Origin of the sequence: Pseudomonas sp. C 49-2, from assembly GCF_003970195.1 — a bacterium.
Lineage (GTDB): Bacteria > Pseudomonadota > Gammaproteobacteria > Pseudomonadales > Pseudomonadaceae > Aquipseudomonas > Aquipseudomonas canadensis.
Map to the genome: position 1 here is coordinate 341,379 of NZ_RXYG01000005.1, position 56,454 is coordinate 397,832.

Here is a 56,454-nt window from a genome sequence, read left to right on the forward strand (position 1 = left end):
CGGCCTGGCACGCCTGGCACGCCCCTTCACCCAGGGCCTGCACTGGCTCAACCGCAATACGCGCAAGGGCTCGCAGAAGAACATCGCCGCCCACTACGACCTGGGCAATGACCTGTTCGAAGAATTCCTCGACCCGACCATGATGTACTCGGCGGCTCAATTCCTGACCGCCGACGACACCCTGGAACAGGCGCAATTGAACAAGCTGGAGCGCATCTGTCAGAAACTCGCCCTCAAGCCCGGCGACCACCTGCTGGAGATCGGCACCGGCTGGGGCAGCATGGCGCTGTACGCGGCGCAGCATTATGGCTGCAAGGTCACCACCACGACCTTGTCCAAGGAACAGTTCGCCTACACCGAAAAACGCATCGCAGCCCTGGGCTTGCAAGAGCAGGTCACGCTGCTGCTGCAGGACTACCGCGACCTTACTGGCCAGTACGACAAGTTGGTGTCGATTGAGATGATCGAGGCGGTGGGCCATCGCTTTCTGCCGACCTACTTCAAACAGTGCGCGCACTTGCTCAAGAGCGACGGCCTGATGTTGCTGCAAGCCATCACCATTCGTGAGCAACGCTTTGAACAGGCCAAGCGCGGCGTGGATTTTATCCAGCGCTACATCTTCCCCGGCGGCGCCCTGCCCTGCGTGCAGAACATGCTGCACATCGTCAGCCGCGATACCGATATGAACCTGCTGCACATGGAGGATTTTGGCCTGCATTACGCGCGAACCCTGCGCCTGTGGCATGAGAATTTTCGCCGCGCCCACGGTCGCCTCACCGAACTGGGCTACGACGAGTATTTCCTGCGCCTGTGGGAGTTTTACCTGTGTTACTGCGAGGGTGGCTTCATGGAGCGCACCATCGGCACGGCGCAATTGCTGCTGGCCAAACCTTCGGCGATCAACCCGCCGCTGCTCGGTCGCTTCAGTGCTTAAGACCCTGGCCAACGCCGCGCTCTTTCAGTGCGGCTGGTTTGCCTGCGTACTCGGCGGTGACAGTGCATGGTTATTCGTTGGGCTGGCGGTGCTGGCCATTCATCTGTTGTGGATAAGTTCGTGGGCCGCAGACGCCAGGCTGATCCTCATTGTTACCGTCGTGGGTACGCTATTGGACACTGCGTTGCGCACGCTGGGTGTGTTTCAGTTCACCGAGCCGGGCCCGCTGATTCCCTTCTGGTTGATCCTGTTATGGGCGTTGCTGGCGACGACGTTGCGCCATTGCCTGGCCTGGAGCGCCCGCCCCTGGTGGCGTGCGGCGGTACTGGGCGCATTCGGCGGCCCGCTTTCCTACTACGCCGGCAGCCAATTGGCGGGGGTGCAATTTGGTTATGGCCTCGCCCCCACGATGGCGACGCTGGCGCTGCTGTGGGCCTTGGTATTTGTGGGGTTGCATCGGTTGGCGCGCTGACGTCTGTCAGTCGTTTCACACCTGCGTCACCCGCTTGCCTTACACTGCGCGCCTATGACCAACATCCCTCACACCCAAATCACCGAATCCGCGGTCACCTGCTCGACCTGCGCGGCTTGCTGCTGCCAGCTGGAAGTCATGCTGATCACCGACACCGGCGTGCCGGAGCGCTATATCGACACTGATGACTGGGGCGGCGAAGTGATGCTGCGCCTGGACGACGGCTGGTGCGCGGCACTGGACCGGGACACGATGATGTGCACGATCTATGAGCGACGGCCGCTGATCTGCCGGGAGTTCGAGATGGGGGCGCCGGAGTGCCTGACCGAGCGCGAAGGGATCGCAACGGCCTACCGCTGATCGTCTGGTGAGTGGAGCTCTAAATGTGGGAGCGGGCTTGCTCGCGAAAGCGGTGTGTCAGTCAAACATGTAGCGACTGTTACACCGCTTTCGCGAGCAAGCCCGCTCCCACAAGGGTTCTCCGCTGTTACAGCGGCAAGGTGTAGTGCACCGAGTAACTCTCGACCCCATCGTTATTGCTGCTGATGCCCGCGTTGGAATAATGCGTGGCACGAATGCCCACTTCATGCCCGCCCGCGAAGCGCAGGCCGAAGCCCAATCGGTCTTCGAACTGGAAAGCCTGGCCGATGTTGTTGTCTTCCAATTTGGTGCGCGAGAACACCGCTACGCCAATCCCCGCTTCGATGTACGGCTTGACCTTCTCCCCGGCAAACTCATACACAAACACCGGCGAGAACGACAGGCTGCTGGCGCTGGCACGTTTGTCACCATCCCAATAGGTGTAGGCGCCGCTCCAGTAACCGGTCAGTCGACCGGTGTCGCTCTGCCACCAGCTTTTGTCCCAGTCCGATGTCAGCCCCAGCCGATAAGTCATGGTCGAATCGCTGGTGCTCCCCACACCGAATTCCAGGCCAGCAGCCTGTGCCGAAACAGAGTGCCCCACTACAGCGGCCGCAATCGCGGCCAAACAGAACAAGCGCTTCATAAGAAACATCCTTTCCAAACGAAGTTATAGAATTTTTTACAGGCAATCTCGCTATAGAAGCTGGCGTGTAGTCAGAAGTTCCAGCTTATAACGCCGATATTTCACGAATTTTTCACGAAGCGAAGCTTCGCACATCGCCCGGATATTTCCATAGTGTCGGTAGGATATTTCTTAAGTGATACATATCGCCGCTGGTCCAGAACTGCGCAGGTTCTGGATTACCGTCGGCCAGCAACTCGCGCTCGCCCAGCAAACGCTTGAGCTGGCGGGCCACGGCGGCACCGGTGTCGATGAGAATGATGCTGGGGGGCAGCATCTGCGCCAGGAGTGGCTTGAGGAAGGGATAGTGGGTGCAACCGAGGATGATGGTGTCGCAGCCGGCGCTGAGCAGTGGTTCGATGTAACCCTGCAACATCTGGCGCAGGCCTGGGCTGCTCAGGTCACCGCTTTCAATCAACTCGACCAGGCCTGGGCAAGGCTGGGTGATGACCTTCACATCGGTGGCGAAACGGTCGAGCAAGGCGGCAAACTTGGCGCTTTGCAGCGTGCCGGTGGTGGCAAGCACCCCGACGACGCCACTGCGAGTAGCAGCGGCTGCGGGCTTGACGGCGGGCTCCATGCCCACCAGCGGCCAGTCGGGAAAATCCAGGCGCAGGTCGGCGACAGCGGCGACGGTGGCGGTATTACAGGCAATCACGAACGCCTTGGCGCCCTGCTCCCGGAAAAACGCTGCCACCCGCCGCGAACGCTCGAGGATAAACGCCGGGCTTTTCTCGCCGTAAGGGATGTGCCCGCAATCGGCCACGTACAGCAGTGATTCGTGGGGCAGCAGTTGCTGGATTTCCTCCAGCACGGTCAATCCGCCGATACCGGAGTCGAACACACCGATCGGCGCGCCCTTATCCATGTTGCGTCCCGCACACGCTGCAACCGGGGTCACGTTTGACGCGCAACTCGCGAAAGCGCGTGGTCAAGGCATCGATCAGCAACAAACGGCCCACCAGAGGCTCACCGAAACCAGCCAGCAGTTTCAAGGCTTCCAACGCTTGCAGGCTACCGACCAGCCCCACCAGCGGGCCGACCACGCCGGCTTCACTGCAGGTCAGTTCGGTATCGCTGCCGTGCCCGTATAAACAGTGGTAGCACGGGCTCTCTTCGCGGCGCGGGTCGAACACCGACAGTTGCCCTTCAAGGCGAATGGCGGCACCGCTGATCAAAGGTTTGCCCGCCGCGACGCAAGCCGCGTTGACCGCTTCGCGGGTGGAGAAGTTGTCGCTGCAATCGAGCACCACGTCCACCGCTTCGACCGCTGCTGCCAGTGAATCGGCATCCAGCGCGGTGCGATGGGCAATCAACGTGATTTCGGGGTTGATGGCCGTCAGGCGGCGCAGGGCCGAATCGACTTTGGTCTGCCCGACGCTGTCGGTGTCATGGATGATCTGGCGTTGCAGGTTGGTCAGGTCGACGGTGTCGAAGTCCGCCAGATGCAGTTCGCCCACGCCCGCCGCCGCCAGGTACAGCGCAACGGGCGCGCCCAGGCCACCGAGACCGACGATCAAGGCACGGCCGTTTTTCAGGCGCAATTGGCCGTCAATGTCGACATGTTGCAACAGAATCTGTCGGCTATAGCGCAACAGCTCCTGATCGGTCAGCACGGCCGGCGTCCCAGGGTGATGCGCTCGTGGCCGCCGAGGTCGATGCGGCTGTGAACCTCTTCAAAGCCTTCCCTCAACAGCAGGTCGCGCACGGCCGGCGCCTGGTCGTAACCGTGCTCCAGCAGCAGTCGCCCGCCGGCATTCAGGTGGGCGGGGGCTTCTTTGATGATCAACCGCAGGTCGTCCAACCCGTCATGGCCAGCCACCAATGCGCTAGCCGGCTCAAAACGCACATCGCCCGCCACCAGGTGCGGATCATTGGCGGCAATGTAAGGCGGGTTGCTGATGATCAGATCATAGGTATGACCTTGCAGTGCACTGAACCAATGGCTGTTCAGCACCATTGCGTTGTCAAGGTGCAGGCGCTGGCGATTGCGCTCGGCCAGTGCCACCGCTTCCAACACTCGGTCGACGGCGGTGACTTGCCAGGCAGGGCGCTCGCTGGCCAGGGCCAAGGCGATGGCACCGCTGCCGGTGCCCAGGTCGAGGACCTTGGCGGGCGTGGCCGGTAACAATTCCAGGGCCGCTTCCACCAGCAATTCAGAGTCCGGACGCGGGATCAGCGTGTGGGGCGCGACCTCCAGGTCCAGCTTCCAGAAACCTTGCTGGCCGAGGATATACGCCACCGGCTCACCGCCACGACGACGTTGCAGGTAGCCGGCAAAAGTCAGCGCGTCTTCACTGGTGACGATTTTCTCGGGCCAGGTGTGCAAGTAGCTGCGCGACTTGCCCAGAGCCGCCGCCAACAACAATTCGGCATCCAGACGCGCAGTGGGCGAATCCGGAAGGTCAGCGGCGCGCAGCAGGCTGGCGATGATGGTCATTTATTCACCTATCGCCGCGAGTTGATCCGCCTGGTATTCGGCGAGCAATGGCTCGATCACGGCGTCTACGCCACCGGCGAGAATCTCGTCCAGGGAGTAAAGCGTGAGGTTGACCCGGTGGTCGGTGACCCGGCCCTGGGCAAAGTTGTAGGTGCGGATGCGCTCGGAGCGGTCGCCCGAGCCCACCAACAGCTTGCGCTCGCTGGCAATCGCGTTGGCGGCGGCGCTGGTCTGCTGGTCGTTGAGCTTGGCCGACAGCCAGGACATGGCCCGCGCACGGTTCTTGTGCTGGGAGCGCTCTTCCTGGCATTCCACCACGATGCCCGACGGCAAGTGAGTGATGCGGATGGCGGAGTCGGTCTTGTTGACGTGCTGACCGCCAGCGCCCGACGAGCGGTAGGTGTCGACGCGCAAGTCGGCTGGGTTGATCTCGATGGCTTCCTGCTCGTCCGGCTCGGGCAGCACGGCCACGGTGCAAGCGGACGTGTGGATTCGGCCCTGGGACTCGGTCGCCGGCACGCGTTGTACGCGGTGTGCGCCGGACTCGAACTTGAGCTTGCCGTAGACGTTATCGCCTTCAACCCGCGCGATGACTTCTTTATAGCCGCCGTGCTCGCCTTCGTTCTCGGACAGGATTTCTACCCGCCAGCCGCGGCGCTCGGCATACCGCGAATACATGCGGAACAGGTCGCCGGAGAAGATCGCTGCTTCGTCGCCGCCAGTGCCGGCACGGATTTCGAGGAATACGTTGCGCCCGTCGTTCGGGTCCTTCGGCAGCAGCATGCGTTGCAGGTCGCCTTCCAGCGCAGCCAGCTTTTCCTTGGCTTCACGGACTTCTTCCACGGCCATTTCACGCATGTCCGGGTCGCTATCCTTGAGCAGTGCCTGGGCGCCTTCGAGGTCGGCCTGGGTTTTAAGCCACTGCCCATAGGTGGTCACAATCGGCTCAACTTCCGCGTATTCCTTGGAATACGTACGGAATTTGGCCTGATCAGAGATGACTTCGCCATCGCCGAGCAGGGCGGTCAGTTCTTCGAAACGGTCCTGGAGCACGTCCAGTTTATTGAGCAGTGACGCTTTCATTGCGGTTTTTTATCCGAAGAGCTATCTGACGCGCCCTCACCGAGGGCAAAGAGTTCCTGGGCCATGGCCAGCGCATCGAGGCGGCCTTCGGCGGTAAGCTTTTTTAATTGTACGCTGGGCGCGTGGAGCAGCTTGTTGGTAAGACCGCGCGCCAGTTGCATCAGCACTTCTTCGGCGCTGCTGCCGTTGGCCAGCAAGCGCTGGGCCTTGATCAACTCCTCGTCGCGCAGGCGTTCGCCCTGCTGACGATACGCCTTGAGCACATCCACCGCCGCCAATTCACGCAGGCGCACCATGAATTCTTCGGCGCCCGTGCTGACCATCTCTTCAGCAGCCTGGGCGGCGCCCTGACGGCTCTTGAGGTTTTCGGCGACCACTTCGTGCAGATCGTCGACGCTATAGAGGTAAACGTCGTCCAACTCGCCGACTTCGGGTTCGATATCCCGAGGAACGGCGATATCCACCATAAAGATCGGTTTGTGCTTGCGCAGCTTCAACGCGCTCTCGACCGCGCCCTTGCCAAGAATCGGCAACTGGCTGGCGGTGGAGCTGATGACGATATCGCTGCGCACCAGCTCGGCCGGGATATCCGCCAGCAACACGGCATGCGCGCCGAACTGCTCGGCAAGAATGCTCGCACGCTCCAGGGTGCGGTTGGCGACAACAATGCGCTTCACGCCCAGATCGTGCAGGTGACGGGCGACCAGGGTGATGGTCTCACCAGCGCCGATCAGCAGGGCCTGGCTGCGCTGCAAGTCACTGAAAATCTGTTTGGCCAGGCTGACGGCAGCAAACGCCACGGACACCGGGTTTTCACCGATGGCCGTATCGGTGCGCACTTGCTTGGCGGAATTGAACGTCGCCTGGAACAGCCGGCCCAGCAGCGGGCCGACGGTGCCAGCCTCACGCGCCACGGCGTAGGCGGATTTCATCTGGCCGAGGATCTGCGGTTCGCCCAACACCAGCGAATCGAGACCGGATGCCACACGCATCATGTGACGAACTGCCGCATCCTCTTCGTGCACATAAGCGCTCGCGCGCAGGTCGTCGAGGCTTAAATGGTGGTAATCGGCCAGCCAGCGCAGTACCACATCCGCTGAAAGATGTTCCTGCTCTATATAAAGCTCGCTGCGATTGCAGGTCGAAAGGATCGCAGCTTCGCGACTGTCGGTGAGCCGGCAGAGCTGCTGCAGGGCCTCAACCAACTGCTCTGGCGTAAACGCCACGCGCTCGCGCACGTCTACGGAGGCAGTCTTGTGGTTAATACCGAGTGCGAGGAAGGCCATTCAATATCGCTGATGATGTCGGGAAGCCGACAATTGTCCTACTTCGAAAGATTCAGAACAACCACCGTAAGCTATTGTCCTAATGCCTTGTGTCTATAAAGGCACCCACTGAGACTCGGTTATGTTTGGCCGAAGGCTTGTGTCATGATGATCCGACCGCAGGTTAGTCGTCCTCTTCCTATATGAATAGATCTTCCGCGTTGCTCCTTGCTTTTGTCTTCCTCAGCGGCTGCCAGGCCATGGCACCCGTGTCGCCGGACGGTACGCCGCCGGTGGAAGACAGCACCCCTGCCCCTGAAAAGCCCAAGGTTTATTCCTCGTTCAGTGAAGAAACGGTGTACAGCCTGCTGACCGCGGAACTCGCCGGCCAGCGCAATCGTTTCGACATTGCACTGGACAACTACGTGACCCAGGCCATCAACACCCAGGATCCGGGGATTTCCGAGCGCGCGTTCCGCATCGCCGAGTACCTGGGCGCCGACCAGGCTGCGCTGGATACCTCGCTGATCTGGGCGAAGAACGCACCGGACGACCTGGAAGCACAACGCGCGGCGGCCGTTCAACTGGCACGCGCCGGGCGCTATGACGACTCCATGGTCTATATGGAGAAGGTCCTGCAGGGCAAGGGCGACACCCATTTCGACTTTCTCGCGTTGTCGGCGGCCGACACTGACCAGGACACGCGCAACGGTTTGATGAAGAGCTTCGACCGCCTGCTGCAAAAACACCCGAAGAACAGCCAGCTGATTTTTGGCAAGGCCTTGCTGCTGCAACAGGATGACGAAGCTGACGCAGCGCTGAAGCTGCTCGAGCAGAATCCGCCGGAAGAAGGCGAAATCGCGCCTATCCTGCTGCGTGCGCGCCTGCTGCAGAATCTCAATCGCGGCAAGGAAGCGATTCCGCTGCTGGAAAAAAGCATCAAGAAGTATCCGGAAGACAAGCGCCTGCGCCTGACCTACGCGCGCATGTTGGTCGAGCAGGACCGCATGGAGGACGCCAAAGTGCAGTTCGCCAGCCTGGTCCAGCAATACCCGGACGATGACGAATTGCGCTACTCCCTGGCACTGGTGTGCCTGGAAGCCAAGGCCTGGGACGAGGCCAAGGGTTACCTGGAAGAGCTGATCCAGCGCGAAAGCCATGTGGATTCGGCGCACCTGAACCTTGGCCGTATCGCCGAGGAGCGCAACGACCCGCAGGCCGCCCTGCTCGAATACGCCCAGGTCGGCCCAGGCAATGATTACCTGCCCGCCCAGTTGCGCCAGGCCGATATCCTGATGAGCAACGGTCGCACCGACGAGGCGGAAAAACGCCTGGCTGCGGCGCGCGATGCCGAGCCGGACTATGCGATCCAGCTGTACCTGATCCAGGCTGAGACTTTGTCGGCCAACAATCAGGGTGAACGTGCCTGGAAACTGCTGCAACAAGCCTTGTTGCAATTCCCCGACGATTTGAACCTGCTGTATACCCGCGCCATGCAGGCGGAAAAACGCAATGACCTGGCCCAGATGGAAAAAGACCTGCGCCTGATCATCAAGCGCGACCCAGACAACGCCATGGCCCTCAACGCCTTGGGTTACACGCTGTCCGACCGCACCACGCGTTACGCCGAAGCCAAGGTGTTGATCGAACAAGCCCACAAGCTCAACCCGGAAGACCCGGCCGTACTCGACAGCCTGGGCTGGGTGAATTACCGCCTGGGCAACCTGGACGAAGCCGAACGCTTGCTGCGCCAGGCTCTGGAACGCTTCCCCGACCAGGAAGTCGCTGCTCACCTGGGCGAAGTGCTATGGGCCAACGGCAAACAGCGTGAAGCACGACAAGTCTGGGAAAAATTCCTCAAGGAACAACCCGAAAGCCCCATCCTGCGCGGCACCATCAAGCGCCTGACCGGATCCGAGACCCTTTAAGCTTATGTTCTTGCGCCACATTGTTGTTTTCAGTTTCATCGCCCTGCTCGCCGGTTGCGCGGGCATAGGTAGCCGCGAATCCGTTGAAGGCCAGGGCAACCCGGCGCAATGGAAGCAGCACAAGGATCAGCTCAGCAGCATCGACGGCTGGCAAATCGAAGGCAAAGTGGGGGTTCGCGCGCCGAAGGATTCCGGCAGCGGCACCTTGTTCTGGCTGCAACGCCAGGACTACTACGATATTCGCCTGTCCGGTCCGCTGGGCCGTGGCGCGGCACGTCTGACCGGTCGACCGGGGCAAGTCAGTCTTGAAGTGGCCAATCAGGGCCGTTATGAAGCGACTTCGCCGGAAACGTTGCTGGAACAACAGATTGGCTGGAAGCTGCCGGTGTCTCATCTGGTCTGGTGGGTACGCGGCCTGCCCGCGCCTGACAGCAAGAGTCGCCTGAGCCTCAACGGTGACAGCCGCCTGGCCACGTTGGAACAGGACGGCTGGCAGGTGGAGTATTTGAGCTACGTAGAGCAAAGCGGTTATTCGCTGCCTGAACGCATCAAGCTGCACGGTCCCGACCTTGACGTCACGCTGGTGATCAAGGACTGGCAACCGCGCAAACTGGGGCAATAACGTGACTGTACAAACACTGACCCTGCCCTCCCCGGCAAAACTCAATCTGATGCTGCACATCCTCGGTCGCCGTGAAGACGGTTACCACGAGCTGCAGACGCTGTTTCAATTCCTCGACTACGGCGATGAACTGACTTTCGCCGTGCGCGACGATGGCGTGATCAAGCTGCATACCGAATTCGAAGGTGTGCCTCACGACAGCAACCTCATCGTGAAGGCGGCGAAAAAACTTCAGGAACAATCCGGATGCGGACTAGGCATCGATATCTGGATCGATAAAATTTTGCCCATGGGCGGTGGAATCGGTGGCGGCAGCTCGAATGCCGCGACCACTTTGCTGGGTCTCAATCACTTGTGGCAACTGGGTTGGGACGATGATCGCCTGGCCGCGCTGGGCCTGACACTGGGCGCCGACGTCCCGGTTTTCGTGCGTGGCCACGCGGCTTTCGCCGAGGGCGTGGGGGAGAAACTCAGCCCGGAATACCCCGAAGAGCCTTGGTATGTCGTGCTTGTGCCGCAAGTATCTGTAAGTACAGCAGAAATTTTTTCAGATCCGTTGTTGACACGTAACTCTTCTCCCATTAAAGTGCGCCCCGTTCCCAAGGGAAACAGTCGAAATGACTGCTTACCGGTTGTAGCAAGGCGTTATCCAGAGGTACGTAACGCTTTGAATTTGCTAGGTAAATTTACCGAAGCAAAATTAACCGGAACTGGAAGTTGTGTGTTTGGGGGCTTCCCAAGCAAAGCTGAAGCTGATAAAGTCTCGGCCCTTCTTACAGAGACCCTTACAGGGTTTGTAGCAAAGGGAAGCAACGTTTCGATGTTGCATCGCAAGCTGCAAAGTCTGCTCTAAAGGAACCGAGTGTTAGGCACTCGTTGCAACAGATACAGGGGCGTCGCCAAGCGGTAAGGCAGCAGGTTTTGATCCTGCCATGCGTTGGTTCGAATCCAGCCGCCCCTGCCATTTTCTATACTCATCCAGGTTACCCTCAGCCTCTAGGTACTGCGCGTGTCCAAGATGATGGTCTTTACGGGGAATGCTAACCCCGATCTGGCTCGGCGTGTTGTACGTCAGCTGCATATCCCTCTCGGTGACATCTCTGTCGGTAAGTTCTCCGACGGCGAAATTACAGCCGAGATCAATGAAAACGTTCGCGGTAAAGACGTCTTCATTATTCAGCCGACTTGCGCTCCGACCAACGATAACCTGATGGAACTCGTCGTGATGGCTGATGCCTTCCGCCGCTCCTCAGCGACTCGAATCACAGCTGTAATCCCTTACTTTGGTTATGCCCGTCAGGATCGCCGTCCGCGTTCCGCACGTGTGGCTATCAGCGCGAAAGTCGTCGCTGACATGCTGACCGTGGTAGGTATCGACCGTGTTCTCACGGTTGACCTGCACGCTGACCAAATCCAGGGGTTCTTCGATATTCCGGTAGATAACATCTACGGCTCCCCCGTATTGGTGGATGACATCGAAGACCAGCGCTTTGAAAACCTGATGATCGTGTCCCCGGACATTGGTGGCGTCGTGCGTGCACGGGCTGTTGCCAAATCCCTGGGCGTGGACCTCGGGATCATCGACAAACGCCGTGAGAAAGCCAATCACTCTGAAGTGATGCATATCATCGGTGATGTCGAAGGGCGTACCTGTATTCTGGTTGATGACATGGTCGACACCGCCGGCACCCTGTGCCACGCGGCGAAAGCCTTGAAAGAGCACGGTGCGGCTAAAGTCTTCGCCTACTGCACACACCCTGTGCTGTCGGGCCGAGCGATCGAGAACATCGAGAATTCCGTGTTGGACGAACTGGTGGTGACGAACACCATCCCGTTGTCCGCCGCCGCTCAAGCCTGTGCACGTATCCGTCAACTGGATATCGCACCGGTCGTTGCCGAGGCGGTCCGCCGCATCAGCAATGAAGAATCGATCAGCGCGATGTTCCGCTAAGGGTCAAACCTTCGGCACATCTCACTGACGAAAAGCGCCCCGCCCCGACATTCTGTTGGGGCGGGGCTTTTTTGCCCATGTCGAGTACGGCGCTGGTCGCAAACGCCCCTCGATGATGGCTATTTTGGAGATACAAAATGACTGACTTTACTCTGAACGCTCAAGCGCGTACTGACCTGGGGAAAGGTGCGAGCCGCCGCCTGCGTCACGCCGCCAACATCCCAGCCGTTGTATACGGTGGTAACAAGCCTGCTGAATCCGTGACCATCCTGGCCAAGGAAATCGCCAAGCTGTTCGAAAACGAAGCTGCCTACAGCCACGTTATCGAGCTGAACGTCGACGGCGCCAAGCAGAACGTCATCGTTAAAGCGATGCAGCGTCACCCGTCCAAGCAGTTCATCATGCACGCTGACTTCGTTCGCGTTGTAGCTGGCCAGAAACTGACCGCCATCGTGCCTGTGCACTTTGTTGGTGAAGACGCTCCGGTCAAGAAAGGCGGCGAGATCTCGCACGTCCTGAACGAAATCGAAGTGACCTGCCTGCCGAAAGACCTGCCTGAGTTCATCGAAGTCGACCTGTCGGCTCTGGAAATCGGCGCTATCGTTCACCTGTCCGACCTCAAAGCCCCTAAAGGCGTTGAGTTTGTCGCACTGGCTCACGGTGATGACAAAGCTGTTGCCAACGTTCACGCTCCACGCGTTGCTCCAGAAGCTGAAGAAGGCGCTGCAGAGTAATTCACTCTGTATTGCCGGAGCTTGAGGAAACATCGCGGACCGGAACGTAGCGAGAAAGCGGGCGATAACGCGGCGTTTACTCTTGAGTAAATAGCTTCTGTCGTCCACTTTCGCCGCACACCGGTTGCGGCGATGTTATCCACAACTCCAAAGGAAGGGCCCCTGTCGTGACTGCCATTAAACTGATCGTTGGCCTGGGAAATCCAGGCGCCGAATACGAACAGACCCGGCATAACGCGGGGGCCCTTTTTGTTGAGCGCATCGCCCACGCCCAAGGTGTGAACCTGGTGGCCGATCGCAAATATTTTGGCCTGACCGGGCGCTTTTCGCACCTGGGTCAGGATGTTCGTCTGCTGATTCCCACCACCTACATGAACCGCAGCGGCCAGGCTGTCGCGGCACTTGCGGGCTTCTTCCGGATCAAACCCGAGGAAATCCTGGTGGCCCATGACGAACTGGACCTGCCACCCGGTGTTGCCAAGCTCAAGCTGGGCGGCGGGCATGGCGGGCACAACGGCCTGCGCGACATCATTGCGCAGTTGGGCAATCAGAATAATTTCTACCGTCTGCGGCTCGGCATTGGCCACCCAGGCGTTGCCAGTATGGTTTCAAATTTCGTCCTGGGTCGTGCGCCACGCGCCGAACAGGAAAAACTCGATGCCAGCATCGACTTTGCCCTCGGCGTGCTGCCGGATATCTTCGCCGGTGAATGGAACCGCGCGATGAAAAACCTGCACAGCCAGAAGGCCTGACTCTTACCGAGGGGAAACACCATGGGATTCAATTGCGGCATCGTCGGCCTGCCCAACGTCGGCAAATCCACCCTGTTCAACGCCCTGACCAAGTCCGGTATTGCGGCGGAGAACTTCCCCTTCTGCACCATCGAGCCCAACAGCGGTATCGTGCCGATGCCGGATCCACGCCTGGACGCCCTGGCGGCCATCGTCAATCCAAAACGCATCCTGCCGACCACCATGGAATTCGTCGACATCGCTGGCCTGGTTGCCGGCGCGTCGAAAGGTGAAGGCCTGGGCAACAAGTTCCTGGCCAACATCCGTGAAACCGATGCCATCGCCCACGTGGTCCGCTGCTTTGAAGACGAGAACGTGATTCACGTCTCCAACAGTGTCGACCCGAAACGCGACATCGAAATCATCGACCTGGAACTGATCTTCGCCGACCTCGACAGCTGCGAGAAGCAACTGCAGAAAGTCGCGCGCAACGCCAAGGGTGGCGACAAGGACGCCGTGGTCCAGAAAGGCCTGCTGGAGCAGTTGATCGCTCACTTCACCGAAGGCAAGCCGGCACGCAGCCTGATGAAGAACATGGGCGTCGATGAGAAGGCCGTGATCAAGGGCTTCCACCTGCTGACCACCAAGCCTGTGATGTACATCGCCAACGTCGCTGAAGACGGCTTCGAGAACAACCCACTGCTGGACGTGGTCAAGGCCATCGCTGACGAAGAAGGCGCCATCGTTGTTCCGGTGTGCAACAAGATCGAAGCGGAAATCGCCGAACTGGATGACGGCGAAGAAAAGGATATGTTCCTCGAGGCCCTCGGCCTGACAGAACCTGGCCTGAACCGCGTAATCCGCGCCGGCTACGAGATGCTCAACCTGCAGACCTACTTCACCGCCGGTGTTGAAGAAGTCCGCGCCTGGACCGTCAAGGTCGGTGCCACCGCACCACAGGCCGCCGGTGTGATCCACACTGACTTCGAAAAAGGCTTTATCCGCGCCGAAGTGATCGCCTACAACGACTTCATCCAGTTCAAGGGTGAAGCCGGTGCCAAGGAAGCGGGCAAATGGCGCCTGGAAGGCAAGGAATACATCGTTAAAGATGGCGACGTGATGCACTTCCGTTTCAACGTGTAATCGCTACTCGCGGTTTACGTCGATTATAAAAAGCCGATGCACTGCATCGGCTTTTTTGTGGGCGACGACTTTACGAATACTCTGACACAACAGATCAGTCTAAATATCAACGGTTTTCAGACTCGGCCTACTCTCCCCTGCACCGCTCTACTTAATACGTTTAGCGACCGAAAACTATCAAACTTATCCCACATGACTTCGGCAACTAATCACCCTAAGGACCGATGATAACTGTTATAAAATTCGCTCTATTGTGCAGAGCCTGCACGTTGTCTTTTCGACAGTGAAGCAAGAGCGAGTATGGAGTAATCATCCGATGTCGGCGCTTGACCACATGGAAAACGAAACAAGCACCTCACTCATTGAAGACGCTGACATTGAACATGTCTTGAGCAGCACTGCCCCCCTCAACGTTGACATCCTGTTGCTGGGAGAAACCGGCACCGGCAAAGATACCTTGGCACAACGCATTCATCGGCTATCAGGGCGACGGGGTAACCTGGTCGCGGTCAATTGCGCAGCCATTCCGGAGACCCTGGCGGAGAGTCAACTGTTTGGAGTCAACAGCGGCGCGTACACCGGCGCCGTGCAATCACGAGCAGGCTTCATCGAAGCCGCGCACCTGGGCACCTTGTACCTGGATGAAATCGACAGCTTGCCGCTCTCGCTCCAGGCCAAGCTGCTGCGAGTTCTGGAGGCTCGTGGCGTTGAGCGCTTGGGTTCGACCCGCTTCATTCCGGTGGATATGCGCGTTATAGCGTCTGCCCAGCAGTTGCTGCATAAAATGGTCGAGCGAGGGGCGTTCAGGCGCGATCTTTATTTCCGCCTGAATGTGGTCACCATCCAGCTCGCGCCCCTGCGTGAGCGCCGTGAACGCATTATCCCTTTATTCTTGAGCATGCTCAGGCAGGAGGCCGAGCGATTCAAACGCCCACCACCTTCACCGCCCTGCACGCTGCTGCTGCAACTGCTTGACTATTCCTGGCTGGGTAACGTGCGTGAATTGCGCTCGGCCGCCAAGCGCTGCGTACTGGGACTGCCACCGCTGTGTGGGCCGGCCATGCCGGATGAAGGGGTCGAGATAGGCCTCAAGGGCCGCCTTCAACAGATTGAAAAGACGCTGATTGAAGAGTCTCTGCTGCGGCACGAACACAATGTGGACCGTGTGGCAGTCGAGTTAGGCGTGGCCAAACGCACGCTTTACTACCGAATGAAACAACTTCATATTTCGTTGGATTAAACCCCAGGCAATCAACTAACAATTCGAAACATTTGCACGGAAAACTTCAGGAACGCCATCCACACCAACGGCCACATAGTTAGTGCCAGCAGCGATTCAAACATTATGAATCAAACTGGCAAACCCACTATCTTTATTGCAGGCATCCATGGAGAACACCCAATGACGATACCCTCTAACACCGGCTATACCCCTTATCCGGTAAACAATGGTTATGGCGCAGGCGCAGGCGCACCGAGTTTGGAAGAAACCGCCGAAGGATCTAAAGAAGACAACAAAAAGATCGCAGAGTTGTCTCGAGACGCCAGGTGGCAAGTCGGCTTGAAGGCTGTTGCTGACAGCTACCGTTAAGAATGGCCAGCTTCCCCGAGGCAATCAGTCGGGGAAGTTTTCTACACCGGCGACACTTACCCAGCGTCGCCCTCCTGAGCCCTTGATGCAAAAGGTCTGGCATGCAAATCAAAACCGTTTTTTCCGCAGAGCATGACGACACTGGCAGCGCACACAGATCAGTTGAATATTCACCCGCACCGTCTGCCGATATCCATCTCTTCACCTCAGCCCTGGCACAGCCAACCCCCCTGGCTGCCACCACGCATCGGGCTGAACGGAACAGCCTGCTGGCAGATGCGTCAGACGCGCTCGCCCACTCAACAGAACGCATGGGCAAAAGTTTGCGCGCCCTCAGTAAAAAAAATAACGAGCGTGCAATGCGGGACTACCCCAGCCACCTTTCCAACACCTTGCTGCTGACTCACATCCTGGTCAAGAGTGTCGGGAAAACCGCCCAAGGCCTCGATAAAATCAGCAATTTGCAGTAGATGGGCATGAAGTCCTTCCTCCCCGCTCTGCTGCTTTTATGGCTCGCCTTCTTGCTGAACGGTTGCAGTGAGCGCGTCGAACTTCACCGCCAATTATCCGAACAGGAAGCCAACGAGGTCATTGCCGAATTGGCTGACAAGCATATCCGCGCACAAAAAGTGCCGGCTAAAGACGGTGTTGTCGTGGTCGTCAATGCCATCGACATCGGTCGTGCCGTGCGTACGTTGGAGGCGGTCGGATTGCCCAAGATCGCACGTACCACATTGGGCGATACGTTTCGCAAGGACGGCGTCATTTCAACACCACTGGAGGAGCGGGCTCGGTACATCTATGCCCTGTCCCAGGAGCTTGAGGCGACCTTGTCGAACATTGACGGAGTCATCGTCGCCCGGGTGCATGTGGTGCTTCCAGAGCGCATCGCGCCGGGAGAACCGGTGCAACCGGCCTCTGCTTCGGTGTTCATCAAGCATGATCCGCGGCTAGACCCCGATAATATCCGTTCTCGGGTTCGCCGAATGGTTGCCAGCAGCATCCCGGGAATGTCCACGGCGGTGGATAACCCGCAAAAGCTCACGGTGGTCTTCGTGCCTTCAATCGCCTATCAAGAGCAACGGCAGCTGGCGTATTTTGGGCCGTTCTTGATACCCGCAAATGACCTCGGCTTTTGGCGCGCCAGCATGACCCTTACATTGGTTGCCATCGTGATGACGACGGCCGCGTTACTCTTCCTGCGCAACCGGCGACAGCGGGCAATCCAAGCGGCGGCCGGCTACTCAGATAATCCGCAAGCGACCAACCCGTGAGTGAACACCTGGGCTGGGCGCAATGGTGGGCGCGTCCTTGGAGGTCGGCACACGATGACTGGCGTACCCTCGGCGACCCAGTAATCAACGCGCTGTGCCTTATCGACGCCCCAGTGAACTGTACCGTCGAAGGGATTGCCCCCGGCCTGCCCCCTGCTCCTCACCCCACGCTGCTCAAGCTGGCCTTGGCGTCGGCCTCGGAACTCGATTTCGTGCTCGATCTGCTTGACAGCATTTGTAGGCCGCAAACCACCACCGCCTTGCAGGAGGATCATTACCTATGGTGCAAGCGAATTGCCAAGGCCCTGCCCCCGCAAACACTGTTACCTGCAGACGATCCGTTGCAGCTGCTGCGTGCATGGGTTGAGCCTCCCGTCTGGCAACGCCTCCGATTGCGCTTTTGCTTTGCGCGTGTGCTCGAACTGGAAAGAAGCCACCGCCCATACGCCGGCGATGCGAGTCGCCTGGATACCCTGTGGCAAGCCGTGGTGTGGCGCATGACAACACGCGCCAGCACTCGCTTGGTGCCTGCGCCCCACGCAATGGACAACTGAAGATGCTCTGCCGACGCAAAATCACGCTGCCGCCCGACGCCCATAGCCTGTCGCACGGGCTGATTCCCAGAGAGGTGCTCGCTGACTGCACCCAAGCCGAACACCTGTTAACCCGCGCCAAGGCTCAGGCTGGCGCGTTGCTCAACCGCGCACAACTCAGCCGCGAGGCGCTTTTGGAGCAGGCGGGCCAGGCGTTCTGGCAACGCGCCAACGCACAGCTGCATCGATGGGAAAACGAGCAAAAAGCATTGAGCGACAACCTGGAGCGGTACATCACAGGGGTCGTCAACCAGGCGATCAGGCACCTGCTTGACGAGACGCCGCAGCCACAACGCCTGGCAGCGCTGCTCAAGCAATTGCTGGCAAGCCAGGTACCGGAGGTGAATGCGCTCCTGTTGTGTCATCCACGGGAAATCGAGGCACTCAAACATTGCCTCAGCCGCCATGACGCCGCGCGTTGGAGACTTCAGCCAGACGACACCATCAGCACTCAAACCCTCGTTCTGAAAACCGACGAAGGCGACTTTCACATCAATTGGGCCTCCATGCTTGCCCCGTTTTCCAAAGAAGGTGATCAGGCTCCACTGGCTGGCCTGGCGCAATCAACTTGGAACTGAATAGCCAGCACTGACCACAGAGGTGAGGTCTATCAGGAGAGAATCATGGACTTCTATAACGGCTTCAAACGTGAGCTTCTGGGCCAAGTTAAGGCTGACACCCTGCGTTATAAAACCTTCGAACAGTCCCCTGCGGAGACCTCAGAGGACATGCTGATGTTTTACGAGAGCATGTTTAAAAGGCATCACTCCGATTGGGCGTTCAACGAGCACAGCCGGGTCAACCACATGCTGTTCAAAACCGCACTAGACGGTGTGCCATAAGTTGGAAGATCAACTTATTGACTGGTTGGGCGGCGACTCAGAACAGATGCTCGCCCTCGAGAACAACGATGAAATCATCCTGAAACGTCACGGCGACGCCGTGTTGATCTGCGTTCAACTGACGTCCTGTCGGCCGGATCACGCACCGTTGCACTGTTGGCTGCGACTGGGTGCGGTCAGCCTGAATCACTTTCAAGGCTCGCTTGCCCAAGCGCCTGACAGTGGCGCGCTCTGGTTGGTCCAATGCCTGCGCACAGACCCGCACGAGACGTCGTTGCTCAACAGCCTCGAAGCCCTGCTCAACCAACGCGACACGTGGCGCTCGACGTTCGCGCGCCTTGCCCTGCCGGCTCATCAATCCAAACCTACTTCGTTACGTTCGCTGTCGTATTAACCAGAGAACTCTATGTACAACAAGACCCACAGCTATAACCGCATGCCTACTGCCTTGCCCGGAACATCGTCAAGGCTTGCCCCCTGGCGTTGCCTGCTCACACTCCCCTGGTTGCTGATACCTGCGCAAAGCGTCCTGGCCGCCATTCCCCCGGAATGGAAAAACACCGCCTACGCCTATGAGGCCGAACACAAACCACTACGCGAAGTCCTCGAAGACTTCGCCCAGACCTTTGGCACGCAATTGCAAATCGAGGGCCTGCTGGAGGGGGACGTCAACGGCAAGATCCGCGCGAACACCCCACAGTCACTGCTGGACAGACTAGGTGTCGAACACCGTTTCCAGTGGTACCTCTACAACAACACGCTCTACATCAGCACGCTGGATCAGCAGGAGTCAGCACGCCTGGAGGTCTCATCAGAGACGATTTCCGACCTCAAGCAGGCGCTGACCGATATCGGACTGCTCGATAGCCGTTTCGGTTGGGGCGAGTTGCCCGAAGACGGGGTCGTACTCGTCTCCGGCCCCAAGCGCTATATCGAACAGATCAAGCAGTTCAGCAGCCAGCGCCGCTCACCGGATGAAAAACAGAGCGTGTTGAGTTACCCGTTGAAGTTTGCCAATGCGACGGACCGCCAGGTGGATTACCGCGGAGAAAAACTCAACATTCCCGGTGTCGCCAGCATTTTACGCGGGCTGCTGGAACCACGCTCTGCCTCTACGCTCACGGGGCTGAATCCACGCCCATCATCCCAACCCGCGCCTCTCACGCCCAATGTGCCGCGACTGGGCAACCCGCTGCTGGGCCAAATGCTCGGTACACAGGGCAACACCGGGCCAGTGGACGCAGCACCCGCGTTGACGCCGCGAGCACCGGTACCCGCCAGCCGGATCCGCGTCGAAGCCGATGTGCGCAATAACGCCGTGCTCATCTATGACCTGCCGGAACGCCAGGCGATGTACCGCGAACTGATCACCCAACTCGACGTTGCGCGAAAGTTGATCGAAATCGACGCGATCATTCTCGACATCGAGCGTACGCAATTGCGCGAATTCGGGGTGAACTGGGGTTTCCAGAACAGCCGCTTCCGAGGCGGCGTCAACATGGCACCCGGCACATCGTCGCAGTTGTCGATTGAAAACCGCGATCGTTTCTACGCCGATATCCGCGCGCTGGAAGAGAAGGGACTGGCAACCATGGTGTCGAACCCATCGGTGCTGACCCTGGAAAACCAACCGGCGGTGATCGATTTCAACCGCACCCAATACCTCACTCCCGGCAGCGAAAACGCAACCATTTTACCCGTCACCGTGGGCACCAGCTTTCAGGTCGTGCCCAGGGTCACCACCAGCCGCGGCGTTCACCAGATCCATTTGGCAGTGGACATTGAAGATGGCAATTTCGACGCGACCAACCCTGACCCCAACCACCTTGATGTACGCCGGGGCAAGGTCAGTACACAAGCCGTGATGGCGGAAAAGCGCTCGCTGGTGGTCGGCGGTTTCCATGTCACCGAAAGCACAGACAAACAAAGAAAGATTCCCCTGCTGGGAGATATTCCCCTGCTGGGCAAGGCGCTGTTTTCCTCGACGGAGCGCCAGAACAATCGACGTGAACGCCTGTTTATCCTCACACCCCGCGTTATCGGGGACCAGGACGACCCGTCTCGCTATTTGCCGCAGGCCGACCAGGCCGAGTTGCAAGCCGCCCTCACACCGCTGGCCAGGCGGATTTCACCGCACGAACCGGTGATCAAGCGCAGTGACATCATCAGCACCCTGGCACGTATGGTCAGCGGGGAAGTGCCCAAAGCGTTCAACTCGGCGCCGATGCCTCTGGGACTGAACAGCTTGTGCAGCACCCGTGACTTACTGGCGCTTAATACCGACCGCAGCCAGTGGTACGCAGGCCCGCATTACAACGTGGCGGTCGTGGTGTTGCGCAACCAGTTCAAGCGCAACGTACGTATCGACGAAAAAGAGTGCAGCAACTCGCAGACCCTGGCGGTCACCGTGTGGCCGCGCGCCTGGCTCAAGCCAGGCGAAGAAGCCGAGGTGTTTATCGCCATGCGTCCGGTGGTGAAGGACGAACACCTCAGTGTGCCCCGCCCCTCATTGATCACTCCAGCCCGGAAGGCCACGCCATGAAACACAGCTTGTTGTACGTCACCCTGATCTTCGCAGTCCTGCACCTCGCCGGTTGTACACCCACCTGCAAAGGTGATTCATGCTCACGCCCACAATCGACCCAGGGCAAGATGGTGATCTGGTGGCCGCCGCAGATGCGCGTCGAACCTGGGCCCGCCGGCGAGCGGCCGGATTACCAGACAGTGTCGCTGGAACGGTGAAGCTTCCAGGTATGCCCGATGATCAACGCCAGGCATTCCTGGACGACCTGGTGAGCGGCACCGCCGCTCACCTGTCCCTCGCGCCCGGTATCAAGGTAGGCGCACTGAACGCTGGAAATTGCCCGGGACTTGCCCTGCACGTCGCTCGCGAAGCGTTGCAGGCCGGGCAATTGCAGCGCGTGCTGGAGCGACGCTTTGAGCAAGCGTTGGCATTCGATGGCTGCTTTATTTACCTCGACGCCCAGAACACCCTGGTGATCTGGCACGCACTGCCGGCAACTGCCAGCACGCTCGACAGGATCCTCAGCCGGATGCTGTCGCTGGCCACGCTGCAAGCCTTGGACAGGTGATCAACGCCGCTCAAGCTCGGGCAGTTCCAGGGTTTCGCGCTTGGCCTCATCGTCGAGCTCGCGCAAGGTCCGGTAAATCAGCGCCACGGCCTGCAAGGTTTCACGAGGGATGCTGGCGCCCAGTTTTTTCGTGTAAAGCGTGCGCGCCAGCCATACACACTGGATCACCGGTACGTCGGCCGCCTTGGCACGGCGGATCAATGTGCGGGCTTCATCGTCCGTGCCTTTGCTCACCAACATCGGCAGCGGTGTCTTACCCGGTCGGTAATACAGCGCGACAGCAAAGTGCGTTGGGTTGACCACCAACATGTCGGACTCCTCCAACTTGGGCAGCTTGACCTTAGGTTCTTCCTGGGCCAACTGGTACGCCAACGAACGGCGCTGCCCCTTCACATGAGGGTCACCCTCCATGTCCTTGTACTCTTTGACGACCTCCACTTGAGTCATGCGCATGCGCTTGGCAAAAAAGTGCTTGGTCAGGGTCAAGTCGACAAGCGCCAGCACTAGCAGCATGCCAAGGCACACATGCAACAGATGACGGAACAGCGCGATCAACGCCACGATGTAGCTTTGCAGGTCACTGTTGGCCAGGTTGATCAGCGTGCCGATCGAGGGCCGGATCACCACATACAGGATCAAACCGATAAGGAATGCTTTCGCCACGCTCATCAACAGGTTCATCAACTGCTGCGCAGAAAACATCTGCTTGACCTGGCTCACGGGGTTGAGACGATTGAAATCCATCTTCAGGGCTTCCGGCGCAAACAGCAGCCCGAACTGCATCCAACTGCTGATCAGCTTGGTAGTAATCGCAACCCCGACCATCAACAGGGCGAAGGAGAAGAACACCCCCAGCCCGTCGAACAGCACCTCTTCCAGTGCGCGCGTGAAGGGCTGATTCAGACGTGACATCGGCAACAGCATCAATTGCTGGAAGCGTTGCAGACTGGTTTCGGCGGTGAACAAGGCGATTTCACTGATCGCCGTCAACGCCAGCAGTTTTGCGACATCCTGGCTCTGGGCGACCTGGCCTTTCTTGCGTTGGTCCCGCAGTTTCTTGGCGGACGCCGGGTGCTTTTTTTCGCCGGAATCACTCATGGCACCGCGACCTTGAACAAAACGCCCAATGAATGTTTAAGATCGCCCAGCAGGCTCATGCGCCCAACGATCAGATCCTCCAACAGCGCAAAGTACAACAGCAGAATGCCAATGCCCGCCAGGCTCTTGACCGGTGGCGCCAGGGTACTCACTTGTAACTGCTGGCTGTAGACCCCCAACAGTGCAATGCCGAACTCCAGCAACAACAACACCGCAATAAAGGGCGCGGCATAGAGCAGCATGTGGGTGAAGGTATCGCCAAGCAGGTCGACGAACACACCGATGCCATTCGCCGCAGGGAGCGGAAACCACAGGGTGGGCGGCCAGATCAGGTAACTGTCCCAGATCACTTGGGTCAACGTGCCCAACCCGAGACTGGTTATCAGCAGGAAAATCGCCAATTGCTTGAACAAGTGCCCGATTGGTGTCGCATCCGGCCCCAGTGAAGGGTTGAGTTGCCCACCTGCCAAGGCGCCGCGCTGGTTGTCCAACAGTGCCCCCACTGACTCGAACATCCAGAACGGCATTGCCAGAAGCACCCCCAGTAAGATACCCAGTGCCACCTCCTTGAGTACCAACGCAGCCAGCATTAGCGCGGAGTAATCCACGCCCGCCAATGCGGCATGAATACCCGGCGCGGGCATCAACGCCATGACCATCACCAGAGTGTGCCGCGGCATACCGCGTATGTGTTGAAAGCAGAACGCCGCCACCAGGATGCCGCAGGGGTAGATGCGTGCCATGCCGATCACCAGGCTGGGTAGGTATTCGAGATAGACCAACATGAGCAGGACCTCAGTTCAGCGCCGAGCGGCCGATCATTTCAAAGGTCAGGTTGATCAATTGGATCAACTCCACACCAATCCAACGGCCCGTCATGATCAGCGTGACGCCCACCGCCACCAACTTGATACCAAAGGGCAGTGTCTGGTCCTGTATCTGCATCAACGCCTGCACCAGGGACGTCAGCACCCCCACCACTACTGCCACGATCAACGGCGGCGCCGTCAGCAGCACCACCAGCAACATGCCCTGCTTGAACAGCACGATAGGTTCCATAGGGCACTCAGAGATAGGAAAGGAAAAGACTGTCGAGCAACCGCGACCAACCGGACACCATCACGAACAACAACAGCTTGAGCGGCAGGGAAATGGTCATCGGCGAAACCATTTGCATGCCCAGCGCCAACAACAAGTTGGAGACAATCAAGTCGATGACGATGAAGGGAATGTAGATCAGAAAGCCGATCTCAAACCCCGCCTGCAACTGCGATAAAACGAACGCCGGAATCAGCAGGATGAGGTCTTCGCGCTGTACCTCCTGAGCCATCTGCGCAGGCCATAAGCGCTTGGCATTCTCCAAAAGGTGTGTCAGTACATCCGGGTCAATGTTGCGCAGCATGAAGGCACGTAGGGGTTTGATGGCCTCATTTCCCGTCTGCAGAAGCGTTTGCACGCTGCTCAAGTCAAGGGGTGAAACCTTGATACTCTCCGCGATTTCATACCCTACCGGCGCCATGATAAACAGCGTGGCCGCCAACGCGATGCCATTGATGGCCATGCTGGGCGGCACCTGCTGCACGCCTATGGCGTTACGGGTGATCATCAACACAATCACAATTTTCAAGAACGCTGTGCAGACGATCAACAACATGGGCATCAATGACAATGCCGCCAGAAACACCGCGAGAACTAAGGGGTCCAGCCCTTGAAACATCATCCGCCGAACATCACGCGGGACAGCTGCAAGCCCAGGCGCCCGTCGATCTCAACCAACTGCCCCAGGCCGATCGGCCGGTCACCGTAATAGAGGCCAGCCATACCGGGAGCGTAACCAGCGATGCCCAATACGGCCCCGGGCGCGAGGCTGCGCAAATCGCCCAGGGTGAGGTTCAGCGTTCCGCAGCGTATGTTCAGTGCCATGCTCAACTCATCAAAGGGCTCATGGCCGAATACGTCCAATACCGGCTCATCTTCGTCATACCCCGAGTAGTGGGGAGGGGTAAATTCTTCATCCACGGATGTGCCCTCAATTGAAGTCAGTGTCAGACGTAACACGCCTGTGTCATCGTCAATGCGCCCATGCAGTCGCTGCCTGCCAACCTGTACATGGCCAGCGCCCTGGGCCTGGAAAAAACTCTGTTCCAATATCAGCACATCACCAACGCGCAGGCTGCGCGCTTGTGCAATCGGCAGTTGCAGGCGCCCAAGGGTCACGGCAATTGCCAGTTGAAACGACGCTGGCAACGGCGCGGCATTGCGGCGCCACGCTCCGGCATCACACAACGCGAGGAAGTTCACTGCCGTCAGCCACAGGTAGCCCATCGCCCGGGATGCCCCCAGCGTCACGCTGAGTCGGCAACCAAAACCCTTGGGGCGATCGACCTCCAGCAGTCGCACATGACCCAGCAGCGCTTGTACCTGCGGGCTTAGGTGGTGCTGGAACAACGCCCAGAACCAGGAGTCCGGATCGTTGCCCGCCTTGGCCAAGGTCACCGGACATTCACCCAGCAGACTGAGCAGGGGGCCCGCCTCGGCCAATGCCAGCACCCCGCGTGCCGTTTCAAAGCACAATGATTGCTCCCCATTGGGCGCACGACCCGGTTCGAGCGACAGCTCTCCACGCTGCCCCGCAACGTCGAACGACAGGCGCAAGCCGCGTCCGAGACGACGACGTGCAGCAACCACATCGCCACTGACCCGCGGCAACGGCACCGCCGGAATCATCATGCCGACCCGACAGAGGGAAGCAGCAGGCTGACCGTCTGCCCCAACGTTTGTGTAAACCGGTTTTCAAGCTCTTGCCGCACGCCATTGAGCCAGCGCGCCGTCTCATCCTCTTGCGCTTCAAGCTCGATGCTCCAGGCGCTCTGTTCACGGCGCACACTGGCGTTGATGCGCCCCAGGCGAGGCAGGTACAGCACCGCTTGAAGCGGCCACTGCGAAGCGGCCTGCATACGAGGTGCCAATTGCTCGGACAGCGCCTCGATCATCGCAGCACCGCCCGACGCCTTGGTTCCCGACAACTGAGTCCCGGCACCAGAACCTTCACCGTCATCAGCCCACAACTGGGAAAACAATCGCGTCAGCTCCGTGGGTACAACGCCTGCCATTCCCGGCTCTCGCTCTTCTCGCGCGTCACGCGGTCGGGGACGCTCGGCGGGTTTATCTGAAACCTGCGTCATGTCGGCTCCTGCGCCAGTAAAAGAGATAACTCCTTGAGTTTTTCCACCTGTCGCAGGCAGGCGGTGACCTGTTTCTGAGCCCTGCCGACGCAGGTCTGTTTTTCTTCCTGCTGGCCCTGCAAGGCTTCCAATTGCCCCATGCCCCGGCGAGTCGTGGCAGACAACGAGCGCTCCTGCGCGCCCCAGGACTTCAGCGCCTGCATGTTCAATACCTGCCCCTGGTGCTGGCTGAGCAACTGGGCGCTTCGCTCGGCTTCCTCGCGTCGGGTCTGCTCAAGCGCATCCTCGGCCTGACGGATATTGGCAAGCAGGGCCTGCTGGGCCCGCTTAGCCTCACGCAAGACGCGCTCGGCCCGGTCTGCCCGGTGCCGTCGCAGGCGTCGCAGCGTCTCGACTTCGCCAAGCAGCCCTTCAGAATGGGACATAGGCGGTCAGCTCCTTGAGTTGTTCCAGCGTCACAGCCATCGGCGCAGGCTCACGCAAGTCCTGGCGCAAGAAATTGTCCACAGCCTGGCGACTGTCCACGGCCAGATCGGTCAAGGCATCGCTACCGGGCTGGTACTCCCCCAGCTTGAGCATCAGTTCGATCTGCTGATACGCCGACAACAAGCGTCGCAACGCCGTACCCGCCTGGATGTCCGCAGGCTCGGCGACGTTGCTCAAAATCCGCGACAGACTTGCCAACACATCCACTGCGGGATAGTGACCACGCTCAGCCAACTTACGAGACAGCACGATGTGACCGTCGAGTAGCGAGCGGACTTCATCAGCCACCGGATCGTTCATGGAGTCCTGCTCGATCAGCACGGTGTAGATCGCCGTGATCACACCTTCACGGGTCAACCCGGCACGCTCCACAAGACGCGGTAGCAGGCTGTATACCGAAGGCGGCAGACCGCCGCGGCCAAGGGGTTCGCCGGCGGCAAGGCCGATTTCGCGCTGGGCCCTGGCGAACCGGGTCAGGGAGTCAATCAGCAGCAACACACGCAGCCCCTTGCGCCGATAACCTTCAGCCAGCGCCGTCGCCGTGAAGGCCGCTCGGGCTCGCTCCATACTGGATCGGTCGGATGTGGCGCACACCAGTACGGCCTTGGAACGCAGTTGCTCATCGAGCTCATGATCGAGGAACTCGCGCAGTTCCCTGCCCCGCTCGCCGATCAGACCGAACACGATGACATCGCACTCCACGTTACGGGCGATCTCGGCCAATAGGGTGGTCTTGCCGCAACCTGCTCCGGCGAACAGGCCCACGCGCTGACCTTCACCCAGCGTCAGCAGGCCGTCGATCGACCGCACGCCGGTGGCCAGCGCGCGGTTGATGCGCGGGCGCTCAGTGGGCAGCGGTGCCTCGCACAACACCGCACTGGTGTCCGGCAAATCAGCCTCGACAAACGCACCGGGGCCTTCTCCCGTGATCGGCCGCCCGAAACCATCCAGCACTTGGCCCAGCAATGCCTCGCTGACCTGCACCCGATGCGAGACGCCAAGGCGCTCGACGCCCGCGCCCACCTGCACACCCTCCAGGTTGCCCAAGGCGCTTAGCACCGCGTCCTGCTGATCAAAACCGATGATCTCGGCCAGCATGTAGTCGCCCGGCTTTTTCTCGACCCGGCACAAGTCACCGATACGCGCTTGGGGCAGCCGACACTGCAGCAACATGCCATTGACGCGCTGGATGCGCCCCCGCATCGTCACCGGCGCGAAGGTGGCCAGCGACTGGACTTGACGCTGCTGCCAGGCCTCCAGGCGTGCTTGCAATTGCGCACTCACCAGCGCACCTCATAGCGCTGTACGCCATCGAATACCACCTTGCTGTTATCAATCAGCACCAGGCGCAGGCCATCCACTTCATCCCCGACAAACAGTCGGCTGCCCTCCTCCAGGACCACGTGGCCATTGGGCCCGCCCACGATCTGCACGATCTTGAATGGCAACGCTCCATCGCGCGCGCGCACGCGGCTGATTACCGGTACCGCGCTGTCGAACTGCTCGCCAAAACGGCTGAGCATGCGTGCGACCAATTCAACCTCATCCTGCGAGACATCCCCACTGAGCGCGACCTGTCCATTGATCACCTGCAAACTGACGCGCTGGCTCAATTCACGTTCGCCGAGCATCTTCAACAGCTGCTGGCGGACCTCGAACGGCGAGGCCAGCTCGTGCTTTTTCACCACAGGCGGCATCAGGGATGCCTGGGCTTCAGGCTTCCCGGTGGACGCCATGCCCACCACAATGAAGATCACCGTCACCACCAGCACCAGCGTGATCAGACGCTTCTGCTGAGCGTGCGAGATCGCCGATAACTTGAGCACCGGCACCGGTACCGGCTCACTGCCCCGTGCCGACACGGCCGGTGCAGGGCCTGGAGACTGGGGCCAAGGTTCATCGGCAAAGGTGACGCACAGCCGCACGTTCGCCACCGAAAACGTGACGTTCAGCGCCAGGTGCGCAATCTGTGCCAGCACCTGACCATCAACATTCTGCAGCAACCCGGCCTCAGCCTGCACCGACCAGTTCGAGTCCATGAGCCGCAGCCGGGCATGCTGCTCAGCGATGCCAGGGTCGTTCAGCACCAAGTCAGCATCGGCGTGGGCACCGATGCTCCACTGCTCCCCGAACAAGGGCAGCGCAGCCCCCTGATGTCGCCCATCAAGCACTCGCAATTCGAACATCAGTGAGCCCTCCGGGATGGACATAGCCAAGTCTTCATGCCACCGCACCGCGCATCAATTCGTCCTGGCCCAGGTCGAAGCGCCCCAGCACCTTGACCTTGGAGGCGCTGCCCAGCTCAGCAAAAGACAGCACCGGCACGTGGTTGAATTCTTCCAGCAACAGCGCGCGCAGCGGGCTGCGCAAGTCCTGTGCGACCAGCATCACGCTCTTGAGCTTGGGCCGTACGGGAAAGGCTTGATTGAGCAGGCTGACCAACGCTGCGCTGTGTTCGTCATCAAGGGCGAAGAACACCCCGGTCTGGGTCTGGCGCAGCGCCTCACGCAGGATGTTTTCAGTCTGCGGCGACAGCAGCCAGGCATGCAGGCCGTCGGCTTCGCTGCACTGATGGTAAATCTGCGCCTTGAGCGCAATACGCGCGTAGTCGGCCAGCGCGTCTGGCTCACGTTCATGCTGTCCATACTCGATCAGCGACTCGACAATCAGCCGTACGGCGCGCAACGGCACACCCTCGCTGGCCAGGCGTTGCAGTACCGCCGAAAACCGCGACAGCGGCATGATCCGCTGTAGCTCCTGGACCAGTTCCGGTTGGTTGTGCTCCAGCCAACTGAGGATCGACTTGCTCTCCTGGATCCCCAGGAACTGCGGCCCGCTGAGCATCATTGCCTGCTTCATCCGCTCGACGATCAGGCTCGCTGAGGTGAAGCGCTCCAACTGCGGATCATCCAGCAGCGGATCATCCGGCGCCAGCCAGAGCCAATCCTGTTCATCGCGCTCTGCCAGCCCCGGAATGGCGTGCGCAGGCTCAACCGTCAGCGCTTTACGCTCAACCGCCACATGGCTGACAACCGATGCCTTGACCATCGGTACTTCGTGGACACAGAAGCGCATTTCGTCGTCGGCGAGCGAATCATCGAGTTCCACTTCGAAAGGAGGCAGCGTCAGGCCGATATTGGCCACCATTGCATTTCGGGCCTGGCGAATCGAGTGAACAAGATCAGTCACCTCCGGCGTGCCCCGTAACACCGGGGAGAATTGCAACAGGTAGGGTCTCGACGGATCAAACCCACGCAAGTCCTCACGGCCGTTCTCTTCGGGGCGCACCGCTTCAGTGGTTTCAGCTTCGGGTTGCTCCCGCCGTTGACGCTGGCGCATCAGGTAGTACCCCAGGCTGCCGGTTACCAGTGCGATCAGGAAAAACACCAACGTGGGCATGCCGGGCACCGCCGCAAAGGCGAGCATTCCCACCGAGGCGATCATCCAACTCTTGGGTTCGCTGGTCATTTGCCGGGCAATTTCAGCGCCCATGTTGCTGGCGCCCTTGCGTCCGTCCGGCGCTACACGGGTGATGATCATGCCGGCGGTGAGGGAGATCAGCAGCGCCGGGATCTGTGCGATCAGGCCGTCGCCGATGGTCAATACCGAGTACAACGTAATGGACTCGGAAGCGCTCAAGCCGTGCTGAAACATGCCGGTGGAAAAACCACCTAGCAAGTTCACCACAACAATGATCAAGCCCGCGACAGCATCACCTTTGACGAACTTCATCGCGCCATCCATGGCGCCGAACAACTGACTCTCACGGGACAACTGCTCCCGTTTGTCCCGCGCTTGCATGCCGTCAATCAAGCCGGCCCGCAAGTCGCTGTCGATGGACATCTGCTTGCCGGGCATCGCGTCCAGGCTGAAACGCGCCGCCACTTCGGCCACCCGCTCCGAACCCTTGGTGATCACCAGGAAGTTGACTAAGGTCAGGATCAGGAAGATCACCATCCCCACGGCGAGGTTACCGCCAACCACAAAATTACCAAAGGCCTCGACGATATGACCGGCGTCCTGCTCCAGCAAAATCAAGCGCGTCGTGGCAATCGACAGAGACAGGCGGAACATGGTGGTCAGCAGAAGGATTGACGGAAACGATGAAAACGCCAGGGGGCCCGGCAGGTACAGCGCCAGCACGATCAACAGGCATGAGATGCAGATGTTGAGCGCGATCAGGATGTCCACCAACCAGGTAGGCAGCGGCACGATAAAGATGAAGACGATGGCCATCACCACCACGGCGCCCAGTACTTCTGCGCGTTGCGCGACCTTAAGCAAAAAGCCGTTGATGGCCGAAAGTGCAGTCACGCCATGATCCCCAGCTCACCCGGAAAACGCGCAGGGCCACGCGTCATCCGATCCAGCTCCCCAATCACCGTCAGGAAACCACGCAGGGTTTCTTCGCGTACTCGACCGTCGAGCCATATCGCCAGAGGCAATTGCTGGACCAGGGGATAAAGCGCATTGAGGGCCAACAATTGCTGGACGTTCGAACTACCTGACAAGTCGCTTCCAAGCCGCAAGATTTCAGCAGCAGCGATACCTGCGCCTGCGTAACCCAGCAGGCGTTGCAACAGGCTCACTGCATCATGATCGATACCCAGGCGTTGGAGCAGGGCATTGCAACCGGAGAACACGCCGCTCAACTGTCCGCAGCTTTGCAGGCCTTGCAACAGGGAACGCAACAGCGGCGTAGGGAGTGAGGACACCTTGGCCGCGATGTCATCCGCCAGAGCCTTGCGCATCATATTGAGCCCGTCGGCAAGCCGTTCGCCGCCATACACCCCCAACAGCGCCTGCATCATCGTCGCCAACGATTGGCGTGTGACCACACTGGCGTAGTAGAGCGCACGCAGCGCCTGGCGCTCCTGTGGATCTGCACTGCCCGCCTGCAGCGCCAAGGCAATGTTCAGGCCTGCCTGGATCTGCCCTTTGAAGCGGACCTCCAACTTGGCGATGGCATCACGGGCCAACGCTGCTTCCGATGAGCGCACTTCAGCGTCTGCCTGGGTTGCCACATATTTAAGTACCACGAATGCACGCGCGGGGTCCCCGCCAGCCAGCTCCAGCAATTTGTCGACATGGGGATGCTGCAGCAATTGCAAGCGGATGCGGCGCGAAAGGCTCGCAAGGCTCGCCTGGGCAGGGTGCCCCAACTGATCATAAATTTGCGCAAGCTGTTCGACCGGAGGCACGCGCACGCTCATCTTCCGCTGACTCAAGGGCTGGCTGTTGTTTTGCACTTCCAGGCTGAACAGGTGAGCGAGCTCATCCAAGCCGGGAACTGGCGCCGGCGTGGATGCCTGGCTGACAGCAGGTTTATCCAACTGCTGGACCGTTTGCACATCCGGGGAAGATTCGACTTTCATGGACAGACCTGAACAAGAAGAGTGTTTCCCTGTGTGGCAAGGCCAGCTCAAACGGTTCCATCAAGTCGAATGTCACGAAAAATTTGAAAAGACTTGCACGCACCTCAACGGCTCTATGCAAGGTCCTGCGCAAAACCACACCATTTCAAGATATTTATCGTTATAAATCAGCGAATTACATAAAAAACCGTCTTGGCATAGCCAGTGCAAAAGGGGTTCCCGTCGACACCTTTTCGACTGCGTCTACACCAAGGAAACAATCATGAATATCCCTATTGAAGCTTTAGCGCACCTCGTTGGCAGCTCGCCTCAATTCATGCTTCACCTGACAGACGACCAGCAAAAAAAACTTCGGCGCTTCATTCACAAGCGCGTACTCAACCCAGAGGATGCGGATGATCTTCTGCAGTTGACGTATCTGGAAGCCTGGCGCAACCGAGAGCGTTTCAGCGGCAATGCCACGCTCAGCACGTGGATGTGTGGTATCGCGCAAAACCTGATCCGCAATCACTTCAGGCGCTTGTACGCCAAGCCCGTGCATTGCGAGTTTGATGAGTCGCTCTGGCATGGCCAGGAAGACAACCACAATCTGGATTGGGAGTTCGAGGTAAACCGTCGCCTGGAAAAAACCCTGAGCGCTATCGACCATCTGCCAATGGAAATGCGCAAGACGCTGTACGCCTCACTGGAAACCGACGGCAGCTATCAGGACACAGCCGACGCGTTGGACATTCCTATCGGCACCGTGCGTTCACGCCTGTCACGAGCACGCGAACAGCTTAAGCGGGCCACGCACAACCCGAAACATCCCTAGCGTCATTGGACGCGTTGAGCGGCAGGGATATCTGCTCAACGCGATCAAGTTTTGCGGGGCATTCGGCAGGGCGAAGAGTGATCCACTCGTCGCCAGATCCGCTGATTTCGCTTAAACAGTTGAAAGCGTAGATAAAAATTCAAAATAAACACTTGACGCATTCCCGTTCTACGCGAATAATGCGCGCCACTTGGCTACATAGCTCAGTTGGTTAGAGCATAGCATTCATAATGCTGGGGTCCGGGGTTCAAGTCCCTGTGTAGCCACCAAGTACCGATCCATAGATGTCTACAGCAGTCTATGAATCACCTCAAGAAGCCCGCCTCGTGCGGGCTTTCTTGTTTCTACCGTTTCAAAAGACCCTAGCGCTGACAGCGCTGCCTCCTGAATGCCCTCCCCCAAACATCAACCCAGGTACGCTCATGACCCGGCTGCAATGGGGTTAACCGCGAGCGCTGAAACACCGCGTCCCCTTCAGTTGTGCGGGGTTTCCCTCGCCCCTCTCCGAAATACCTGACATCCAAGAACATTTACTTCCGAGCATGATCCGCATCGCAGGAATACAGCCGCGCGGCCTGAACGCCCCCCTAGTGGAGGTTGCTTGAATGTGAAACAAGGATGTCATATGACAAATAACTCAGGGGGGGCTTCATGCCGATACCACCGCTGATCATTCCCGAGATACCGCTTCCGTTCTCGAGTCCGCCGCCGCGCGCCGACAGCCCTCAGTTGCGGGAACATGCCCTCGCCTGGGCGCAACGATACGGTCTGATCGGCCGCCGAGGGGCGCACCGGCTAAGCACCACAGCATTGCTCGACCTCGGAATGGCACTGTGCGGGCAGGCTCCCACACACCAGGCCGAAACCCTCGTGTGCTGGTACCTGTGGGCGCTAATACTCGATGACCGAATCGATGATGGGCCCTGGGCAGAAAATGGCGTCCTGGAGCGTTTCGTCACAGCGGTACAGGCAATAACCGAGAACGACTGTGTCGATCCGCCGCATGAAATCGGCCGATTTGATGACCCAATGCTCAGTGTCCTGGTTGATGACCTATGGTCACGGACACGGAGCTGGGGTAACGAACGTTGGCGGCATAGAGTCGTACAGCATTTACTGCGACATCTGCGTGCGCAGGCGATGCTGGTAAAAATGCGGGACACAGGAACGGCAATCACGCTGGCCGAATATCTGCCGTTGCGACGGGATTCGTTCGGGGCACTGTTCTTCTTTGATCTCATCGATGCGGCAAAAATGCTCGACCCCTACGAGCACTCAGACACCATCGAATGGTGGAGCACACTCCGCGAGCACGCTGCCGATATCATCACCTGGACGAACGATATCCACTCGATTGCCAAAGACGTGGTCTGTGGTGAGCGCTTCAACCTGGTATCTGTTCTAGCGGACATCGGCTGGAGGTCGCACTATGAGCACCATTGACTCAGCCGAGGAGCCCGGCTACACCAACAGCTATCTCGGTGATCAGCACGCTGGCCAATTGATGCGGCTACGCACCCTGGAGCGTGCCTTTGACCCGTTGAGCCGAACAGTCTTTGGCCTGCTGCCTCTTCCGGATAACCCGGCCATTCTTGACCTCGGCGCTGGCGCCGGATCATTCGCCGGCTGGCTGAGCAAGCGTTACCCCGACGCGACGGTCATCGCCACTGACATTGACACCCGCTTTCTTACCGACATACCTGGCATTCGGGTGTACTCCCCGACCGGCTAAGAGAGCGGGGTCTCTCATTTATCGGACATCGCACTCTCGAAGGCCGAATCGGCGATGACAGCCCGGCTGATGCCTTCTGGGCGTCAACCACAGCACAAGCCGGGCCGACGCTGCTCAAGCTCGGGCTACTCACTCAGGATGACCTGGATGCCATGGCCAGGCTGCGCGCCTCCTCGACCTTCACCGAGGCCGCGTTGACATTCATCAGCGCCTGGGGACAAGTGCCCGAGCGAGGGTAGACAGTCGCAACTGCAAGAAAGAGGACACGTGATGACTGACAATGTGGTTTTAGTCGATGAACAAGATCGTCAGATCGGTGTATGTTGCAAACGCGACGCACACCTGGGAGCGGGGCAGCTGCATCGCGCATTTTCGGTTCACCTGATCGACAGTGCCGGACGCCATCTGATCCAGCGCCGTGCCGCAGGTAAAATGCTGTGGCCTGGTTTCTGGTCGAATGCCTGCTGCAGCCATCCGGTACCTGGCGAGACTGTTCTGGATGCGGCGTCTCGTCGTCTGCGCGAAGAACTGGGGGTCTCTGCCTCCTGCCGCTTCCTTTACAGTTTTGAATACCATGCGCGCTTTGGTGTGATCGGTGCGGAACATGAATTATGCCATGTGTTGATTGCTCAATCTGACGCGATGATCTTCCCGACCGCCGAAGAGGTCAGCGAGGTCGAGTGGCTGACCCGCGCAGAAGTCTCAGCCCAGCTGTCAGATCCGGCAGCACACTTTACCCCCTGGTTTCGAATGCAGTGGCGCCACCTGCTAGCGCAGCACCCTACATTCAATACACCCACATTTCATGAATAACTTCAGTTCGCTGACCGGCCTTGTGTCCTCACGCGCAGGTCTCCCAGGTCAATCGTCAGATCAGGGCTCGGCAGACTACCCAGTGTGTCGTTCAGGTTCATCCGCAATGGCTTATCGGGGTCCAGCCCATATTCAAGGTCTGCATTGACGCGCTTCTGGGAATGACTCAGGCCAGCACTGCTGGAAAAGCTGAGGTTCGTCATAGCCGGTATCGACATGCCATGGGACTGGGTGGCGGTATAGCTAAGGCTCATGTTTTTGACCCGCAGATTGTTGCGATCGCTCAGTGCGCGCCTGATCAGCGGCTCGGTACTTTCACCGGCAAGGTGACTGCGCTCTATCGTTCGCAGGATCTCGGGCTTGAGTTCCATGCCAAGCGTTACCGAAGTGCCCTCGCCACGCTGCAACTGATCGAGCACCTGGGCAAATTGTGGGTCATCCCTCAACCACTGCTCGATCGCCGCTTTGTTGGCCGGCGCCACGTCATCCAGCCAGGCATGGCGGCCATCGTCCCGCAACCCGACACGGGTGACCGATGAATCAACCGACGCCAGTTGGCGCAGCCCATTCTTTGCCAGGTCTTGCTGGAGAATCAGCTTATCCAGTGATTGGCAGATCGCGTGGTAGACGTCCGCTTTCGTCGCAGTGGACGGATGAGTCGCAAGGAACTGCCGCAGAGCAACGATCTGTTGATCCACTGTGCCCCCCGACAGCTCGGTCGCCGCCAGCTCCCGCCTGAACGTCGGCGAGTAAAGCGACACGCTGCGCTTGAGGTCATCAATCTGCGACTGAGTCACCGGTTGAGGGTGCTTGAAAGAAAAACTGAAGGCCTGCGATTCACCGCGATCAAACTTCACCATGACCGACAGTTCCGGCAATGCAAACACCGCCATGCTGGGCCCACCGCTTTGCGCCCCGACCAACGCCAATGCATTGAGGGGGGCGATATTGGCCCCCACACCACCCTGTCTGAGGAACTGTGCACTGGCTGCCGTATTGTGGCGGGTGCCCGTAGCAGTGCCCGTGGCGGACTGACTCTTATCCTTATGAAAAAGATTGAGGTTAGCCACCCCACCAACGCCTGCACGGATCACTGAGTCCAGCTCAGCAATGTTTTCCTGCGGGCTGTACATCAGGCGCAATTGGGCGAGTGCGTCCAGGTTCAAGTCGCCACTGAGCTTCGAACTCTTGCCCGTCGCATGCTCCTCGCCCAGCCCCAGCAAGTCATAGACGGTTCCAGTCTCGGCAGTAAGGATCGACATCATTTTGCCAAAGTCAGCCTCCTTCACGTCGAAGGCGATGTTCGTCCCGGTATTTTTAGCGACCGCTGCGGTCAGCTCCGCAGCGACCCTCAACCCTGGCGTCACTGCGTCTGATCCTCGTCCCAACGTCACACCCGAGGCAACCGAGCCGGCCAGCCGCCGCATGTCATCCGAATTGATTTCAACCCGAGCACCTTTGTCGGTACGGCTGATACTCACCCCATGAGTATGGGACATGGAGGCGCCCAGGAAAAACTCCACGGGGGCTACTGGCTTTATCCCTGTCACCATCAACCCCAGGCTTATACCTTGGGTTCGGCTCGGGGAAAGGGTCTGGCCACTGTCCAGTTGTTGCACTTGCTGCGTCATCGCCTCTTTGATGGGAGCATCCGTAGGCAACCCCAGCAGTCCCGAAAGATGCCAGTGAAGCGCAGAGCCGGGTGTTCCAAGGTCCTTGGCCAAGAGCTTGAAGTTGCCATACAAGGATTCGGCCTGCTCGTAACTGGCAATACCTTGACTGGCCAATGTGTGTACAGGGCTGTCCTTGAACGCTTGCATGACATCCTGCAGAGACGTTTCTATGCGCGCCAGGCCGCTTGGGCTAAGGCCTGACGTCGCGTCGAGTGCCTGTACCAGGTCCGTCAATTGCTTGAGCGTATTCGCATGATGGATCAGGTCGCCTTCGATCAATGCCGAGGGGTGATTAAGGTCCCGCTTGCCCCCGGGCTTGGGCGCGGGAAGCGTCAAGCCCTGCCCCTCAAAGTTGGCCAACAACGCGGCGGTCGGTTTTTCCGGCGAGGGAGAGATTCTCCTGAACGCTTCATGGAGCTGATGAAGCGTCGAACCAGGGTTTATTTCCGCCCGGCTCAATGTGGGCTTTGGGTCAAATGCTACACCGTGAGTGTCGCCCAAGCGGCGCGCGCTTGACTGGCTACTCTCCTCTACCTGCGTCAGCGCCTGGCGAATCTGTCCGGCCAGCGCCTGCCGCGGCCCTGGCTCGCTCAACGCGGTGAGTCGCCTATTCAATTCAGCTGAAACCGGCCTGCTCTGCGCGAGAGGATGGAGTTGCTGATGCAGTCGCTGATGGTCAGCGTAGATGCCCTCCAACCCCTTGCGGCCAGTGAAACGCTGCTGAGCGCCTTTGGCCTTTTGGCTGAGGGCCTCCAGGGGATGAAAGTGTGCGCTGATCCCTTGAAAAAAATCACGCTTGAGCGGTACACCCTCACGGGACTGCCCCATGACATTACTGCCGACGGTCAGTGCCCCTCCGGGAAACTGCGCGCGCATTTGCTGACTCGCCAACGTGCCGGCTAACGAAGGCGCCGAGGTTGTCGATTGCACCGCGCCCCACTCCATTGCAGTCGCGCTGGCGTTGTCCAGTCGGTAGAACTGCTTGTTCCACCCAGCAACCAAGTGCTTATCCGCCCCCATTCGCAAGGACTCCAGCGGTTGGCGATCCGGAAGTTCAACTCTGCTCCAGTGCTGCATGCTCGCGGTGTTGCCCTGCCAGGCCTCGCGATCCAACCTGAACAGTTCTCCGCCCTGGGTGTGTGCATACAGATTGCCCGCGTGATCCAGGTTAAGCGTCTTTATGTCAATCGAAGGTGATGCGTGTAGCGGCCAGGCGCCCCCATCGTGATGGACCTGAAGCTGGTTGTTCTGGTCGGCAGTGACAAAATTACGCCCGTCAGCGACAGCAAACCCAGTGACGCGCTGCTGAGTATCCCCTGCGAGTACTTCGTCAACAGACACATGCGGGCGCGGCGCGGGAAGCGCGGCCAAATTATGGCTGGCCCCCTCAATCAGCGGATCGCGCACTTTACTGATGGTCACCGCCTTCAGTTGCCCCTCCTGCACCACATAGGCACGGCCGTCCAACCCGCGCTCCAGATGCTCGACACCGGGTTGCGCGGTGTCTTGCCAACGCTGCTCCGCCGCGTCCCAGGTCAGCAGGTTGCCGGCATCCAGTGCAACCTTGCCTCGCTGTCCAAGATCGACCGCCGCCGCCAGTGCCTGCTGGCTGGGCAGGGGCAGGCCTTTCTCAATGCCCTTGACCAACACGTCGCTGAGGTTCCACTGCGGGCGAAGGTCGTTTGCGTCACTCAAGGGCACACTGTGCAATTGCTGGCGTGCGTCTCGCACCTTGGCATTGAGTTGCCCTTGATCATCATGAAAGAAGCCTTCGACACTGATCGCGCCCTTCAATGCCCGCTCCAGCGACTCGATGGGTAACCGAACGATCGGCAGCTTGCCATCGCGCGCCATGCGTAGGTCTGCCCGGATCCACTCACCGTCCGTGGTCGCACCATGCAAGGTGTTTCCCGACAACCCGATACGAGTGAGCTGCACAGGCAGTCCGGTCTCATCGACCAGGCGCACCGCTTGTGGGCTGTTTCCCAGAATATGCACATAAGAGGCATCATCGCCTTGCCTCAGCAGCACCGTAGTATGACCTTGCGTATCACTGTCTTCGAAACTCAAAGGTGTCTTCAACAGTTGCCCATCATGGGTCAGGCCTAGGCGGCTGAAGGCTCGGTTATCCGCATCGGGCATCCAGGAAAGTGTGAGAGGTTCAAAGCGAAACAGTCGCTGGCCATCCAGGCGAAACTGCTGGCCATCCGCTGTAGTCTGAACAGCGCTCACGCTCCCTACGTGCGCGCCCCCCGGACTATCGCCAGCGCCGCCAGTTGTATCCGGGAGGCTGCTTTTGAACACTGCGGCGACAGCCGGCGTGGACTGGATGTGAAACACATACTGGCGCTCATCCTTCATCCGCAACGTAGGCGTACCTGCTGTCGAAGGACCATCAGCCACATAGTGTTTATTGGGCTGGTTGAGGTGGCGGGCGATATCACGCCCAATCAGTGTCTTATCAGACTGCACCTTGCCATCGCTAAGGGACACATCGAACTGCATCGAAGTCGGTTGCAATGGTTGATAGTGCAGCAAGACGGGTGGAGGCGGTTCCTGGGCCGACCTCTTCAAGCGTTCCACCAGATCATGCTGTAACTTGAAAAGGGCTTTCAATTCCGTACGCATGGCAATACTCCCAAACAAAATTCATCACCCCCGTCTAGTGGGCATCCTCTCTGTTTGGTTCCAATCAGGCTTTTTCACAACGGCGACTGCATTCGCAGGAAAAAACCGCTCATCTGTATTTTGACGCTCGCCCGCCCCACTGTTAGTGTCCGGCTCCACCCTTGCACGCATGCCGTGCTCTACCTGCAAGGCACGATTTATCTGTAAGAAGCAGTACCCCAAGGACAACAGATCATTCTCAAAATGAACGGAGTTCAACGCGTGTTTTCGATTTCCCGCCGTCAACTGTCAGTGATTGCCGCAGCCCTTGCACTGGCTGCATGCAACACCTCTGTCAACGAACAGCCACCGGCACCCGAACTGGGTTCAGGCTACCGCACCGACCTCACCACCCAACAGGCTGAGCGTCATATGGCGGCCGCCGCCAACCCGCTCGCGGCCGAGGCCGGGCGAGAGATGCTGCGCAAAGGCGGTTCGGCTATCGATGCGGCGATTGCGATGCAGGCGGTGTTGACCTTGGTTGAGCCGCAGTCATCCGGCATCGGCGGTGGCGCGTTTATCATGCTGTGGGACGCAAACACCGTGCACGCCTATGACGGCCGCGAAACAGCGCCAGCCGGGGCGACGGAGCGGTTATTCCTGAAGACCGATGGTAAGCCGATGGCGTTTCCAGAAGCGCAGATTGGCGGACGGTCGGTCGGCACGCCTGGGGTATTGCGTGCACTTGAGATGGCACACAAGAAGACCGGTCACCTGCAATGGGGCGAGCTGTTCGAGCCGGCGATCCGGCTGGCGGAACAGGGCTTCGCCATTTCTCCACGCCTGCACAGCCTGATCGCAGCCGACCGCTACATCGCGCAATCACCGGACATGGCAGCGTACTTCCTGAACGCCGATGGCTCACCAAAAGCCACCGGTACGCTGTTGAAAAACCCCGCACTGGCCAACGTGTTCAAACGCATCGCCAAGGAAGGGCCGGATGCACTGTACCAAGGGCCGATTGCCGATGAGATCGCACGCAAGGTGCAGGGCCATCGCAACGCAGGCAGCCTGTCCCTGGCGGACCTCAAGGGCTACACCGCCAAAGAGCGCAAGCCGCTGTGCACCGATTACAAACAGTGGAAAGTCTGCGGTATGCCACCGCCGTCATCGGGCGGAGTCGCCATCGCGCAAATCCTCGGCACCTTGCAGGCGCTGGAAGCACGCGATCCCGCCCTGGCCATCGCAGCCATGCAACCGGTGAAAAGTTCGTCGCCTGCTGGCCTTGAGCCCGCGCCCGAAGCTGTGCACCTGCTGGCCGAAGCCGGGCGCCTGGCGTTTGCCGATCGCGCGCTCTATGTCGCCGACGCGGACTTCGTTCCAGTGCCCGTGGCGGGTCTGGTCGCACCGAACTACCTGGCCAAGCGTGCGGCCCTGATCGGCGAACGCAGCATGGGCATCGCCAAGCCGGGTGTACCTGCGGGTATCCAGGTGGCCTACGCGCCGGATCGCTCGCCGCTGCGCATTTCCACATCACAAGTGGTGGCGGTGGATGACCGGGGCGGCGCTGTGTCGATGACCACCACGGTGGAAGCGGCATTCGGCTCACATGTGATGGTGCAGGGCTTCTTGCTCAACAACCAGATGACCGACTTCTCGTTTGCTCCCGAGGAAAACGGCCAGCCAGTCGCCAACCGCGTCGAGCCCGGCAAACGCCCGCGTTCGGCCATGGCGCCGACCCTGGTGTTCGACCGCAAAAGCGGCGAATTACTGGCCACGGTGGGTTCACCCGGTGGCTCGCAAATCATCGAGTACGTGAGCAAGTCCCTGGTGGCCATGCTCGACTGGAAACTCGACCCGCAAGCCGCCATCAGCCTACCTAACTTCGGCAGCCGCAATGGCGCGACCGAGTTGGAAACCGGTCTGTTCAGCCCCGCGCTGAAACAGGCCCTCAAGGACAAGGGCCATGCGCTGAGCGAGATCGATATGACCAGCGGCATCCAGACCATCGTCCGCACGCGGGATGCCCAGGGCAAAGTGTCGCTGAGCGGCGGCGCCGACCCTCGGCGCGAAGGCGTAGCGGTTGGCGACTGACTATTCAATCAACGGAGAACGCGCTTGTGCAGCAGGCAGATAATCTCGGCGCCATCCCTGGCGTCGACCACGGTTTTTGTTCGATCAATGATCCGCTGCGCCCGCTAGAGGTGTTCATCTGCAAGCAAGTGCACAGTGCTTCGGTGATTGAATGGCAAGCGGACCAGGTGTCCAATACGGTGGAGGCGGACGGGGTGTGCACGGGCGAGGATCAGCCCATCGCTGTGATCACCGCCGATTGCCTGCCCATTCTCATTGCCTCGAAAAACGGCGAGAAAGTGGCTGCCGTGCATGGCGGGTGGAAGGGATTACAAGCTGGGATTGTTGCCAACGCCGTCCAGCGCTTTGCTGATGAGGGCATGGCCGCCGACCAGTTGCGGGTGGCGATAGGGCCGTCGATCAAGCCGTGCTGTTATGAAGTGAGCGAAGCGTTTATCGCACAGTTCCAGGCGGATCAGGGGCACTTGTGGTTAAGTGGGCGGGCACCGTGGAGCGTTGTGCAACCCACGCCGTTGCTGCCGCCTGAGATCGCACCACCCCACGCACGGCAAGAGGGAAGTGCGTGGTTTGATTTGAGTGGTTATGGGGTGATGTTGCTGCAAGCCGCCGGCATCCGGCGGGAGCAGATCGAGGTGAGTGAGGTGTGCACTTACTGCACCTCCCCCACCTTTGCCAGCTACCGCCGAAGGACGCATCATCCGGAGGAAGTGACGACACTGATTTACTCGTGGATTGCTCGCATCACCGACTGATCTTCAACCCCTTGCGCCCCGCGTGCCGCTCCAACGCCAGCTCGATCAGCCGGCTCACCAGTTCGCTGTAGCTCATCCCCGCCGCCTGCCACAGCTTGGGGTACATGCTGATGCGGGTGAAGCCGGGCAGTGAGTTGATTTCGTTGATCAGCACTTCACCGTCGTCGGTGAGGAACACGTCGACACGTGCCAAACCGGAACAACCCAGCACCTCGAACGCCTCGATCGCCAGCCCGCGAATACGCTCGCTGGCTTCCTGGCTGATGTCGGCCGGCACCACCACCTGGGCGGCCTGGTCGTCGATGTATTTGCTGTCGTAGGAGTAGAAACCGCTGCTCACCACGATTTCGCCACAACCGCTGGCGATGGGGTTTTCGTTGCCGAGCACGGCACACTCGATTTCACGGCCTTTTACGGCGGATTCAACCAACACCTTTTCATCAAAACCCAGGGCCAATTCAACAGCCGCGTGGTATTCGGCTTTGTCGCCGACTTTACTCACGCCCACGGAGGAACCTTGGTTGGCAGGTTTGACGAACATCGGCAGGCCGAGTTTGTTCACCGCAGCCTCAAACGAAGTACGCGCCGCGTTGCTGCGGGTCAGGGTGATGAACGGGGTAACGGCGATACCAGCATCGCGCAGCAGGCGTTTGCTGATGTCCTTGTCCATGCACACCGCCGAGCCGAGTACGTCGGAACCGACAAAAGGCAGGTCCGCCATGCGCAACAGACCTTGCAGGCAACCGTCTTCGCCGAGGGTGCCGTGGACGATGGGGAAAATCACATCGACATGTTCCAGCAAGCCCGTGCCCGAGGTCTCCACCAGCTGCTGGTTGGCCTTGCCGGGCACCACCGCCAGTTCGCGGTTGGACTGGTTGAGGGCGATCAGGGACGGGTTTTCCTGGTTGAGCAGGAAGTTCGATGTGTCGTTGAGATGCCAGTGGCCAGCCTTGTCGATACCGATCAACACCGGCTCGAAACGGGAGCGGTCCAGCGCGTCAACAATGTTACGCGCCGATTGCAACGAGACTTCATGCTCGGCCGACCGGCCACCAAAAATAATACCTACCCGCACCTTGCTCATGACCCGGCCTCACTGTTGAAAGTAAGGCTTCTTACCACGGGCGGTCAGCGATTCGCTACCAGATGTGCACCGAACAACAGGTAGCAGCCCCCGGCAAAGCGGTCGAGCCACTTGCGCGAGCGACTGTAGAGATTGGCCATGCGCTCGCTGGAAAACACCAAGGCCACGCAGGAATACCAGCTGAACGACAAGGTGGCCATGGTGATGACCGCCAGAGTCAGCAGCAGCGGTGAGGGAGACGGCGGCATGGTGGACGCGAAGATGGTGGCCACAAACAGCGCCGCCTTGGGGTTCGACAAGTTACCCAGCAACCCCAGCCGCCAGGCGGAAAACAGCGAGCGCCGAGCCTCGTCCGGCAGCATGCTCTGGCTCATGGCCGGTGCCGAGCGCTTGAACAACTTCAAGCCGAGGTAGATCAAGTAGCAGCCACCCAAGACCTTGAACGCCAGGTAAAGCATCGGCGCAGCGGTAAACAACGACTTGATGCCCAGGCCTCCGGCCAGTCCCCACAGGATGGTCCCCGTCGCCACACCGGCCGATGCCACCACGCCATGGCGGCGCGAACAACTGGCGGCCAATTGCGCCGTATTGAAAAAGTTGGGGCCGGGCGTCACCACTGCCACCGTCCACAGCAGGGCCAGCGAAACCAGGGGCGCCAGGTAGGCGGGGTTGAAAAAATCCATGGGAGGCAGCTCCATCAGCGCAAGGCACGAACAGCGATCATAGGCCTCGCCCAAGCCCTGCACAATCGTACAAGACCCCGGCAGACAACCCGAGCCAGACTGGGTTAACGTACTTATCTCTCCTTCTTTGTGACGCGCCACCATGGGCAAACCCACCGCCACCCTCGACTGGCTGCACCGCGCCCCGCATGCCAGTGGCCTGGACCGTATCGAGGCGTATTTTGCCGGCTTCGCCTTCGACCCTCATCGCCATGACACTTACGCCATCGGGCGGACGTTGACGGGCGTGCAGAGTTTTCACTATCGCGGCGACATGGTGCACAGCCTGCCCGGCACCACCATGGTGCTTCACCCCGACGAGACCCACGACGGTCACGCCGGCAGCGATGAAGGCTTCAAGTACCGGATGATTTACGTCGAACCATCGCTGATCCAGCAGATCCTCGGCGGCAAACCGTTGCCGTTTATCCCCAACGGTTTATCCACCGACCCACGGCTGTTTCGCGCCAGCGAAGTACTGCTGCAGAACCTGGATAACCCCATCGACCCGTTGCAGGAACAGGACGCCCTGTTTGACCTGGCCCACGCCTTGAGCAACGTCTCGGGCGGGATCGTCAGCCGCAAGACCTTCGACTATGTAGCCGCAGAGCGCGCGCGGGAATTTATCCACAGCGCCCTGGGCCGCAGCATCACCCTGGATGAAATGGCCGACCATGCCGGCCGTGACCGCTGGGCCTTGTCGCGGGATTTTCGCTTGCTGTTCGGCACCAGCCCCTACCGCTACCTGACCATGCGTCGGTTGGACCTGGTACGCAGCCTGTTGGCCCAGGGTCAATCGCTGGTCGACGCGGCAATGACCGCAGGGTTTACCGACCAGAGTCACATGACCCGGCAATTTCGCAGCACCTACGGCATGCCGCCGTCGCGCTGGGTAAAAATGTCAGACCGTTTCCAAGGCAGGTAACCCGGCCGGTTGCTTGAGACGCAGCGCCAATATCGCGCCTGCCAGGGCAATCGCTGCGCTCCACCACAACGCCCGTTCGATGCCCCCCGCGCTCGCCACCGACACCAGCACCGCCAGCCCCAGCGCCCCGCCGATCTGCTGGCTGGTGGAGGCCATCCCAGCCGCCACGCCCTGCTCGCCCGGACGAATGCCCAGGCCCGCTGCCACCCACATCGCGGTCCAGGTCATACCCTGGCCGATGCTCAAGATGAAAATACCCGGCAGCAGCGACCAGAACCCTACGCCGTTCGGCAACGCCCATACCACCAGCGCAATGCCCAGCGCGCCAGCCAGTTGCCCACTGACGAGGGTGTTGCGCAACCCCAGCCGCACCAGCGAGCGCTCCGCCAGCCAGATGCCGAACGTGCACACCAAGGTCGCCGGCAAGAACGCCAACCCCGCCTGCAATACGCTGTAGCCGTAAACTTGCTGGTAATACAGCGCGAGGAAGTAGTACTGCACGCCAAAGCTGCTCATGAACACCGCCGTCAGCACCATGGCCATGCGCAGCTCACGGTAGGCAAACAGGCGCAGCGGCATCAGCGGGTCGCGGCCTCGGTGCTCGATCCAGGCGAACAGCCCAAGCAGTACCAATGCCATGCCCAGGCAGCCGAGGGTGGACGGGGCCGTCCAGCCCCATTCCGGGCCTTGTACCAACGAGAACACCAGCAAGGTACCGCCGACGGTCACGGTCAGCGCGCCACTGATATCAAAGTTACGCCCGCGCGCGGGCGCAGCGTCAGCGGGGATCCAGTACCGCGCCGCCCACGCACAGCCGCCCGCCAGAGGCACGTTCACCAGAAATACCGCTTCCCAACCCCACACCTGGGTCAGCACGCCGCCAAGCAACGCGCCCAACGCCAACCCCGCCGCCGACGCCGCACTCCACACGGCAAACGCACGGTTGCGCGCCGGCCCTTCGGCATAGTGAGTGTTGATCAGCGCGAGCGTGGCCGGGAACAGCATCGCGCCACCCACGCCCTGCACCGCCCGCGCCAGTACCAGCAATATCGCGCTGCCACCCAGCACCGCCGCCAGGGAAGCCAGGGCGTAGAGCGACTGCCCCACCCGGTACAAACGCCGTTTGCCAAGCAAATCGGTGGCCCTGCCACCCAGCAGCAGGAACCCGCCAAATGCCACGCTGTAGGCGCTGACCACCCACTGCAGTTGTTGGTCGGAAAAGTCCAGGTGCATGCCGATCTGCGGCAAGGCAACAAACACAATGGTGGCGTCCAGCGCGATGATCAGTTGCGCGGTGGCCAGCAACGTCAACATCCAGCCTGAGGGTCGAGAAGGAGACATCACAGCGTCCTGTCCGAAAATGAGAGGGCATCAGTTTCTTTCATGCCTGATCGATGATAAATAGCGCTATCACTCTTTCAGTAATGACTTTAATCATGGATCTGAACGCTGTTCGCCTGCTGGTCCGCGTGGCTGAAACCCGCAGTTTCACCCGTGCCGCCGGTGACCTGGGGCTGACCCAGTCCGGTCTGTCCCGCGCCATTTCGCGCCTGGAAAGCGAGCTGGGGGTTCGCCTGCTGCAACGCAACACGCGCAGCGTCAGCCTCACCCCCGATGGGCAGATGTTGTACGAGCGCAGTGCACCGCTGCTGGCGGAATTGGCCGAAGCCGAAAAACTGCTGCTCGACCGGCGCAGCAACCCGTCCGGTCTGTTGAAGATCAGCACGCCGTCACTGTTCGGGCGCAAAGTGGTGATGCCAGTGATCGGCGAATTGACCTTGCGTTACCCCGAGTTGCGCATCGAGGCGGTGATGACCGACCGCCTGGTGGACATCGTCGATGAAGGCTTCGATGCGTTGCTGCGTACCGGCGAGATCCAGGACCAACGCCTGATCGCCCGCGCCCTGCCGCCACTGCGTTGGGTCACGGTCGCCGCACCCGGTTATCTCGCACGTTTCGGCACACCGCACTGCGTCGATGACCTCAAGCACCACAACTGCCTCACCGTACGTAACCTGCGCAGCGGCCGCCTGGTGGACTGGCAGTTCATGATCGACGGCAAGGTGCAGGATGTAAGCGTCGAAGGGCGGCTGATCTTTGACATCGGCGATGCCCTGGTTGACGGCGCCGTGGGCGGTTTTGGCATCGCCCAGGTGATGGATTTTGCCGTGCGCGACGACCTCGCGGCCGGGCGCCTGGTTCCGGTACTGGAACACGTCGCCGGGCGCAGTCGGGCGATCTCGCTGGTCTACCCGCCGTCCCGGCAGTACTCACCGAAGCTGATGGCGTTTGCCGAAGCCCTCAGCCAGGCAAAATGGTAACCCTGCAGGAGCCGGCTTGCCGGCGATGCGGCCTGTGGAATAGACGTACTCCTCAAGCCGGCTCCTGCAGGGGGCGTCAGGCAAGGGTCTTGCCGGTGATCGGCTGGCCGATGGTCAAGAAATGCCCGCCCGCCACATGGTGCAAGGTGCGCAGTTCATCATGGCCTTCGAAGTGCCAACGACCGTCGCTGAATACGCGCTCATCGGCATAAGCCGCCACCACTTCGCCGAGGAACAGATCATAGGTCTGCTGGTTATGGGGCTCGGGCAACAGACGGCACTCCAGCCAGGCAACGCAACCTTCCAGCAACGGCACTTCGGTGTGTTCACCCTTGAACGTCTGCAAGCCGTAGGCGGCAAATTTGTCAGTGTCGGCGCCGGTGATGTTACCCACGGTTTGCACAAGGTCGGCCTGGGCCGCGCAAGGCACCTGGAGCACAAAGGTGCCGGCGCCCTCGAGCAGTTGGCGGGTCCATGTTGCCTTGTCCAGCACCACGGCGACTTTCGGCGGTTCGAAATCCAGCGGCATGGCCCAGGCAGCGGCCATGATATTGCGCTGGCCATTGTGCGCGGCACTCACCAGTACGGTCGGGCCGTGGTTGAGCAAACGGTAGGCCTTGGACAGCGGAACGGGGCGACGGTGGGTAGGGCTCATGGACGGTCGGCTCTTCATGCAAGAAAGCGCCTACGATACCTGAAGCCCCAGGCTCAACTCGACAGTTGGTTGGCGAACTGTCCCACCGCGCTGACGACCTTCTGCGCGCCGTCCTGGATCTCCACGATCACCGTGCCCGCTTCGGCCGCCAGGGCCAGGCCTTGCTCGGCTTGCAGGCGACCTTCAGTCATCAGGCTCACAGCATCGCGCGCCATGTCCTGGTTCTGACGCACCACGCCGACAATTTCCTCGGTCGCCTTACTGGTCCGTGAGGCCAACTGCCGTACTTCATCGGCAACCACCGCAAAACCACGCCCCTGCTCGCCTGCACGCGCCGCCTCAATCGCCGCATTGAGCGCCAGCAGGTTGGTCTGCTCGGCAATACCGCTGATGGTCTTGACGATGGTGCCGATGACCTGGGACTGAGCGTTCAGCGCCTCGATGCCGTCGCCGGCCTGCTGCATGTGCTTGGCCAGGTCGCGCATCACATCCACGGCCTGGGTCACCACGGTGGTACCGCGCTGGGCGCTGTTGTCGGTTTGCAGCGAGGTGCTGTAGGCAATGTTCGCTGCTTCGGCGACCGCCTGCTCCTGGTTGACCTGGTCGGTGATCACCGTGGCGAACTTGACCACTTTGTACAGCCGGTCATTGGCGTCCAACACCGGGTTGTAGGTCGCTTCCAGCCACACCACACGGCCATGGCTGTCGACCCGCTTGAAGCGCGCCGCGACAAACTCACCGGCGTTCAAACGTTTCCAGAAGTCCTGGTATTCGGTGCTGTTGTATTCCTGCGGCTCGCAGAACATCCGGTGATGCTTGCCCTGGATCTGCGCCAGACTGTAACCCATGCCGCCGAGGAACCGATCATTGGCGGTGAGCACGTGGCCACCGAGATCGAACTCGATCACGGCCGTCGAGCGCACCAGGGCGTTCATGAGGTTTTCATGCTCGCGGGAGGCCTCGATCGTGCGGGTTAGATCGCTGGAATAAATCGAAAAATGCTTGATGCGCCCATCGGAACTGCGCACCGGCTGCACAATCGAGCGCAGCCAGGCTTCCTGGCCATTGCCACGCATCAGGCGCACGGTGCCGGCGAAGTGTTCACCGCGCACCAACGCGTTCTTGAAGCGCTGCTGGAACTCATCCCGACGCACATGGACGGGCTCCAGGTCTTCGATCTTCCGTCCCAGCAGTTGGCCGCTCTGATAGGCCAACTCCTGCAGGAAGTTGGCGTTGGCCCATTCCACCCGGCCTTCGGCGTCCAGCGTCAGGCACAGCATTTCGCTTTCCAGGCTCTCCTTGACCTGATTCAAGCTGGACAATTCTTCGCGAAGAGCCGACAGCTCCTGCTTCAAACGGGTGTTGAACATGGGGCACCGATGGTCAAGTGGGGAGAGTGATCTGACCTGCATCGGCGCTGCCGGCGTTTTCTGAAGAGGGCTTTAGCCTCAGGTCCAACAATATTTCTGGATCCATTAGCTGCCATTGTTTCGGCACACGCCCATCACTTTATATTCAAGGGTATTGAGCTTGCCGCTGGAGTCTTCATAGGTCATGCGCGACGGCACCGCGTTGCACGAACGGATCGGCGGCGTGACGTTGACCACCTTGGCAATATCCAGCTCCAGGCCATAGCGATACACCTGGACCTCGGGCGCCGGCTTACCCTTTTTGGCGGCATAGTCGGCCATGGCTTTCTCATTGCGCTCCATCATCAGCGCGAACGTACGATCGCCCCCGCCCTCGGCCAATACACCGAAAGACAAAACTGCAGTTAACACGCCCAGCGCGACGGTATAAAAATTCATGGTTAGTTCCTCGGTTGAAATATTCAGTGCCGAGACTAACCAACTGACCCTGACGCAATCTTCACCAGAACATTACTTATTTGTTAGATAACGGTGAGCTTCCAGAATTGTAATGTTCACGCCACTTCTTCGTTATCCACAGTTTGTAACTATCAGCCCGGGCCAGATCAATAAGAACGCCCACTCCCATAAGAAGCTGAACACTGCCAGTACCCAGGAGCGAACCATGCGTATCCGTCACTACAGCCTTCCCCTTTCACTGTGCGCCGCCTTGCCCTTGGCCGCCGTGGCTGCGCAAGAAAAACCCGAGGGGTTTATCGAAGGCAGCAGCCTTAACGTGCTGGCACGTAATTTTTACTTCAACCGCGATGATCGCAAGGGCCAGTCCAGCCCCACCGGCAACGGCTACTCAGAAGCCTGGGCGCAGGGATTGATTGGGCGCTTCGAATCCGGTTTTACCCAGGGCACCGTGGGGTTTGGCCTGGACGCATTCGCCATGGTCGGCGTGAAGCTGGATTCGGGCACCGGCCGCAGCGGTGGCAAAGGCTCGTTCGGCGTGTTACCGGTGGACAGTAACAACCATCCGGAAGACAACTACAGCAAAGTCGGTGGCGCCGCGAAATTGCGTGTGCTGGACACCGTTATTAAAGCCGGCGATGTATTCCCGCTGACCCCGGTCGTGGCATACGGTGACTCACGCGTTTTGCCGGAAAGCTTTCGCGGCGTCACCGCACAAAACACCAGTCTTGAGGGCCTGAGCTTGCAGGGCGGACACTTGAGCGGCATGAGCCAGCCGACGCAAAGCGGCATGGACAAGGGTTTTGCCACCTTCTACGCGGGCCCGGTCGACTCGCCCTGGATCGGCTATTTCGGCGGCGACTACACCGTCAACAAAAACCTTGGTTTCAGCCTTTACAGCAGCCGCCTGAAAGACGCCTGGAACCAGTACTACGTCGGCAGCGCCGCCAGTTATCCACTCAATGATGACGTCTCGCTGTTCGGTGACTTCAACTACTACAAGGCAGTGGACGAAGGTAAGAAGCTACTGGGTGAGTTCGACAACAACATCTGGAGCGCCAGGCTCGGGGTGAAGGTCGGCGCCCACAGCCTGGCCGTCTCGCACCAACGCAACAATGGCGATGACGACTTCGACTACCTGCGCCAGTCGGACTCGATCTTCCTCAACAACTCGATCCAGTACAGCGACTTCAACTCGCCCAAGGAGCGTTCGTGGATGGTGCGCTACGACCTGGACATGCAGGCGTTCGGCATTCCCGGCCTGTCGTTCATGACCCGCTACGGCAAAGGCACCGGCGCTGACTACAGCAACGCCAACGCGGTGTACATGCGCCGCGATGCGGCTGGCAATCCGCTCACCGACCAACGCCGCTGGGAGCGGGACATCGAAGCCAAATACGTGGTGCAGGAAGGCAGCTTGAAGGACTTATCGCTGCGACTGCGCCAGGCGACAGTGCGCTCTAGTGCATTTGAGTCGGACCTGGAAGAAGTTCGGTTGATTGTCGAGTATCCAATTGCAGTGCTTTAAGGGATACCCATTACATTCACTTGCCGATGGCCTACATCTGTTTACAAGTTGAAGTCTGTCAGAACTGTAATATTGGCCTCACCTTCTCGTTAGTTTGCACTTTTTACACTGCACATCGAACACAACTCATCTCTGCGGCTTTTGTGTAGCTCCTTTGGAACAGAGATGAACTTTTTGCGCCCCGCTTGGGGCGTTTTTTTTGTGTGCAGGGTCAGTGACGAATCGTCGCACTCGTCTGTCGCGGCTTGACCCTAAAGCTACTTCACGCTTCAGAGTTTTCCTACATATTACTCAGCCTCGCCATGAGGCCATGCCCCTTTTCGTTTTCTTTGAAGGTAACCCCCCATGCGTATCCTTGTGGTTGAGGACGAACAAAAAACCGCCGACTACCTGCAGCAAGGCTTGACCGAAAGTGGTTATGTCGTCGATTGCGCCGCCAGCGGCATTGATGGCCTGCACCTGGCCAGGCAACACAGTTATGAATTGGTGATTCTCGATGTCAACTTGCCCAACACCGACGGTTGGGAAGTGCTGGAGCAACTGCGCCGCGACGGCAACCAGCGCGTGATGATGCTCACCGCGCGCGGCCGGCTGGCCGACAAGATCAAGGGCCTGGACATGGGCGCCGATGATTACCTGGTCAAGCCCTTCGAATTTCCCGAGTTGCTGGCCCGCGTGCGCACTTTGTTGCGGCGCAGCGAGCACATCCCGCTGCCAGACGTGCTGCGCGTCTCGGACCTGGAACTGGACCCCCGCCGACACCGCGCCTATCGCGGCAATCGTCGGATTGACCTGACCACCAAGGAATTCGCCCTGCTGCACGTACTGATGCGCCAGGCCGGTGAGGTGATGACCCGCACGCAGATCATCTCGCTGGTCTGGGACATGAACTTCGACTGCGACACCAATGTGGTGGAAGTCTCCATCAGCCGCCTGCGCGGCAAGGTCGATGACCAGAGCGAGGTGAAGTTAATCCATACCATTCGCGGCGTGGGCTATGTGCTGGAGTCTCGCCCATGAAGACCAGCAGCCTGTCGATGCGCCTGGGGCTGACGGTGAGCCTGATGGGCGCGGGGTTGGTGGTGCTGCTGGCGAGCCTGGCGTACCTGGCCCTGACCCATGAACTGGACAAGCTGGCACGCAAGGGCCTGGAAAACAAAATGGAGCAACTGGCCCATACCCTCAACCAGGGCCTCGATGAACACCGCATCACTAACCGTCCTCATTCACTGCTGGACCTGGTGATGGGCCACGACAACATCTACCTGACCATCCTCGGCGTACGGCCCGATGCACCAGTACTGCTCAGCGTCGGCGCCAAGCCCCAGCAACCGCTGCTGCTCGATGTGCCCACCGGCAAAAACCTGGCCTATTTGAACTGGGTCGACGGCCAGGGCAATCGCATCCTCAGTGCGACGCGCCTGATGCCCTTGCAAGGCGGCGAATATGTACGCGTGCTGCTGTCGCTGGACCGTTCCGATGATGAGGCGTTGCTCAGTGCCTACCTGCGCTCCACGGTGATCGCCCTGCCGATGTTGCTGATCCTGATCGGCATGGGCGCCTGGTGGCTGGTGCAGCGCGGGCTCGCGCCGTTGCAACAGTTCAGCCGCGTGGCGGCCAAGGTCACGACCCAGGACCTGACCCATCGCCTGTCCCTGGACAATCTGCCCAAGGAGCTGGGCGAGTTGGCCGAGGGCATCAACGTTATGCTGCATCGCCTCGACGCTGGGGTGCAGCAACTGTCGCAGTTCTCCGACGACCTGGCCCACGAACTGCGCGCGCCCTTGACCAACCTGATGGGCAAGGCCCAGGTGACCTTGTCCCGCGAACGGCCTTCGGAGGAATACAAAGCCGGCCTGGAATCCTGCACCGAGGAAATGGAGCGCCTGTCGCGGATTGTCTCGGACATGCTGTTCCTCGCCCAGGTCAGCCACCCCGCCGCGCGCGCCGGGTTTGCCCCGGTGTCACTGGCACAGGAAGCACAGCGGGTGATGGAGCTGTTCGCCCTCAGCGCCGAGGACAAACACATTACCCTGAGCCTGCGCGGCGACGCCTGGGTGATGGGGGATCGCCTTATGATCCAGCGCGCCATTTCCAACCTGCTGTCCAATGCCATTCGCCATACCCCCGATGCTTCCAGTGTTTTGCTGCTGGTGGAAAGCTACGACCAGAGCGTGTCGCTGTCGGTGGGCAACCCGGGGCGTGGTATCGAAGCTCATCACCTGCCGCACCTGTTCGAACGCTTCTACCGCGCCGACAACAGCCGCGCCCGTGCTGAAGGCGGCACCGGCCTTGGGCTGGCAATTGTGCAGTCGATCATGCGCCTGCATCAGGGGCACGCCGACGTCAGCAGCCAGCCGGGCCGGTTTACACGGTTCAGCCTGGTGTTTCCTCTTCCTTGCGATGCGCCCACTGATACAACGCCGGCAGCACCAGCAAGGTCAGCAGCGTAGAGGAAATAATCCCGCCGATCACCACCGTCGCCAGAGGCCGCTGCACTTCGGCGCCGGTGCCGGTGGCGAGCGCCATGGGGATAAACCCGAGGGACGCCACCAACGCCGTCATCAACACCGGGCGCAGCCGGGTCAGCGCGCCCTCATTGATCGCCATTGACAGCGAGCGCCCTTCCTCGCGCAGGTTGCGGATGAACGCGATCATCACCAGGCCGTTCAACACCGCCACGCCGGACAAGGCAATAAAGCCCACACCCGCCGAGATCGATAGCGGAATATCCCGCAGCCATAACGCCATGATCCCACCGGTCAAGGCGAACGGAATGCCGGTGAACACCAGCAGGCCGTCCTTGAGGTTGTTGAACATCATGAACAACAGCCCGAACACCAGCAGCAGTGCCACCGGCACCACGATGCGCAAGCGCTCGGACGCTTCCTTCAACTGTTCGAACTGGCCGCCCCATGTCGTCCAGTACCCCGCCGGCACCTTCACTTGGGCGAGAATCGCCGCCTCAGCCTCTTCCACGAACGAGCCGATATCCCGCCCACGCACGTTGGCGCTGACGATCACCAGACGCTTACCGTTCTCTCGGCTGATCTGGTTCGGGCCGAGGACCAGGTCCAGGCTCGCCACCTGAGATAACGCAATGAAACCCAACTGGCCAGACGCATTACCCGGCACCGGAATCAACAGCCGCGACAGCCCATCGATATCAGTACGCAGCGCGTCGGACAAACGCACGACCATGTCGAAACGTCGGTCGCCTTCGTACAACGTACCGGCCTGACGCCCTCCGACGGCGACGGCGATGGTGTCCTGCACATCGCCCACATTCAGGCCAAATCGCGCGGCCTTGTCACGGTCGATATTGATGGTTAGCACCGGCAGCCCGGAGGTTTGTTCTACCTTGACTTCCGAGGCACCATCGAGCTTTTTCAGCGTCTCGGCAATTTCCCCGGCGGTCTTGTTGAGCACGTCCATGTCATCGCCAAACACCTTCACCGCCACATCGCTGCGCACGCCGGAAATCAGCTCGTTGAAACGCAGTTGGATCGGCTGCGACAACTCGTACGCACTGCCCGGCACAATCGCACTGGCACGCTGGATATCAGCGATCAGGGTTTCGCGGGACTTCTTGGGATCCGGCCATTGGTCCTTGGGTTTAAGCATCACATAGCTGTCGGAAATGTTCGGTGGCATCGGATCCGAAGCAATTTCCGCAGTGCCGGTGCGCGCGAATACCCGCTCGATTTCCGGCACCTGGGCCATCAAGGTTTTTTCCAACTGCTGCTGCATCTGCACCGATTGCGTCAGGCTGGTGCCGGGCACGCGCAGGGCCTGCTGGGCAAAGTCGCCTTCGCTGAGGCTGGGGATAAATTCGCTGCCCATGCGGCTAGCGACTACACCCGAAGCGACGATGGTCAGCACGGCCAAGCCGAACACCAGCGGCCGACGCGCCATCACCCAATCCAGCACTGGCGCATAGATCCGACGCGCGCTGCGCATGACGATATTTTCTTCTTCCTTGACCTTGCCGGTGACGAACAGCGCAATCGCCGCCGGTACAAAGGTTACCGACAGAATCATCGCACCCAACAAGGCAATCACCACGGTAAACGCCATGGGGTGGAACATCTTCCCGGCCACGCCGGTGAGGGCGAAGATCGGCAGGTACACCACCATAATGATCAGTTGCCCGAAGATCAGCGCTCGCCTTGCTTCCTTGGCGGCGGCGAACACTTCGTGCAGGCGCTCGCTGCGCGTCAACAGTCGCCCATGACGCTGCTGTGCGTGAGCCAAGCGGCGAATGGCGTTCTCGACGATCACCACCGCGCCGTCGACGATGATGCCGAAGTCCAGCGCGCCGAGACTCATCAAGTTGGCGCTGACTTTGTTGGTGAACATGCCGGTGAAGGTGAACAGCATCGCGAGCGGTATCACCATCGCGGTGATCAGCGCGGCACGGATATTACCGAGGAACAGGAACAGCACTGCGACCACCAGCAGCGCACCTTCAAAAAGGTTTTTCTTTACGGTGGCGATGGCCTTTTCGACGAGGTTGGTGCGGTCGTAGACGGTGACGGCGACCACGCCTTCGGGCAGCGACCGGTTGATCTCTTCGAGTTTTTTCGCCACCGCCTGGGACACGCTGCGACTGTTTTCGCCGATCAACATAAACACCGTGCCCAGCACCACTTCGCGGCCATTTTCGGTGGCGGCGCCGGTACGCAGCTCACGGCCGATCTCGACCTGGGCCACGTTGCGCACGCGAATCGGCGTGCCGTCCGAACTGGTGATGACGATATTGGCGATGTCGTCGATGGACGCCAATTGCCCCGGCGCACGGATCAGCAGTTGCTCGCCGCTGCGCTCGATATAGCCGGCGCCGACGTTGGCGTTATTGCGTTCCAGCGCCGTGACCAGGTCATTCAAGGTCAGGTTGTAGGCGGCCAGTCGCTTGGGATCGGGCGCAATCTGGTATTCCTTGGCGAAGCCGCCGATGGTGTTGATCTCGGCCACGCCCGGCACGTTGCGCAGTTGCGGTTTGATGATCCAGTCCTGGATAACCC

The 56,454-nt window shown here is 59.8% G+C and carries 57 protein-coding genes, 2 tRNA genes and 1 pseudogene (2 of these 60 running past the window's edge); 34 read left to right on the forward strand and 26 right to left on the reverse strand.

Going from position 1 to position 56,454, the window contains the following annotated elements:
- The 3 genes in view from EJ576_RS12770 to EJ576_RS12780 are tightly spaced (at most 54 nt apart) and all read left to right on the forward strand, a layout consistent with a single transcriptional unit that may run on beyond the window.
- Positions 1–934, forward strand: partial view of a cyclopropane-fatty-acyl-phospholipid synthase family protein gene (locus EJ576_RS12770; protein WP_126570462.1) — the 3' portion only. It extends 338 nt beyond the left edge of the window; 934 of the gene's 1,272 nt are visible here — the last part of the coding sequence; its start codon lies off the left edge, out of view; it ends in the stop codon at positions 932–934.
- Positions 927–1,406, forward strand: a complete 480-nt coding sequence (locus tag EJ576_RS12775; RefSeq protein ID WP_122723666.1) for a DUF2878 domain-containing protein — start codon at positions 927–929, stop codon at positions 1,404–1,406. The genes EJ576_RS12770 and EJ576_RS12775 overlap by 8 nt, the downstream gene beginning before the upstream one ends.
- A gap of 54 nt (positions 1,407–1,460) precedes the next feature.
- Positions 1,461–1,766, forward strand: a complete 306-nt coding sequence (locus EJ576_RS12780) for a YkgJ family cysteine cluster protein (RefSeq protein WP_028618756.1) — start codon at positions 1,461–1,463, stop codon at positions 1,764–1,766.
- A 127-nt stretch (positions 1,767–1,893) separates the two neighbouring features.
- On the opposite strand, the gene EJ576_RS12785 is transcribed toward EJ576_RS12780, so the two are convergent.
- The 6 genes from EJ576_RS12785 to hemA form a co-directional block, all read right to left on the reverse strand.
- Positions 1,894–2,412 carry an acyloxyacyl hydrolase gene (locus EJ576_RS12785; RefSeq protein WP_123478062.1) on the reverse strand — a complete coding sequence of 173 codons (519 nt, stop codon included), beginning with the start codon at positions 2,410–2,412 and terminating at the stop codon, positions 1,894–1,896.
- Between the two features lie 112 nt (positions 2,413–2,524).
- Positions 2,525–3,319 carry a glutamate racemase gene (gene murI, locus EJ576_RS12790; protein ID WP_126570463.1) on the reverse strand — a complete coding sequence of 265 codons (795 nt, stop codon included), beginning with the start codon at positions 3,317–3,319 and terminating at the stop codon, positions 2,525–2,527.
- A complete protein-coding gene (locus tag EJ576_RS12795) occupies positions 3,312–4,067 on the reverse strand; it encodes a molybdopterin-synthase adenylyltransferase MoeB (RefSeq protein ID WP_122723664.1) in 756 nt (251 codons plus the stop codon). The genes murI and EJ576_RS12795 overlap by 8 nt, the downstream gene beginning before the upstream one ends.
- Positions 4,061–4,891, reverse strand: coding sequence for a peptide chain release factor N(5)-glutamine methyltransferase (prmC, locus tag EJ576_RS12800; protein ID WP_126570464.1), 831 nt, complete (start codon positions 4,889–4,891; stop codon positions 4,061–4,063). The genes EJ576_RS12795 and prmC overlap by 7 nt, the downstream gene beginning before the upstream one ends.
- On the reverse strand, positions 4,892–5,974 hold the full coding sequence (prfA, locus tag EJ576_RS12805) for a peptide chain release factor 1 (RefSeq protein WP_095014625.1): 1,083 nt from the start codon (positions 5,972–5,974) through the stop codon (positions 4,892–4,894).
- On the reverse strand, positions 5,971–7,260 hold the full coding sequence (hemA, locus tag EJ576_RS12810; protein WP_123478056.1) for a glutamyl-tRNA reductase: 1,290 nt from the start codon (positions 7,258–7,260) through the stop codon (positions 5,971–5,973). Before hemA ends, prfA begins: the two co-directional genes overlap by 4 nt.
- Positions 7,261–7,442: 182 nt before the next feature.
- Here hemA and EJ576_RS12815 point away from each other — a divergent pair, with 182 nt between their 5' ends.
- The 19 genes from EJ576_RS12815 to EJ576_RS12905 all read left to right on the forward strand — a co-directional run bounded on the left by EJ576_RS12815 (position 7,443) and on the right by EJ576_RS12905 (position 21,740).
- Entirely contained in the window at positions 7,443–9,167 is a 1,725-nt protein-coding gene (locus EJ576_RS12815) for a tetratricopeptide repeat protein (protein ID WP_028618750.1), read from the forward strand.
- A gap of 4 nt (positions 9,168–9,171) precedes the next feature.
- Positions 9,172–9,789: a lipoprotein insertase outer membrane protein LolB gene (gene lolB / locus EJ576_RS12820; protein ID WP_122723661.1), complete on the forward strand. Its 618-nt coding sequence runs from the start codon at positions 9,172–9,174 to the stop codon at positions 9,787–9,789.
- A gap of 49 nt (positions 9,790–9,838) precedes the next feature.
- A complete protein-coding gene (gene ispE, locus EJ576_RS12825; RefSeq protein ID WP_218169695.1) occupies positions 9,839–10,642 on the forward strand; it encodes a 4-(cytidine 5'-diphospho)-2-C-methyl-D-erythritol kinase in 804 nt (267 codons plus the stop codon).
- A 36-nt stretch (positions 10,643–10,678) separates the two neighbouring features.
- Positions 10,679–10,753: transfer RNA gene (locus EJ576_RS12830), tRNA-Gln, on the forward strand.
- Positions 10,754–10,798: 45 nt separating this feature from the next.
- Entirely contained in the window at positions 10,799–11,740 is a 942-nt protein-coding gene (locus tag EJ576_RS12835) for a ribose-phosphate pyrophosphokinase (RefSeq protein ID WP_003171603.1), read from the forward strand.
- Between the two features lie 137 nt (positions 11,741–11,877).
- Positions 11,878–12,474 (forward strand): 50S ribosomal protein L25/general stress protein Ctc, encoded by a 597-nt coding sequence (locus EJ576_RS12840; RefSeq protein WP_033896953.1) that lies wholly within the window; start codon positions 11,878–11,880, stop codon positions 12,472–12,474.
- Between the two features lie 167 nt (positions 12,475–12,641).
- Positions 12,642–13,226: an aminoacyl-tRNA hydrolase gene (gene pth, locus EJ576_RS12845; RefSeq protein WP_028618746.1), complete on the forward strand. Its 585-nt coding sequence runs from the start codon at positions 12,642–12,644 to the stop codon at positions 13,224–13,226.
- A gap of 21 nt (positions 13,227–13,247) precedes the next feature.
- Complete coding sequence (gene ychF, locus EJ576_RS12850; protein ID WP_122723659.1) at positions 13,248–14,348, forward strand: redox-regulated ATPase YchF; 1,101 nt, start codon at positions 13,248–13,250, stop codon at positions 14,346–14,348.
- 316 nt (positions 14,349–14,664) lie between these two features.
- Complete coding sequence (locus EJ576_RS12855; protein ID WP_126570465.1) at positions 14,665–15,588, forward strand: sigma 54-interacting transcriptional regulator; 924 nt, start codon at positions 14,665–14,667, stop codon at positions 15,586–15,588.
- Positions 15,589–15,750: 162 nt separating this feature from the next.
- Entirely contained in the window at positions 15,751–15,939 is a 189-nt protein-coding gene (locus EJ576_RS12860; protein ID WP_126570466.1) for a hypothetical protein, read from the forward strand.
- A 101-nt stretch (positions 15,940–16,040) separates the two neighbouring features.
- Positions 16,041–16,409: a hypothetical protein gene (locus tag EJ576_RS30010; RefSeq protein ID WP_256656601.1), complete on the forward strand. Its 369-nt coding sequence runs from the start codon at positions 16,041–16,043 to the stop codon at positions 16,407–16,409.
- A gap of 6 nt (positions 16,410–16,415) precedes the next feature.
- The gene (gene sctJ, locus EJ576_RS12870) at positions 16,416–17,213 is read left to right on the forward strand and encodes a type III secretion system inner membrane ring lipoprotein SctJ (RefSeq protein ID WP_123478322.1); all 798 of its coding nucleotides are present in this window, start codon (positions 16,416–16,418) and stop codon (positions 17,211–17,213) included.
- Positions 17,210–17,767 (forward strand): type III secretion protein, encoded by a 558-nt coding sequence (locus EJ576_RS12875; protein ID WP_126570467.1) that lies wholly within the window; start codon positions 17,210–17,212, stop codon positions 17,765–17,767. Before sctJ ends, EJ576_RS12875 begins: the two co-directional genes overlap by 4 nt.
- Positions 17,704–18,384 carry a type III secretion system stator protein SctL gene (gene sctL / locus EJ576_RS12880; protein WP_305956015.1) on the forward strand — a complete coding sequence of 227 codons (681 nt, stop codon included), beginning with the start codon at positions 17,704–17,706 and terminating at the stop codon, positions 18,382–18,384. The genes EJ576_RS12875 and sctL overlap by 64 nt, the downstream gene beginning before the upstream one ends.
- Before the next feature lie 45 nt (positions 18,385–18,429).
- Positions 18,430–18,648 carry a hypothetical protein gene (locus tag EJ576_RS12885; protein WP_123478051.1) on the forward strand — a complete coding sequence of 73 codons (219 nt, stop codon included), beginning with the start codon at positions 18,430–18,432 and terminating at the stop codon, positions 18,646–18,648.
- 1 nt (position 18,649) lies between these two features.
- Positions 18,650–19,042 (forward strand): type III secretion protein, encoded by a 393-nt coding sequence (locus EJ576_RS12890; protein ID WP_256656602.1) that lies wholly within the window; start codon positions 18,650–18,652, stop codon positions 19,040–19,042.
- Positions 19,043–19,054: 12 nt separating this feature from the next.
- Positions 19,055–21,190, forward strand: a complete 2,136-nt coding sequence (sctC, locus tag EJ576_RS12895; RefSeq protein ID WP_126570468.1) for a type III secretion system outer membrane ring subunit SctC — start codon at positions 19,055–19,057, stop codon at positions 21,188–21,190.
- The gene (gene hrpT, locus EJ576_RS12900; protein ID WP_123478047.1) at positions 21,187–21,390 is read left to right on the forward strand and encodes an HrpT family type III secretion system protein; all 204 of its coding nucleotides are present in this window, start codon (positions 21,187–21,189) and stop codon (positions 21,388–21,390) included. Before sctC ends, hrpT begins: the two co-directional genes overlap by 4 nt.
- An 11-nt stretch (positions 21,391–21,401) precedes the next feature.
- Positions 21,402–21,740, forward strand: coding sequence for a transcriptional regulator (locus EJ576_RS12905; protein ID WP_126570469.1), 339 nt, complete (start codon positions 21,402–21,404; stop codon positions 21,738–21,740).
- Here the strand turns inward: EJ576_RS12905 and sctU are convergent, their stop codons facing one another.
- The 11 genes from sctU to sctW are packed head-to-tail and all read right to left on the reverse strand — an operon-like array spanning position 21,741 to position 31,884.
- On the reverse strand, positions 21,741–22,838 hold the full coding sequence (gene sctU, locus EJ576_RS12910; RefSeq protein WP_126570470.1) for a type III secretion system export apparatus subunit SctU: 1,098 nt from the start codon (positions 22,836–22,838) through the stop codon (positions 21,741–21,743).
- Positions 22,835–23,623 (reverse strand): type III secretion system export apparatus subunit SctT, encoded by a 789-nt coding sequence (gene sctT, locus EJ576_RS12915; protein WP_123478042.1) that lies wholly within the window; start codon positions 23,621–23,623, stop codon positions 22,835–22,837. Before sctT ends, sctU begins: the two co-directional genes overlap by 4 nt.
- Before the next feature lie 10 nt (positions 23,624–23,633).
- Positions 23,634–23,897, reverse strand: coding sequence for a type III secretion system export apparatus subunit SctS (sctS, locus tag EJ576_RS12920; RefSeq protein ID WP_028618733.1), 264 nt, complete (start codon positions 23,895–23,897; stop codon positions 23,634–23,636).
- Between the two features lie 7 nt (positions 23,898–23,904).
- Positions 23,905–24,558, reverse strand: a complete 654-nt coding sequence (gene sctR / locus EJ576_RS12925) for a type III secretion system export apparatus subunit SctR (protein WP_126570471.1) — start codon at positions 24,556–24,558, stop codon at positions 23,905–23,907.
- Positions 24,555–25,568 (reverse strand): FliM/FliN family flagellar motor switch protein, encoded by a 1,014-nt coding sequence (locus tag EJ576_RS12930; protein ID WP_126570472.1) that lies wholly within the window; start codon positions 25,566–25,568, stop codon positions 24,555–24,557. Before EJ576_RS12930 ends, sctR begins: the two co-directional genes overlap by 4 nt.
- On the reverse strand, positions 25,565–26,023 hold the full coding sequence (locus EJ576_RS12935; protein WP_126570473.1) for a type III secretion system HrpP C-terminal domain-containing protein: 459 nt from the start codon (positions 26,021–26,023) through the stop codon (positions 25,565–25,567). Before EJ576_RS12935 ends, EJ576_RS12930 begins: the two co-directional genes overlap by 4 nt.
- The gene (locus EJ576_RS12940) at positions 26,020–26,448 is read right to left on the reverse strand and encodes a YscO family type III secretion system apparatus protein (protein ID WP_126570474.1); all 429 of its coding nucleotides are present in this window, start codon (positions 26,446–26,448) and stop codon (positions 26,020–26,022) included. The genes EJ576_RS12935 and EJ576_RS12940 overlap by 4 nt, the downstream gene beginning before the upstream one ends.
- Positions 26,435–27,793: a FliI/YscN family ATPase gene (locus EJ576_RS12945; RefSeq protein WP_123478032.1), complete on the reverse strand. Its 1,359-nt coding sequence runs from the start codon at positions 27,791–27,793 to the stop codon at positions 26,435–26,437. The genes EJ576_RS12940 and EJ576_RS12945 overlap by 14 nt, the downstream gene beginning before the upstream one ends.
- Complete coding sequence (locus EJ576_RS12950) at positions 27,790–28,695, reverse strand: FHA domain-containing protein (protein WP_126570475.1); 906 nt, start codon at positions 28,693–28,695, stop codon at positions 27,790–27,792. The genes EJ576_RS12945 and EJ576_RS12950 overlap by 4 nt, the downstream gene beginning before the upstream one ends.
- 34 nt (positions 28,696–28,729) lie before the next feature.
- Positions 28,730–30,823, reverse strand: a complete 2,094-nt coding sequence (sctV, locus tag EJ576_RS12955; protein WP_126570476.1) for a type III secretion system export apparatus subunit SctV — start codon at positions 30,821–30,823, stop codon at positions 28,730–28,732.
- A complete protein-coding gene (gene sctW / locus EJ576_RS12960) occupies positions 30,820–31,884 on the reverse strand; it encodes a type III secretion system gatekeeper subunit SctW (RefSeq protein WP_122723657.1) in 1,065 nt (354 codons plus the stop codon). The genes sctV and sctW overlap by 4 nt, the downstream gene beginning before the upstream one ends.
- A gap of 262 nt (positions 31,885–32,146) precedes the next feature.
- Here sctW and EJ576_RS12965 point away from each other — a divergent pair, with 262 nt between their 5' ends.
- The 5 genes from EJ576_RS12965 to idi all read left to right on the forward strand — a co-directional run bounded on the left by EJ576_RS12965 (position 32,147) and on the right by idi (position 35,243).
- Positions 32,147–32,698 carry an RNA polymerase sigma factor gene (locus EJ576_RS12965; RefSeq protein WP_028618724.1) on the forward strand — a complete coding sequence of 184 codons (552 nt, stop codon included), beginning with the start codon at positions 32,147–32,149 and terminating at the stop codon, positions 32,696–32,698.
- 192 nt (positions 32,699–32,890) lie between these two features.
- Positions 32,891–32,967, forward strand: a tRNA-Met gene (locus tag EJ576_RS12970).
- A gap of 382 nt (positions 32,968–33,349) precedes the next feature.
- A complete protein-coding gene (locus tag EJ576_RS12975; protein ID WP_256656603.1) occupies positions 33,350–34,141 on the forward strand; it encodes a terpene synthase family protein in 792 nt (263 codons plus the stop codon).
- On the forward strand, positions 34,128–34,430 hold the full coding sequence (locus EJ576_RS30015; RefSeq protein WP_240037299.1) for a class I SAM-dependent methyltransferase: 303 nt from the start codon (positions 34,128–34,130) through the stop codon (positions 34,428–34,430). The genes EJ576_RS12975 and EJ576_RS30015 overlap by 14 nt, the downstream gene beginning before the upstream one ends.
- Positions 34,431–34,700: 270 nt before the next feature.
- Positions 34,701–35,243: an isopentenyl-diphosphate Delta-isomerase gene (gene idi / locus EJ576_RS12985; protein WP_122723656.1), complete on the forward strand. Its 543-nt coding sequence runs from the start codon at positions 34,701–34,703 to the stop codon at positions 35,241–35,243.
- A 2-nt stretch (positions 35,244–35,245) separates the two neighbouring features.
- Here idi and EJ576_RS12990 read toward each other — a convergent pair whose 3' ends face one another.
- Entirely contained in the window at positions 35,246–39,544 is a 4,299-nt protein-coding gene (locus EJ576_RS12990; protein ID WP_126570477.1) for an AvrE-family type 3 secretion system effector, read from the reverse strand.
- A gap of 243 nt (positions 39,545–39,787) precedes the next feature.
- On the opposite strand from EJ576_RS12990, the gene ggt reads away from it, so the two are divergent.
- Both ggt and pgeF read left to right on the forward strand, forming a co-directional pair.
- Complete coding sequence (gene ggt / locus EJ576_RS12995; protein WP_126570478.1) at positions 39,788–41,617, forward strand: gamma-glutamyltransferase; 1,830 nt, start codon at positions 39,788–39,790, stop codon at positions 41,615–41,617.
- Between the two features lie 26 nt (positions 41,618–41,643).
- Entirely contained in the window at positions 41,644–42,369 is a 726-nt protein-coding gene (pgeF, locus tag EJ576_RS13000) for a peptidoglycan editing factor PgeF (protein ID WP_122723654.1), read from the forward strand.
- On the opposite strand, the gene ddlA is transcribed toward pgeF, so the two are convergent.
- Both ddlA and EJ576_RS13010 read right to left on the reverse strand, forming a co-directional pair.
- Positions 42,359–43,453, reverse strand: a complete 1,095-nt coding sequence (gene ddlA, locus EJ576_RS13005; RefSeq protein WP_122723653.1) for a D-alanine--D-alanine ligase — start codon at positions 43,451–43,453, stop codon at positions 42,359–42,361. The genes pgeF and ddlA overlap by 11 nt on opposite strands.
- A 44-nt stretch (positions 43,454–43,497) precedes the next feature.
- Entirely contained in the window at positions 43,498–44,136 is a 639-nt protein-coding gene (locus EJ576_RS13010; protein WP_122685971.1) for a LysE family transporter, read from the reverse strand.
- A gap of 142 nt (positions 44,137–44,278) precedes the next feature.
- On the opposite strand from EJ576_RS13010, the gene EJ576_RS13015 reads away from it, so the two are divergent.
- A complete protein-coding gene (locus EJ576_RS13015; RefSeq protein WP_028618706.1) occupies positions 44,279–45,100 on the forward strand; it encodes an AraC family transcriptional regulator in 822 nt (273 codons plus the stop codon).
- Here the strand turns inward: EJ576_RS13015 and EJ576_RS13020 are convergent.
- Positions 45,077–46,414, reverse strand: a complete 1,338-nt coding sequence (locus tag EJ576_RS13020; RefSeq protein WP_122723651.1) for an MFS transporter — start codon at positions 46,412–46,414, stop codon at positions 45,077–45,079. The two genes, EJ576_RS13015 and EJ576_RS13020, sit on opposite strands and share 24 nt — an antisense overlap.
- A gap of 122 nt (positions 46,415–46,536) precedes the next feature.
- Between EJ576_RS13020 and EJ576_RS13025 the strand changes: the two genes are divergently transcribed.
- Positions 46,537–47,421 (forward strand): LysR family transcriptional regulator, encoded by an 885-nt coding sequence (locus tag EJ576_RS13025; RefSeq protein WP_126570479.1) that lies wholly within the window; start codon positions 46,537–46,539, stop codon positions 47,419–47,421.
- Between the two features lie 76 nt (positions 47,422–47,497).
- On the opposite strand, the gene EJ576_RS13030 is transcribed toward EJ576_RS13025, so the two are convergent.
- The 4 genes and pseudogenes from EJ576_RS13030 to EJ576_RS13040 form a co-directional block, all read right to left on the reverse strand.
- Positions 47,498–48,076 carry a flavin reductase family protein gene (locus EJ576_RS13030; protein WP_126570480.1) on the reverse strand — a complete coding sequence of 193 codons (579 nt, stop codon included), beginning with the start codon at positions 48,074–48,076 and terminating at the stop codon, positions 47,498–47,500.
- Positions 48,077–48,129: 53 nt separating this feature from the next.
- Complete coding sequence (locus EJ576_RS30235) at positions 48,130–48,561, reverse strand: methyl-accepting chemotaxis protein (protein WP_371923945.1); 432 nt, start codon at positions 48,559–48,561, stop codon at positions 48,130–48,132.
- Positions 48,562–48,669: 108 nt separating this feature from the next.
- Positions 48,670–49,488, reverse strand: a pseudogene (locus tag EJ576_RS30240) (PAS domain-containing protein); the annotation flags it as partial.
- A gap of 63 nt (positions 49,489–49,551) precedes the next feature.
- Positions 49,552–49,884 (reverse strand): DUF2790 domain-containing protein, encoded by a 333-nt coding sequence (locus EJ576_RS13040; RefSeq protein WP_028618701.1) that lies wholly within the window; start codon positions 49,882–49,884, stop codon positions 49,552–49,554.
- A 226-nt stretch (positions 49,885–50,110) separates the two neighbouring features.
- Here EJ576_RS13040 and EJ576_RS13045 point away from each other — a divergent pair, with 226 nt between their 5' ends.
- From EJ576_RS13045 to EJ576_RS13055, 3 genes are all read left to right on the forward strand, one after another.
- Positions 50,111–51,430, forward strand: a complete 1,320-nt coding sequence (locus EJ576_RS13045; protein WP_126570481.1) for an OprD family porin — start codon at positions 50,111–50,113, stop codon at positions 51,428–51,430.
- 345 nt (positions 51,431–51,775) lie between these two features.
- Complete coding sequence (locus EJ576_RS13050; RefSeq protein WP_126570482.1) at positions 51,776–52,450, forward strand: heavy metal response regulator transcription factor; 675 nt, start codon at positions 51,776–51,778, stop codon at positions 52,448–52,450.
- Positions 52,447–53,883, forward strand: coding sequence for a heavy metal sensor histidine kinase (locus EJ576_RS13055; protein ID WP_126570483.1), 1,437 nt, complete (start codon positions 52,447–52,449; stop codon positions 53,881–53,883). Before EJ576_RS13050 ends, EJ576_RS13055 begins: the two co-directional genes overlap by 4 nt.
- On the opposite strand, the gene EJ576_RS13060 is transcribed toward EJ576_RS13055, so the two are convergent.
- On the reverse strand, positions 53,807–56,454 hold the 3' portion of the coding sequence (locus EJ576_RS13060) for a CusA/CzcA family heavy metal efflux RND transporter (RefSeq protein WP_123478003.1). 490 nt of this gene lie beyond the right edge of the window; 2,648 of the gene's 3,138 nt are visible here — the last part of the coding sequence; the start codon falls outside the window, past its right edge; the stop codon is at positions 53,807–53,809. The genes EJ576_RS13055 and EJ576_RS13060 overlap by 77 nt on opposite strands.

Excerpts from the sequence above, each read along its gene's own strand:
- EJ576_RS12780 (WP_028618756.1), top strand. The coding sequence starts at position 1,461 with ATGACCAACATCCCTCACACCCAAATCACCGAATCCGCGGTCACCTGC.
- EJ576_RS12785 (WP_123478062.1), bottom strand. The coding sequence starts at position 2,412 with ATGAAGCGCTTGTTCTGTTTGGCCGCGATTGCGGCCGCTGTAGTGGGG.
- murI (WP_126570463.1), bottom strand. The coding sequence starts at position 3,319 with ATGGATAAGGGCGCGCCGATCGGTGTGTTCGACTCCGGTATCGGCGGA.
- prmC (WP_126570464.1), bottom strand. The coding sequence starts at position 4,891 with ATGACCATCATCGCCAGCCTGCTGCGCGCCGCTGACCTTCCGGATTCG.
- prfA (WP_095014625.1), bottom strand. The coding sequence starts at position 5,974 with ATGAAAGCGTCACTGCTCAATAAACTGGACGTGCTCCAGGACCGTTTC.
- hemA (WP_123478056.1), bottom strand. The coding sequence starts at position 7,260 with ATGGCCTTCCTCGCACTCGGTATTAACCACAAGACTGCCTCCGTAGAC.
- EJ576_RS12815 (WP_028618750.1), top strand. The coding sequence starts at position 7,443 with ATGAATAGATCTTCCGCGTTGCTCCTTGCTTTTGTCTTCCTCAGCGGC.
- lolB (WP_122723661.1), top strand. The coding sequence starts at position 9,172 with ATGTTCTTGCGCCACATTGTTGTTTTCAGTTTCATCGCCCTGCTCGCC.
- ispE (WP_218169695.1), top strand. The coding sequence starts at position 9,839 with ATGCTGCACATCCTCGGTCGCCGTGAAGACGGTTACCACGAGCTGCAG.
- EJ576_RS12840 (WP_033896953.1), top strand. The coding sequence starts at position 11,878 with ATGACTGACTTTACTCTGAACGCTCAAGCGCGTACTGACCTGGGGAAA.
- ychF (WP_122723659.1), top strand. The coding sequence starts at position 13,248 with ATGGGATTCAATTGCGGCATCGTCGGCCTGCCCAACGTCGGCAAATCC.
- EJ576_RS12855 (WP_126570465.1), top strand. The coding sequence starts at position 14,665 with ATGTCGGCGCTTGACCACATGGAAAACGAAACAAGCACCTCACTCATT.
- EJ576_RS12860 (WP_126570466.1), top strand. The coding sequence starts at position 15,751 with ATGACGATACCCTCTAACACCGGCTATACCCCTTATCCGGTAAACAAT.
- EJ576_RS30010 (WP_256656601.1), top strand. The coding sequence starts at position 16,041 with ATGCAAATCAAAACCGTTTTTTCCGCAGAGCATGACGACACTGGCAGC.
- sctJ (WP_123478322.1), top strand. The coding sequence starts at position 16,416 with ATGAAGTCCTTCCTCCCCGCTCTGCTGCTTTTATGGCTCGCCTTCTTG.
- EJ576_RS12885 (WP_123478051.1), top strand. The coding sequence starts at position 18,430 with ATGGACTTCTATAACGGCTTCAAACGTGAGCTTCTGGGCCAAGTTAAG.
- sctC (WP_126570468.1), top strand. The coding sequence starts at position 19,055 with ATGTACAACAAGACCCACAGCTATAACCGCATGCCTACTGCCTTGCCC.
- hrpT (WP_123478047.1), top strand. The coding sequence starts at position 21,187 with ATGAAACACAGCTTGTTGTACGTCACCCTGATCTTCGCAGTCCTGCAC.
- EJ576_RS12905 (WP_126570469.1), top strand. The coding sequence starts at position 21,402 with ATGCCCGATGATCAACGCCAGGCATTCCTGGACGACCTGGTGAGCGGC.
- sctU (WP_126570470.1), bottom strand. The coding sequence starts at position 22,838 with ATGAGTGATTCCGGCGAAAAAAAGCACCCGGCGTCCGCCAAGAAACTG.
- sctT (WP_123478042.1), bottom strand. The coding sequence starts at position 23,623 with ATGTTGGTCTATCTCGAATACCTACCCAGCCTGGTGATCGGCATGGCA.
- sctS (WP_028618733.1), bottom strand. The coding sequence starts at position 23,897 with ATGGAACCTATCGTGCTGTTCAAGCAGGGCATGTTGCTGGTGGTGCTG.
- sctR (WP_126570471.1), bottom strand. The coding sequence starts at position 24,558 with ATGATGTTTCAAGGGCTGGACCCCTTAGTTCTCGCGGTGTTTCTGGCG.
- EJ576_RS12930 (WP_126570472.1), bottom strand. The coding sequence starts at position 25,568 with ATGATGATTCCGGCGGTGCCGTTGCCGCGGGTCAGTGGCGATGTGGTT.
- EJ576_RS12935 (WP_126570473.1), bottom strand. The coding sequence starts at position 26,023 with ATGACGCAGGTTTCAGATAAACCCGCCGAGCGTCCCCGACCGCGTGAC.
- EJ576_RS12940 (WP_126570474.1), bottom strand. The coding sequence starts at position 26,448 with ATGTCCCATTCTGAAGGGCTGCTTGGCGAAGTCGAGACGCTGCGACGC.
- EJ576_RS12950 (WP_126570475.1), bottom strand. The coding sequence starts at position 28,695 with ATGTTCGAATTGCGAGTGCTTGATGGGCGACATCAGGGGGCTGCGCTG.
- sctW (WP_122723657.1), bottom strand. The coding sequence starts at position 31,884 with ATGAAAGTCGAATCTTCCCCGGATGTGCAAACGGTCCAGCAGTTGGAT.
- EJ576_RS12965 (WP_028618724.1), top strand. The coding sequence starts at position 32,147 with ATGAATATCCCTATTGAAGCTTTAGCGCACCTCGTTGGCAGCTCGCCT.
- EJ576_RS12975 (WP_256656603.1), top strand. The coding sequence starts at position 33,350 with ATGCCGATACCACCGCTGATCATTCCCGAGATACCGCTTCCGTTCTCG.
- EJ576_RS30015 (WP_240037299.1), top strand. The coding sequence starts at position 34,128 with ATGAGCACCATTGACTCAGCCGAGGAGCCCGGCTACACCAACAGCTAT.
- idi (WP_122723656.1), top strand. The coding sequence starts at position 34,701 with ATGACTGACAATGTGGTTTTAGTCGATGAACAAGATCGTCAGATCGGT.
- EJ576_RS12990 (WP_126570477.1), bottom strand. The coding sequence starts at position 39,544 with ATGCGTACGGAATTGAAAGCCCTTTTCAAGTTACAGCATGATCTGGTG.
- ggt (WP_126570478.1), top strand. The coding sequence starts at position 39,788 with ATGAACGGAGTTCAACGCGTGTTTTCGATTTCCCGCCGTCAACTGTCA.
- ddlA (WP_122723653.1), bottom strand. The coding sequence starts at position 43,453 with ATGAGCAAGGTGCGGGTAGGTATTATTTTTGGTGGCCGGTCGGCCGAG.
- EJ576_RS13010 (WP_122685971.1), bottom strand. The coding sequence starts at position 44,136 with ATGGATTTTTTCAACCCCGCCTACCTGGCGCCCCTGGTTTCGCTGGCC.
- EJ576_RS13015 (WP_028618706.1), top strand. The coding sequence starts at position 44,279 with ATGGGCAAACCCACCGCCACCCTCGACTGGCTGCACCGCGCCCCGCAT.
- EJ576_RS13020 (WP_122723651.1), bottom strand. The coding sequence starts at position 46,414 with ATGTTGACGTTGCTGGCCACCGCGCAACTGATCATCGCGCTGGACGCC.
- EJ576_RS13025 (WP_126570479.1), top strand. The coding sequence starts at position 46,537 with ATGGATCTGAACGCTGTTCGCCTGCTGGTCCGCGTGGCTGAAACCCGC.
- EJ576_RS13030 (WP_126570480.1), bottom strand. The coding sequence starts at position 48,076 with ATGAGCCCTACCCACCGTCGCCCCGTTCCGCTGTCCAAGGCCTACCGT.
- EJ576_RS30235 (WP_371923945.1), bottom strand. The coding sequence starts at position 48,561 with ATGCGCGACCTGGCCAAGCACATGCAGCAGGCCGGCGACGGCATCGAG.
- EJ576_RS13040 (WP_028618701.1), bottom strand. The coding sequence starts at position 49,884 with ATGAATTTTTATACCGTCGCGCTGGGCGTGTTAACTGCAGTTTTGTCT.
- EJ576_RS13045 (WP_126570481.1), top strand. The coding sequence starts at position 50,111 with ATGCGTATCCGTCACTACAGCCTTCCCCTTTCACTGTGCGCCGCCTTG.
- EJ576_RS13050 (WP_126570482.1), top strand. The coding sequence starts at position 51,776 with ATGCGTATCCTTGTGGTTGAGGACGAACAAAAAACCGCCGACTACCTG.
- EJ576_RS13055 (WP_126570483.1), top strand. The coding sequence starts at position 52,447 with ATGAAGACCAGCAGCCTGTCGATGCGCCTGGGGCTGACGGTGAGCCTG.